Source organism: Stutzerimonas tarimensis, assembly GCF_042648805.1.
In the GTDB taxonomy this organism is placed as follows: Bacteria; Pseudomonadota; Gammaproteobacteria; order Pseudomonadales; family Pseudomonadaceae; genus Azomonas; species Azomonas tarimensis.
In genome coordinates this window covers 1-56674 of the sequence record NZ_JBHRXZ010000015.1, presented here as the reverse complement: position 1 = coordinate 56674, position 56674 = coordinate 1, and the positions used below count along the sequence as shown (strand labels likewise).

51 protein-coding genes and 1 other RNA gene (1 of these 52 cut by a window edge) are annotated in these 56674 nt (G+C 64.4%); 33 read left to right on the top strand and 19 right to left on the bottom strand.

Translation table 11 applies throughout. The annotated features are described in order from the left end of the window. Positions 1–1159, bottom strand: the 5' portion of a protein-coding gene (locus ACFOMF_RS05240) for a penicillin-binding protein activator (protein ID WP_386361920.1). 653 nt of this gene lie to the left of the window's left edge; only the first 1159 of its 1812 coding nucleotides appear in the window; it begins with the start codon at positions 1157–1159; its stop codon lies off the left edge, out of view. 114 nt (positions 1160–1273) lie between these two features. Between ACFOMF_RS05240 and rsmI the strand changes: the two genes are divergently transcribed. From rsmI to lpxC, 18 genes are all read left to right on the top strand, one after another. Then, positions 1274–2152: a 16S rRNA (cytidine(1402)-2'-O)-methyltransferase gene (gene rsmI, locus ACFOMF_RS05235; protein WP_386361918.1), complete on the top strand. Its 879-nt coding sequence runs from the start codon at positions 1274–1276 to the stop codon at positions 2150–2152. 67 nt (positions 2153–2219) lie between these two features. Further along, positions 2220–2577, top strand: an RNA gene (rnpB, locus tag ACFOMF_RS05230) — RNase P RNA component class A. 293 nt (positions 2578–2870) lie between these two features. Next, positions 2871–3326, top strand: a complete 456-nt coding sequence (gene mraZ / locus ACFOMF_RS05225; protein ID WP_386361916.1) for a division/cell wall cluster transcriptional repressor MraZ — start codon at positions 2871–2873, stop codon at positions 3324–3326. After that, positions 3323–4270, top strand: coding sequence for a 16S rRNA (cytosine(1402)-N(4))-methyltransferase RsmH (rsmH, locus tag ACFOMF_RS05220; RefSeq protein ID WP_386361914.1), 948 nt, complete (start codon positions 3323–3325; stop codon positions 4268–4270). The genes mraZ and rsmH overlap by 4 nt, the downstream gene beginning before the upstream one ends. Continuing rightward, entirely contained in the window at positions 4267–4557 is a 291-nt protein-coding gene (ftsL, locus tag ACFOMF_RS05215; protein ID WP_386361912.1) for a cell division protein FtsL, read from the top strand. Before rsmH ends, ftsL begins: the two co-directional genes overlap by 4 nt. Then, entirely contained in the window at positions 4557–6281 is a 1725-nt protein-coding gene (locus ACFOMF_RS05210; RefSeq protein WP_386361961.1) for a peptidoglycan D,D-transpeptidase FtsI family protein, read from the top strand. The genes ftsL and ACFOMF_RS05210 overlap by 1 nt, the downstream gene beginning before the upstream one ends. Next, positions 6281–7744 carry a UDP-N-acetylmuramoyl-L-alanyl-D-glutamate--2,6-diaminopimelate ligase gene (locus tag ACFOMF_RS05205; protein WP_386361910.1) on the top strand — a complete coding sequence of 488 codons (1464 nt, stop codon included), beginning with the start codon at positions 6281–6283 and terminating at the stop codon, positions 7742–7744. Before ACFOMF_RS05210 ends, ACFOMF_RS05205 begins: the two co-directional genes overlap by 1 nt. Continuing rightward, a complete protein-coding gene (locus ACFOMF_RS05200) occupies positions 7737–9116 on the top strand; it encodes a UDP-N-acetylmuramoyl-tripeptide--D-alanyl-D-alanine ligase (protein ID WP_386361908.1) in 1380 nt (459 codons plus the stop codon). The genes ACFOMF_RS05205 and ACFOMF_RS05200 overlap by 8 nt, the downstream gene beginning before the upstream one ends. Continuing rightward, a complete protein-coding gene (gene mraY / locus ACFOMF_RS05195) occupies positions 9116–10198 on the top strand; it encodes a phospho-N-acetylmuramoyl-pentapeptide-transferase (protein ID WP_386361906.1) in 1083 nt (360 codons plus the stop codon). Before ACFOMF_RS05200 ends, mraY begins: the two co-directional genes overlap by 1 nt. A gap of 6 nt (positions 10199–10204) precedes the next feature. Further along, on the top strand, positions 10205–11554 hold the full coding sequence (gene murD / locus ACFOMF_RS05190; RefSeq protein WP_386361904.1) for a UDP-N-acetylmuramoyl-L-alanine--D-glutamate ligase: 1350 nt from the start codon (positions 10205–10207) through the stop codon (positions 11552–11554). Beyond that, positions 11548–12789: a putative lipid II flippase FtsW gene (gene ftsW / locus ACFOMF_RS05185; RefSeq protein WP_386361902.1), complete on the top strand. Its 1242-nt coding sequence runs from the start codon at positions 11548–11550 to the stop codon at positions 12787–12789. Before murD ends, ftsW begins: the two co-directional genes overlap by 7 nt. Further along, positions 12779–13849 (top strand): undecaprenyldiphospho-muramoylpentapeptide beta-N-acetylglucosaminyltransferase, encoded by a 1071-nt coding sequence (murG, locus tag ACFOMF_RS05180; protein ID WP_386361901.1) that lies wholly within the window; start codon positions 12779–12781, stop codon positions 13847–13849. The genes ftsW and murG overlap by 11 nt, the downstream gene beginning before the upstream one ends. After that, positions 13842–15299, top strand: a complete 1458-nt coding sequence (gene murC, locus ACFOMF_RS05175) for a UDP-N-acetylmuramate--L-alanine ligase (RefSeq protein ID WP_386361900.1) — start codon at positions 13842–13844, stop codon at positions 15297–15299. Before murG ends, murC begins: the two co-directional genes overlap by 8 nt. A gap of 1 nt (position 15300) precedes the next feature. Beyond that, positions 15301–16239: a D-alanine--D-alanine ligase gene (locus ACFOMF_RS05170; RefSeq protein WP_386361899.1), complete on the top strand. Its 939-nt coding sequence runs from the start codon at positions 15301–15303 to the stop codon at positions 16237–16239. A 3-nt stretch (positions 16240–16242) separates the two neighbouring features. After that, positions 16243–17100, top strand: a complete 858-nt coding sequence (locus tag ACFOMF_RS05165; protein ID WP_386361898.1) for a cell division protein FtsQ/DivIB — start codon at positions 16243–16245, stop codon at positions 17098–17100. A gap of 13 nt (positions 17101–17113) precedes the next feature. Continuing rightward, entirely contained in the window at positions 17114–18361 is a 1248-nt protein-coding gene (ftsA, locus tag ACFOMF_RS05160) for a cell division protein FtsA (RefSeq protein ID WP_386361897.1), read from the top strand. 45 nt (positions 18362–18406) lie between these two features. Next, entirely contained in the window at positions 18407–19585 is a 1179-nt protein-coding gene (gene ftsZ / locus ACFOMF_RS05155; protein ID WP_386361895.1) for a cell division protein FtsZ, read from the top strand. 113 nt (positions 19586–19698) lie between these two features. Further along, positions 19699–20613, top strand: a complete 915-nt coding sequence (gene lpxC / locus ACFOMF_RS05150) for a UDP-3-O-acyl-N-acetylglucosamine deacetylase (protein ID WP_386361893.1) — start codon at positions 19699–19701, stop codon at positions 20611–20613. A 96-nt stretch (positions 20614–20709) separates the two neighbouring features. On the opposite strand, the gene ACFOMF_RS05145 is transcribed toward lpxC, so the two are convergent. The 3 genes from ACFOMF_RS05145 to osmE all read right to left on the bottom strand — a co-directional run bounded on the left by ACFOMF_RS05145 (position 20710) and on the right by osmE (position 22219). Further along, a complete protein-coding gene (locus ACFOMF_RS05145; RefSeq protein WP_386361891.1) occupies positions 20710–21243 on the bottom strand; it encodes a ferritin-like domain-containing protein in 534 nt (177 codons plus the stop codon). A 215-nt stretch (positions 21244–21458) separates the two neighbouring features. Next, complete coding sequence (locus ACFOMF_RS05140) at positions 21459–21845, bottom strand: Rho termination factor N-terminal domain-containing protein (RefSeq protein WP_386361889.1); 387 nt, start codon at positions 21843–21845, stop codon at positions 21459–21461. Between the two features lie 35 nt (positions 21846–21880). Then, positions 21881–22219, bottom strand: a complete 339-nt coding sequence (gene osmE, locus ACFOMF_RS05135; RefSeq protein ID WP_386361887.1) for an osmotically-inducible lipoprotein OsmE — start codon at positions 22217–22219, stop codon at positions 21881–21883. 288 nt (positions 22220–22507) lie between these two features. Between osmE and rfbD the strand changes: the two genes are divergently transcribed. Together rfbD and ACFOMF_RS05125 are read left to right on the top strand one after the other, a co-directional pair. Continuing rightward, positions 22508–23413: a dTDP-4-dehydrorhamnose reductase gene (gene rfbD, locus ACFOMF_RS05130; RefSeq protein WP_386361885.1), complete on the top strand. Its 906-nt coding sequence runs from the start codon at positions 22508–22510 to the stop codon at positions 23411–23413. A 51-nt stretch (positions 23414–23464) separates the two neighbouring features. After that, on the top strand, positions 23465–24364 hold the full coding sequence (locus tag ACFOMF_RS05125) for an AEC family transporter (protein ID WP_386361883.1): 900 nt from the start codon (positions 23465–23467) through the stop codon (positions 24362–24364). Positions 24365–24523: 159 nt separating this feature from the next. On the opposite strand, the gene ACFOMF_RS05120 is transcribed toward ACFOMF_RS05125, so the two are convergent. Continuing rightward, entirely contained in the window at positions 24524–25240 is a 717-nt protein-coding gene (locus tag ACFOMF_RS05120; RefSeq protein WP_386361881.1) for a VC0807 family protein, read from the bottom strand. Positions 25241–25378: 138 nt separating this feature from the next. Between ACFOMF_RS05120 and ACFOMF_RS05115 the strand changes: the two genes are divergently transcribed. After that, positions 25379–26692 (top strand): cytochrome P450, encoded by a 1314-nt coding sequence (locus ACFOMF_RS05115; RefSeq protein WP_386361879.1) that lies wholly within the window; start codon positions 25379–25381, stop codon positions 26690–26692. On the opposite strand, the gene ACFOMF_RS05110 is transcribed toward ACFOMF_RS05115, so the two are convergent. From ACFOMF_RS05110 to ACFOMF_RS05060, 11 genes are all read right to left on the bottom strand, one after another. Beyond that, positions 26653–29421, bottom strand: coding sequence for a response regulator (locus ACFOMF_RS05110; protein WP_386361877.1), 2769 nt, complete (start codon positions 29419–29421; stop codon positions 26653–26655). The two genes, ACFOMF_RS05115 and ACFOMF_RS05110, sit on opposite strands and share 40 nt — an antisense overlap. Positions 29422–29520: 99 nt before the next feature. Continuing rightward, positions 29521–30804, bottom strand: coding sequence for a phosphoribosylamine--glycine ligase (purD, locus tag ACFOMF_RS05105; RefSeq protein ID WP_386361875.1), 1284 nt, complete (start codon positions 30802–30804; stop codon positions 29521–29523). Positions 30805–31040: 236 nt separating this feature from the next. Continuing rightward, positions 31041–32648: a bifunctional phosphoribosylaminoimidazolecarboxamide formyltransferase/IMP cyclohydrolase gene (gene purH / locus ACFOMF_RS05100; RefSeq protein ID WP_386361873.1), complete on the bottom strand. Its 1608-nt coding sequence runs from the start codon at positions 32646–32648 to the stop codon at positions 31041–31043. 94 nt (positions 32649–32742) lie between these two features. Then, positions 32743–33060, bottom strand: coding sequence for a DNA-binding transcriptional regulator Fis (gene fis / locus ACFOMF_RS05095; protein ID WP_386361871.1), 318 nt, complete (start codon positions 33058–33060; stop codon positions 32743–32745). After that, on the bottom strand, positions 33057–34070 hold the full coding sequence (gene dusB / locus ACFOMF_RS05090) for a tRNA dihydrouridine synthase DusB (RefSeq protein ID WP_386361869.1): 1014 nt from the start codon (positions 34068–34070) through the stop codon (positions 33057–33059). The genes fis and dusB overlap by 4 nt, the downstream gene beginning before the upstream one ends. Positions 34071–34203: 133 nt before the next feature. After that, the gene (locus ACFOMF_RS05085) at positions 34204–35352 is read right to left on the bottom strand and encodes a DUF3426 domain-containing protein (RefSeq protein ID WP_386361867.1); all 1149 of its coding nucleotides are present in this window, start codon (positions 35350–35352) and stop codon (positions 34204–34206) included. 51 nt (positions 35353–35403) lie between these two features. Next, positions 35404–36282 (bottom strand): 50S ribosomal protein L11 methyltransferase, encoded by an 879-nt coding sequence (gene prmA / locus ACFOMF_RS05080; RefSeq protein ID WP_386361865.1) that lies wholly within the window; start codon positions 36280–36282, stop codon positions 35404–35406. Positions 36283–36400: 118 nt separating this feature from the next. Next, a complete protein-coding gene (accC, locus tag ACFOMF_RS05075; protein WP_386361863.1) occupies positions 36401–37750 on the bottom strand; it encodes an acetyl-CoA carboxylase biotin carboxylase subunit in 1350 nt (449 codons plus the stop codon). Positions 37751–37766: 16 nt separating this feature from the next. Continuing rightward, positions 37767–38213 (bottom strand): acetyl-CoA carboxylase biotin carboxyl carrier protein, encoded by a 447-nt coding sequence (accB, locus tag ACFOMF_RS05070; protein ID WP_386361861.1) that lies wholly within the window; start codon positions 38211–38213, stop codon positions 37767–37769. An 82-nt stretch (positions 38214–38295) separates the two neighbouring features. After that, the gene (gene aroQ, locus ACFOMF_RS05065; RefSeq protein WP_386361859.1) at positions 38296–38739 is read right to left on the bottom strand and encodes a type II 3-dehydroquinate dehydratase; all 444 of its coding nucleotides are present in this window, start codon (positions 38737–38739) and stop codon (positions 38296–38298) included. Between the two features lie 118 nt (positions 38740–38857). Next, positions 38858–40618, bottom strand: a complete 1761-nt coding sequence (locus ACFOMF_RS05060; protein ID WP_386361857.1) for a protein-disulfide reductase DsbD — start codon at positions 40616–40618, stop codon at positions 38858–38860. Between the two features lie 243 nt (positions 40619–40861). On the opposite strand from ACFOMF_RS05060, the gene ACFOMF_RS05055 reads away from it, so the two are divergent. Genes ACFOMF_RS05055 through ACFOMF_RS05045 form a run of 3 tightly spaced genes read left to right on the top strand, consistent with a single transcriptional unit; the run spans position 40862 to position 43550 of the window. Next, positions 40862–41848 (top strand): FecCD family ABC transporter permease, encoded by a 987-nt coding sequence (locus ACFOMF_RS05055; protein ID WP_386361959.1) that lies wholly within the window; start codon positions 40862–40864, stop codon positions 41846–41848. After that, a complete protein-coding gene (locus tag ACFOMF_RS05050; RefSeq protein ID WP_386361855.1) occupies positions 41848–42615 on the top strand; it encodes a heme ABC transporter ATP-binding protein in 768 nt (255 codons plus the stop codon). Before ACFOMF_RS05055 ends, ACFOMF_RS05050 begins: the two co-directional genes overlap by 1 nt. A gap of 20 nt (positions 42616–42635) precedes the next feature. Further along, the gene (locus tag ACFOMF_RS05045; protein ID WP_386361853.1) at positions 42636–43550 is read left to right on the top strand and encodes a ChaN family lipoprotein; all 915 of its coding nucleotides are present in this window, start codon (positions 42636–42638) and stop codon (positions 43548–43550) included. Between the two features lie 113 nt (positions 43551–43663). Here the strand turns inward: ACFOMF_RS05045 and ACFOMF_RS05040 are convergent, their stop codons facing one another. Together ACFOMF_RS05040 and ACFOMF_RS05035 are read right to left on the bottom strand one after the other, a co-directional pair. Beyond that, positions 43664–44467 carry a Crp/Fnr family transcriptional regulator gene (locus ACFOMF_RS05040; protein WP_386361957.1) on the bottom strand — a complete coding sequence of 268 codons (804 nt, stop codon included), beginning with the start codon at positions 44465–44467 and terminating at the stop codon, positions 43664–43666. Between the two features lie 139 nt (positions 44468–44606). Then, complete coding sequence (locus ACFOMF_RS05035; RefSeq protein ID WP_386361851.1) at positions 44607–46169, bottom strand: bifunctional aminoglycoside phosphotransferase/ATP-binding protein; 1563 nt, start codon at positions 46167–46169, stop codon at positions 44607–44609. 288 nt (positions 46170–46457) lie between these two features. Between ACFOMF_RS05035 and mrcB the strand changes: the two genes are divergently transcribed. Genes mrcB through ACFOMF_RS05020 form a run of 3 tightly spaced genes read left to right on the top strand, consistent with a single transcriptional unit; the run spans position 46458 to position 49828 of the window. Further along, on the top strand, positions 46458–48764 hold the full coding sequence (mrcB, locus tag ACFOMF_RS05030) for a penicillin-binding protein 1B (RefSeq protein WP_386361849.1): 2307 nt from the start codon (positions 46458–46460) through the stop codon (positions 48762–48764). A gap of 33 nt (positions 48765–48797) precedes the next feature. Beyond that, on the top strand, positions 48798–49502 hold the full coding sequence (locus ACFOMF_RS05025; RefSeq protein ID WP_386361848.1) for a tetratricopeptide repeat protein: 705 nt from the start codon (positions 48798–48800) through the stop codon (positions 49500–49502). Next, complete coding sequence (locus ACFOMF_RS05020) at positions 49502–49828, top strand: YqcC family protein (protein ID WP_386361846.1); 327 nt, start codon at positions 49502–49504, stop codon at positions 49826–49828. Before ACFOMF_RS05025 ends, ACFOMF_RS05020 begins: the two co-directional genes overlap by 1 nt. A 1-nt stretch (position 49829) precedes the next feature. Here the strand turns inward: ACFOMF_RS05020 and ACFOMF_RS05015 are convergent, their stop codons facing one another. Continuing rightward, the gene (locus ACFOMF_RS05015) at positions 49830–50270 is read right to left on the bottom strand and encodes a DUF4124 domain-containing protein (protein ID WP_386361844.1); all 441 of its coding nucleotides are present in this window, start codon (positions 50268–50270) and stop codon (positions 49830–49832) included. 389 nt (positions 50271–50659) lie between these two features. On the opposite strand from ACFOMF_RS05015, the gene ACFOMF_RS05010 reads away from it, so the two are divergent. From ACFOMF_RS05010 to msrQ, 6 genes are all read left to right on the top strand, one after another. After that, positions 50660–52384 (top strand): acetolactate synthase 3 large subunit, encoded by a 1725-nt coding sequence (locus tag ACFOMF_RS05010; RefSeq protein ID WP_386361842.1) that lies wholly within the window; start codon positions 50660–50662, stop codon positions 52382–52384. Continuing rightward, positions 52384–52875, top strand: a complete 492-nt coding sequence (gene ilvN, locus ACFOMF_RS05005) for an acetolactate synthase small subunit (RefSeq protein WP_386361840.1) — start codon at positions 52384–52386, stop codon at positions 52873–52875. Before ACFOMF_RS05010 ends, ilvN begins: the two co-directional genes overlap by 1 nt. Before the next feature lie 37 nt (positions 52876–52912). Continuing rightward, positions 52913–53929, top strand: coding sequence for a ketol-acid reductoisomerase (gene ilvC / locus ACFOMF_RS05000; RefSeq protein ID WP_386361839.1), 1017 nt, complete (start codon positions 52913–52915; stop codon positions 53927–53929). Positions 53930–54078: 149 nt separating this feature from the next. After that, entirely contained in the window at positions 54079–54912 is an 834-nt protein-coding gene (gene pssA, locus ACFOMF_RS04995) for a CDP-diacylglycerol--serine O-phosphatidyltransferase (RefSeq protein ID WP_386361837.1), read from the top strand. Positions 54913–54959: 47 nt separating this feature from the next. Next, positions 54960–55970 (top strand): protein-methionine-sulfoxide reductase catalytic subunit MsrP, encoded by a 1011-nt coding sequence (msrP, locus tag ACFOMF_RS04990; protein WP_386361835.1) that lies wholly within the window; start codon positions 54960–54962, stop codon positions 55968–55970. Beyond that, positions 55970–56581, top strand: coding sequence for a protein-methionine-sulfoxide reductase heme-binding subunit MsrQ (gene msrQ / locus ACFOMF_RS04985; RefSeq protein ID WP_386361833.1), 612 nt, complete (start codon positions 55970–55972; stop codon positions 56579–56581). The genes msrP and msrQ overlap by 1 nt, the downstream gene beginning before the upstream one ends. Positions 56582–56674 lie beyond the last annotated feature (93 nt).

Below are 56674 nucleotides of genomic sequence, written 5' to 3'. Positions count from 1 at the left end.
CACCGCGAGGGGTGAGGGCAATGGCGCTGCGGTGGCCGTCGACCCAGGCGCGTCGCGCGGCCTCGCGGGCCTCGTCTTCGGCGGCCAGGCCGAACTGGAACAGCTGCGGCGGAACCTGCTGGCCGGCGTCGCTGTAGTTCAGGGCCAGGGTATTGATGGGCAGTTGATCGCGGCTGCCAAGCTGGCGCACCTGATCCTTGTCCAGCGGGCCGATGACCAGTTGCACCCGGTCGGCCTCGGCCTGGCGGTAGAGGGCATCGAGGGAGGCGAAGTGGCTGCTGTCGTAGAGCTCGATATGGGACAACGCCTCGCCGGTCTGCTGGGCCTGCAGATGGGCGGAGAGAAAGCCGTCGCGCAGCGCCTCGGCGACGCTGGCCAACTGACCCTGCATCGGCAGCAGCAGGGCGACACGGGTGATCGGCTCGTCGGTCATCTCGCGCAGCCTGACCAGGGCCTCGGGCAGCTCGCGGGCGGCCGGGTGGCCCGGGTGGCGTTCGAGCCAGCCGTCGATCGCGGCCTGCTGCTGGCGCACGGTGGGTGCCTGGCCGATGCTTGCGGCCAGTGCCAGCCAGCCGTCCAGGTCCGGGTCGCCGGTGGGCTGCAGCTCTTCGGCAGGCAGCGCCGAGACCAGCGGCCAGATCGCCTGATGATTGTCGCGGGCCGGCTGGCCGCTCAGCAGCGGCGCAACGAACACGCGCTCGCGCAGGGCTGGCATGGTCTGGCCGTTGGCCTCGAAGGCATCGGCGCGGATCAGGTGACTGCGCAGCTGCTGGTCGGCGGGCAGCTCGTGGAGTATTTCGAAGCTCGGATGCAGGACTGCCTGAAGGGCCAGTTCCGGCTCACCGGCCTGCATGGCCAGCTCGGCCTGCAGGGTGTTGGCGAAGACCTGCTGCGCCGGCGGCAGGCTGTCGGTCTCGATCGTTTCGAGGATGCTCCTGGCCTGCTGCGGGTTGCCCTGCTGGTAGCTTTGTTCGGCCGCGGTGAGGCGCAGCAGCCTGGCCTCGGCGGGCGCGGCGGTCTGCGCCTGCTGGAGCAGCTCCTGGGTCGTGGCCTGGGGCGTGCGGGGAAGCTCGCCCAGGGGAGACTCCGGTGCGGTGGTACAGGCTGAAACCAGGCCGAATAGGCACACGAAAAGCAGTAGGCGCAAGCGATCCGTCATGGGAAGGGGTCCGGAGCAGTTCAAAAGGCGGTGATTGTACCAAGGCTCGGTAGGGTGGCGATGCTGCACTGCCCAAACCGGTACACTGTGGTCTTTTTCGACGAGGTATCTGCTGTGACTGTGACGGCTGACGCGAATTCCGGCGGGGGGGTCCTGTACGTCGTGGCGACCCCGATCGGCAACCTGGAAGACATCAGTGCCCGTGCCTTGCGGGTGCTGCGTGAGGTGGCGCTGATCGCGGCAGAGGATACCCGTCATTCGCTCCGGTTGTTGCAGCATTTCGGAATCACCACGCCATTGGCGGCCTGTCATGAGCACAACGAGCGTGATGAGGGTGGGCGCTTTCTCGAGCGGCTGCGGGGTGGTGACGACGTGGCGTTGATTTCGGACGCCGGCACGCCACTGATATCCGACCCGGGTTATCACCTGGTGCGGCAGGCGCGAGCCGCGGGGATACGGGTGGTTCCGGTGCCAGGCGCCTGCGCCCTGATCGCCGCGCTGTCGGCGGCCGGGCTGCCTTCGGATCGATTCGTCTTCGAGGGCTTCCTCCCGGCCAAGGCGGCCGGGCGGCAGGGTCGCCTGCAGCAGTTGAAAGAGGAGCCGCGTACGCTGATCTTCTACGAGGCGCCCCACCGCCTGCTGGATTGCCTGGCGGATCTGGAGGGGGCCTTTGGCGCCGAGCGGCCGGCGCTGCTGGGGCGGGAGTTGACCAAGACCTTCGAAACCCTGCAGGGGTTACCGCTGGGCGAGTTGCGTCGCTGGGTCGCCGCTGACAGCAATCAGCAGCGCGGCGAGTGCGTGCTGGTGGTGGCCGGCTGGCAGGCGCCACAGGACGAGGACGCGCTGGATGCGCAGGCGCTGCGGGTACTCGACCTGCTGCTGGCGGAGTTGCCGCTCAAGCGCGCGGCGGCAGTGGCGGCGGAGATCACCGGCGTGCGCAAGAACCTGCTCTATCAGGTGGCGCTGGAGCGCAAGGGCGAGGGCGGTGGCTAGTCTTTTCGTCTACGGCGAGGAGTTTGCCTTGCGGCCGGGCGGCGGTGTCCCTATCCTTGCGCCCCGGAGAGTCGATCGGGCAGTCGCTGTCCTCTTTTGCTTGCAGGAGAGGAGGGAGGAAAGTCCGGGCTCCGCAGGGCGAAGTGCCAGGTAACGCCTGGGAGGCGTGAGCCTACGGAAAGTGCCACAGAAAATAACCGCCTAAGCGCTTCGGCGCCGGTAAGGGTGAAAAGGTGCGGTAAGAGCGCACCGCACGACTGGCAACAGTTCGTGGCTAGGTAAACCCCACTTGGAGCAAGACCAAATAGGGATCCATTGGCGTGGCCCGCGCTGGATCCGGGTAGGTTGCTAGAGGCGGTCAGTGATGGCCGTCGTAGAGGAATGACTGTCCTCGACAGAACCCGGCTTACAGATCGACTCTCCGCCTTATCCTGCTTGAACACCCCTCTTTTTAGTCCGAAATAATCTTGCTCTTAACAAACCACCTCAGGTTTGAAGAGCAATCGCCCGCCTCCTCTGGCTAATCACGCTTCCGCTTTATGCGGTTCCTTGCGCGACGTCTCGATTTGTCCGTTAACCCTTCGTCTTTAAAAGGATTTCGCATTTAGACCTCATCTTGACGGTGGGGTAGGCCGGTTCCTATAGTGTGCGGAAGTGGTACAAAGTGGAAAAAAGTGGGTCAAATGGGCACGGATAGCTGGTCCAGGGGAGCGTTACCGTGTTTCGGGGAGCCAATGCCATCAGTCTCGACGCCAAAGGGCGGCTCGCGATGCCTAGCCGGTATCGTGACGAGCTCGTTTCGAGGTGCGAGGGGCAATTGGTCGTGACCGTGGATGTATCCGATCGCTGCCTCTGTCTCTATCCCCTTCCGGAATGGGAGCAGATCGAAGCGACCCTGCGCTCGCTGCCATCGCTGAATGAGGATTCGCGGCGGCTGCAGCGGGTGCTGATCGGCAATGCGGTCGATCTGGAACTCGATGGCAGTGGTCGCGTGCTGGTTCCACCGCGCCTGCGCGATTACGCCGGGCTGGACAAGCGGGCCATGCTGGTCGGTCAGCTGAACAAGTTTCAGATCTGGAATGAAGACGAGTGGATCGCGGTCTCCGAGCGGGACTTCGCGGCCATCAAACAACCCGGCGGTCTGCCGGATCAACTGCGCGACCTAATTCTGTGAATCCGACCAGCAGCTCGCAGCACGTCACCGTGTTGCTCGACGAAGCTATTGCCGCACTCGCCGTGCGTGCCGACGGCCGCTATATAGACGGCACTTTCGGACGCGGCGGGCATAGCCGCCTGCTGCTCGATCGCCTCGGCCCGGACGGCTGCCTGCTGGGGTTCGACAAGGATCCGCAGGCGATCCTGGCGGGGCATACCCTAGCGGCCGAAGACGGCCGCTTCGTCGTTGTACAGCGCAGCTTCGCCGAGCTGGCCGAGGAGGTGGCGCAACGCGGCTGGAACGGCCGGGTCGACGGCATCCTGCTCGATCTCGGGGTTTCTTCACCGCAGTTGGACGAGGCTGAACGCGGGTTCAGCTTCACCCATGATGGTCCGCTGGACATGCGCATGGACCCCTCGCGTGGGATCAGTGCGGCGCAGTGGGTGGCGCAGGCTCCGGAAGAAGAGATCGCCCGGGTTTTCAAGGATTACGGCGAGGAGCGCTTCGCCCGGCGGATGGCCCGCGCCGTGGTGGCGCGTCGCGCCGAGCGCCCCTTCGAGCGTACCCTGGACTTGGCCAAGGTCCTGACCGAGGCCAATCCGGCCTGGGAAAAGGGCAAGAATCCGGCGACCCGCGCCTTCCAGGGCCTGCGCATCTTCATCAACAACGAACTAGGCGATCTCGAGGCCGGCCTCGAGGCGGCGCTCGAGGCGCTGGCGGTAGGCGGACGGCTGGTGGTGATCAGCTTTCATTCGCTCGAGGATCGCCTGGTCAAGCAGTTCATGCGCCGTCAGGTCAAGGGTGAAGCCGATGCGCTGCCGCGTGACCTGCCGGTGCGGGTCAAGCCTTTCGATCCGCGCCTGAAACTGATCGGCAAGCCACAATACGCCTCGCCGGCCGAGGTCTCGGCCAACCCGCGCTCGCGTAGCGCGGTGATGCGGGTTGCGGAGAAGCTGCGATGAGCCGTTCGCTGCGCGCCATGCCGCGAGGCACGCTAATCATGCTGGCGCTGTTCGTCGCCGTGCTGGGAACCGCCCTGGGCGTGGCCTACACCGCGCACTGGAACCGGCAGTTGCTCAATGACCTGTATGGCGAGTTGAGCGTGCGCGACAAGGCGCAGGCCGAGTGGGGCAGGCTGGTGCTGGAGCAGAGCACCTGGACCGCCCATAGCCGGATCGAGAGCCTGGCCAGTGAACGCCTGGAAATGCGTGTGCCCGAGGCGCTCGACGTCAGGCTGGTGAAGCCATGATGCGTCTCGACGGCGCCTTGTATCCCTGGCGCTTTCGCCTGGTGCTGGGCCTGCTCGCGGTCATGATTGCGCTCATTGGCTGGCGCATCGTCGACCTGCAGGTGCTCGATCCCGGCTTTCTCAAGGGCCAGGGCGATGCGCGCAGCGTGCGGCATATTCCTATTCCGGCGCATCGCGGGCTTATGACCGACCGGCATGGCGAGCCGCTGGCGGTCAGCACTCCGGTGACCACCCTGTGGGGCAACCCGAAGGAACTGGTGACGGCTCCCGGGCGTCTCGATGAACTGGCCACAGCACTGGGGCAGGAGCCCAAGGCTCTGCGCGAACGTATTACCCAGCTGGCCGCGCGCGAATTCATGTACCTCACCCGCGGGCTGACCCCGGAGCAGGGCGACGAGGTCCTGGCGCTGAAGATCCCAGGCGTCTATTCGCAGGAAGAGTTTCGCCGCTTCTACCCGGCGGGTGATGTCGCCGCCCATGTGGTGGGCTTTACCGATATCGACGACCGCGGCCGCGAAGGCATCGAACTGGCCTATGACGAATGGCTTGCCGGCGTGCCCGGACGCCGCCAGGTGCTCAAGGACCGCCGCGGCCGGCTGATCAAGGATGTGCAGGTGGTGCAGAACGCCAAGCCGGGCAAGCCGGTGGCGCTGTCGATCGACCTGCGCCTGCAGTACCTGGCGCATCGAGAACTGCGCAACGCCATGATCGAGCACGGCGCCAAGGCGGCCAGCCTGGTGATGATCGACGTGAAGACCGGCGAGATCCTCGCCATGGCCAACCAGCCCACCTACAACCCGAACAACCGCCGCAATCTGCAGCCGGCGGCGATGCGCAACCGGGCGATGATCGATGTGTTCGAGCCCGGCTCGACGGTCAAGCCCTTCTCCATCGCCGCCGCGCTGGCCTCCGGCCGCTATCAGCCGAACTCGATGATCGACACCCGGCCGGGCTGGATGCGCATCGGCCGCTACACCATTCGCGACGTCTCGCGCGGCGACATGATGGACCTGACCGGCATCCTGATGAAATCGAGCAACGTCGGGGTGAGCAAGATCGCCCTGGATATCGGTGCCGAGCCGGTCTATGCGGTCATGCAGCAGGCCGGTTTCGGCCAGGACACCGGGCTTGGCTTTCCTGGCGAACGGGTTGGCAGCCTGCCCAACCACCGCCGCTGGCGCGAGGCTGAAACCGCGTCGCTGGCCTACGGTTACGGCCTTTCGGTGACCGCGGTGCAACTGGCGCACGCCTACGCGACGCTTGGCAATGGCGGCAAATCGGTGCCGCTGTCACTGCTGCGGGTCGACCGGCCGCGCGAGGGTACCCAGGTGATGGACAAGCAGGTGGCCGACGCGGTGCTGAAGATGCTGCGTGCAGTGGTCGAGGACGAAGGCGGCGGTGGTGTGCGAGCCAGGATTCCGGGCTACCAGGTCGGTGGCAAGAGCGGTACGGCGAAAAAGATCTCCGGCACCGGGGGCTATACCAAGGATGCCTACCGCGCCTTCTTCGCGGGCGTGGCGCCGGTGTCCAACCCGCGTATCGCCGCGGTGGTGGTGATCGACGAGCCCAGCACCAAGGGCTATTTCGGTGGCCTGGTGGCCGCACCGGTGTTTGGCAAGGTGATGGCGCACTCGCTGCGCCTGCTCAACGTCACGCCGGACAACCTGCCGAGCCCCGAGCTGAAAACCGCCGATGCCAAGGCGCGAAACGGAGGGCGCGGCTGATGGGCGTTCCACTCGATTATCTGTTGCCCCAGGCGCCACGTTCGGTGCTGGTGCGCGCATTGACCCTGGACAGCCGCAAGACCCGGCCGGGCGATCTGTTCCTGGCGGTACCGGGCCTGCGCCAGGACGGTCGCCAGCACATTGCCGATGCGATCGCGCGTGGTGCGGTGGCGGTCGCCTACGAGGCCGAAGGTGCCGAGCCAATTAAGGCGGACACCGCGCTGCTGATTCCGGTCAGGGGGCTGGCTGCCCAGCTGTCCTACATCGCCGGCCGCTTTCATGGCGAACCCAGCCGCAGCCTGCGCCTGGTCGGCATCACCGGCACCAATGGCAAGACCACCGTGAGCCAGTTGGTGGCTCAGGCGCTGGATCTCCTGGGCGAGCGCTGCGGGCTCATCGGCACGCTGGGCAATGGCTTTCACGGAGCGCTGAAGCAGGGCATGCACACCACGCCGGATGCCCTGGGCGTCCAGGAAGGGCTGGCGCAGCTGAAGCAGGCTGGCGCCCGGGCGGTCGCCATGGAGGTGTCGTCCCACGGGCTCGAGCAGGGGCGAGTGGCGGCGCTGGCCTTCGATGTGGCGGTGTTCACCAATCTGTCCCGCGATCATCTCGACTACCACGGCAGCATGGAGGCCTACGGGGCAGCCAAGGCCCGGCTGTTCGAGATGCCCGGCCTCAAGCATCGGGTGGTCAACCTTGACGATGCCTTCGGACGTCGGCTCGCCTCGGCGCCGGGCGAGTCGACCCTGATCACCTACAGCCTGGAGGATGCCGGTGCCTCATTGTATTGCCCAGCGGCGCGTTTCAACGACGGCGGCGTCCGCGCCCGCCTGATGACGGCACAGGGCGAGCGCGCCCTGCGCAGCCCGCTGCTCGGCGCGTTCAACCTGAGCAACCTGCTGGCGGTGGTGGGCACCCTGCTGGGGATGGGCTATCCCCTCGACGAAGTGCTGGAAGTGATGCCCCGGCTCGATGGCCCGCCCGGGCGCATGCAGCGCCTTGGCGGCGTTGATCGGCCGCTGGTGGTGGTCGACTACGCCCACACCCCCGATGCCCTGGAAAAGGCCCTGCTGGCGCTGCGTCCACATGCCCAGGGCCGCCTGCGTTGCCTGTTCGGCTGCGGCGGCGAGCGTGACAAGGGCAAGCGGCCCCTGATGGCGGCCGTCGCCGAGCGTCTGGCCGATACCGTGACCGTCACCGACGACAACCCGCGCGGTGAAGATCCTGCAACGATTCAGCTCGACGTTCGGTCGGGATTCACGGCGCCCGAATCAGTAGAATTCGTCCCCCTTCGTGCCCGCGCCATCGCCCAGCTGATCGCCAGCAGCCGCGTCGGCGACCTGGTGTTGCTAGCCGGCAAGGGACATGAGGATTACCAGGAGATCCAGGGGCAGCGGCTGCCCTTCTCCGATGTCGACGAAGCAAGCAGGGCGCTGGACGCCTGGGAGGACACCAGTGCTTGAAGCGATGCGCCTGAGCCAGTTGCTCGAGCCGCTGTCGGCGCGCCTGATTGGCGACGATACCCATTTTTCCGCGGTGAGCACCGACAGCCGGGCGATCCTGCCGGGCCAGCTGTTCGTTGCCCTGGTCGGCCCGAATTTCGACGGTCATGCCTATCTGGCAGAGGCCGCTGCCAAGGGTGCAGTGGCAGCGCTGGTCAGCCGCGAAGTGGCCGACTGCGCCATCCCGCAGCTGCTGGTGCCGGATACCCGCCTGGCACTGGGCCGGCTGGGCGCGCTCAATCGCGAGGCGTACGACGGCATGGTCGCTGCCGTGACCGGCTCCAGCGGCAAGACCACCGCCAAGGAGCTGATCGCCAGCATCCTACGCGTCGCAGCTGGCGACGCCGAGGCCGTGCTGGCCACCCGCGGTAACCTCAACAATGATCTCGGGGCGCCGCTGACCCTGCTCGAGCTGGGCCCGCAGCACCGCAGCGCGATCATCGAACTCGGTGCCTCGACAGTAGGCGAGATCGCCTACACGGTATCCCTTACCCATCCGCAGGTGTGTCTGATCACCAACGCGGGCAACGCCCATGTGGGGGAATTCGGCGGCCCGGAGCGCATCGTCGAGGCCAAGGGTGAAATCATCGAAGGGCTGCGCCAGGGCGGCGTGGCGGTGCTCAATCTGGACGACAAGGCCTTTCCCATCTGGAAGCAGCGTGCCGGTGAGCGCCGGGTACTGAGCTTCAGCGTGCACAACCCCGACGCTGACTTTCATGCAGCCGGGCTGGATCAGGACGCCCGCGGCTGCCCGAGCTTCGTGCTGCATGGGCCGGAGGGCTCGGCCGCAGTGCAGCTCAACCTGCTAGGCCGTCACAACGTAGCCAATGCCGTGGCGGCCGCGGCGGTCACCCACGCCATGGGTGTGGAGCTGGCCGACATCGTCAAGGGGCTGCAGTGGTTGCAGCCGGTCAGGGGGCGTGCAGTGGCGCAGTTCGGCCTCAACGGGGTGCGGTTGATCGACGACAGTTACAACGCCAATCCGGCGTCCATGTGCGCGGCGGTCGACCTGCTGGCGAGTTTTGCGCCACGGCGCCTGCTGGTGCTGGGAGACATGGGCGAACTCGGGCAATGGTCCAGAGCCGGCCACCGCCAAGTGGGCGAGCATGCCCGCGGCACGGTGGAAGGGCTGTTCGCGGTCGGCCCCGAGATGGCGCATGCCGTCGCCGCCTTTGGCCCGGGCGGCCGCCATTTCAACAGCCAACCGGCATTGATCGAGGCTTTGAGGGCCGAATGCCGGGCGGGCACCACGCTTCTGATCAAAGGCTCTCGCAGTGCCGCAATGGACAGGGTCGTCAGCGCCCTGAGCGAAGCAACCATGGAGAAACATTGATGCTGCTTCTGCTCTCGGCATGGCTCCAGCAGTTCCATACGGGATTTTCCGTCTTCCAGTACCTGTCCCTGCGCGGGATCCTCGGGGTGTTGACTGCCCTGGCCCTGGCGCTGTGGCTGGGCCCCTGGATGATCCGCACCCTGCAGATCCGCCAGATCGGCCAGGCGGTGCGCAACGACGGTCCGCAGTCGCATCTCTCCAAGCGCGGCACCCCGACCATGGGCGGTGCGCTGATTCTCTCGGCGATCGGCATCAGTACGCTGCTCTGGGCCGACCTGTCGAACCGCTACGTGTGGGTGGTGCTGCTGGTTACCCTGCTGTTCGGCGCCATCGGCTGGGTAGACGACTACCGCAAGGTGATCGAAAAGAACTCCCGCGGCCTGCCGAGCCGCTGGAAGTATTTCTGGCAATCGGTGTTCGGCTTCGGTGCCGCGGTCTTCCTTTATATGACCGCGCAGAACCCCATCGAAACCATCTTCATCGTGCCCTTGATCAAGGACATCGAGATCCCGCTCGGCATCGGCTTCATCGTGCTGACCTACTTCGTCATCGTCGGCTCGAGCAATGCGGTGAACCTCACCGATGGGCTGGACGGGCTGGCGATCATGCCGACGGTCATGGTCGGCGGTGCGCTGGGCATCTTCTGCTACCTGTCGGGCAACGTGAATTTCGCCGAGTACCTGCTGATTCCCTATGTTCCGGGCGCTGGCGAGCTGATCGTGTTCTGCGGCGCGCTGATCGGTGCGGGCCTGGGCTTTCTCTGGTTCAACACCTATCCGGCGCAGGTGTTCATGGGTGACGTCGGCGCGCTGGCGCTGGGCGCCGCGCTGGGCACCATCGCGGTGATCGTTCGCCAGGAGGTGGTGCTGTTCATCATGGGCGGCGTGTTCGTCATGGAAACCCTCTCGGTCATGATCCAGGTGGCTTCGTTCAAGCTCACCGGCAAACGCGTGTTTCGCATGGCGCCGATCCACCACCACTTTGAACTCAAGGGCTGGCCCGAGCCGCGCGTGATCGTCCGATTCTGGATCATCACGGTGATTCTCGTGCTGGTTGGCCTTGCCACCCTGAAGCTGAGGTAATTGAGCGTGTTGATTGCGTCCGACCAGTTCCGCATCGTTGTCGGCCTCGGCAAGAGCGGTATGTCCGTGGTTCGCCATCTGGCGCGCCGTGGCCTGCCCTTTGCCGTGGTCGACACGCGGGACAACCCGCCGGAACAGGCCACGCTGGCACAGGAATTCCCCGAGGTGGAGGTGCGCTGCGGGGAACTCGACGTCGATTTTCTCTGCCGCGCCAGCGAGCTGCTGGTGAGCCCGGGCCTGTCGGTCGCTACCCCCGCGTTGCAGCAGGCAGCGGCGCGTGGCGTGAAGCTTTCTGGTGACATCGACCTGTTCGCTCACGAAGCGAAAGCGCCGATCGTCGCCATCACCGGCTCCAACGCGAAAAGTACCGTGACCACCCTGGTGGGGCTGATGGCCGAGATGGCCGGACGCCGGGTGGCGGTAGGCGGCAACCTGGGCACGCCGGCGCTGGATCTGCTGGATGACGGCGTCGAGCTGTACGTGCTCGAACTGTCGAGTTTCCAGCTGGAAACCACCGAGCGACTGGACGCCGAAGTGGCGACTTGCCTGAATATCAGTGAGGACCACATGGATCGCTACAGCGGTCTGCCGGCCTATCACCAGGCCAAGCACCGGATCTTCCGCGGTGCCCGGCAGGTGGTGGTGAACCGCGACGACCCGCTCAGCCGGCCGCTGCTGCGCGAGGACTTGCCGCTCTGGACCTTTGGCCTCGGGCGCCCTGACTTCAAGGGTTTCGGGCTGATCGAGCGGGACGGCGAAAAACACCTGGCGTTCGAGTTCCAGCCATTGATGCCGGTGAGCGAGCTGAAGATCCGCGGCGCGCACAACCATTCCAACGCCCTCGCGGCACTGGCTCTCGGCCACGCGGCCGGCCTGCCGATGGCGGCCATGCTCGCGGCGCTGCGCGGCTTCGCTGGCCTGGCGCATCGCTGTCAGTGGGTGGGCGAGCACCAAGGGGTCGCTTACTACGACGACTCCAAGGCCACCAATGTCGGTGCCGCGCTGGCTGCCATCGAGGGGCTTGGCGCAGATGTGGCCGGACGACTGGTGCTGATTGCCGGAGGAGACGGCAAGGGTGCGGATTTCGCCCCGCTGCGGGAACCTGTCGCGCGTCATTGCCGCGCCGTGGTGTTGCTGGGTCGCGATGCCGGACAACTGGCCGCCGTGCTGCAGGATACGGCGCCGCTGCTGACCGTTGCCGGACTTGACGAGGCGGTCCGCCAGGCCTCCAGCCTGGCCCAAGCGGGCGATGCGGTGCTGCTGTCGCCGGCATGCGCCAGCCTGGACATGTTCCGCAATTTCGAGGAACGCGGCCGGCTGTTCGCCGCCGCGGTGGGAGGGCTCGCCGAATGCTGAGCCTTTCCATCCTGCGCCGAGCGCCTTCTCCATTGTTCAGCCCGCGCGGGGTCGACCTGGATTTTCCAATGCTCGCCGGTTGCCTGGCGCTGCTCGGCCTGGGCCTGGTCATGATTTCCTCGGCCTCCACCGAGGTCGCCTCGGTGAATACCGGCAGCAGCCTCTACTACATGATCCGCCACCTGATCTACGTGGTGATCGGCCTGGCTGCCGCGGGTGGGGCCCTGTTGATTCCCCTGGCCGTGTGGCAGCGCCTGAGTGGTGCGCTGCTGCTGGCCGGCTTCCTGTTGCTGGTGCTGGTGCTGATTCCCGGCATCGGGCGCGAGGTGAACGGTTCGATGCGCTGGATCGGCTTCGGCCTGTTCAACGTCCAGCCCTCCGAGCTGGCCAAGCTGTTTGTCATCGTCTATCTCGCCGGCTACCTGGTACGCCGGCAGGATGAGGTTCGCGAGCACTGGTGGGGCTTTCTCAAGCCGTTCATGGTACTGCTGCCGATGGCCGTGCTGCTGTTGCTGGAGCCTGACTTCGGGGCCACGGTGGTGATGATGTGCGCGGCGGTGGCGATGCTCTTCCTTGGCGGGGTGGGGCTGCTGCGGTTCGGCCTGCTGGTGATCCTCGCCGTGTTCGCCGTCTACGTGCTGGTACAGACTCAGCAATATCGCATGCAGCGGCTGATCACCTTCACCGACCCCTGGGCCGACCAGTACGGGGCGGGCTACCAATTGACCCAGGCGCTTATCGCCTTTGGCCGTGGCGAGTGGCTCGGCGTCGGGCTGGGCAACAGCGTACAGAAGCAGTTCTATCTGCCAGAGGCACACACCGATTTCGTGTTCTCGGTACTGGCCGAGGAGCTGGGCATGTTCGGCGCCCTGGCGACCGTCGCACTGTTCGCCTTCGTCGGTATCCGTGCGCTCTACATCGGCCTGCGCGCCGAGCATGCCAAGCAGTTTTTCGGGGCCTACGTGGCTTATGGGGTGGCCTTTCTCTGGATCGGCCAGTTCCTCATCAATATCGGGGTGAACGTCGGTCTCCTGCCGACCAAGGGGCTGACCCTGCCATTCCTGAGTTATGGCGGCAGCTCGCTGGTGGTGACCTGCGCCAGCATGGCGATCCTGTTGCGTATCGACTGGGAGACTCGCCGGCAGCTGGGGACCGAGGGCTACGACTTCAGCGAAGCGGATTTCCGCGACGTGGAGCCGCCGCCGGTCCTCAAGGAGGTCGCTCGTGGTCGCTAACGTACTGGTGATGGCCGGTGGCACCGGTGGCCACGTGTTTCCCGCGCTGGCCTGCGCACGCGAGTTCCAGGCGCGCGGCTACAAGGTGCACTGGCTGGGCACTCCGCGCGGGATCGAGAACGAACTGGTGCCGGCGGCAGGTCTGCCCCTGCACCTGATCCCGGTCAGTGGCCTGCGCGGCAAGGGCCTGGCATCGCTGGCGGCCGCCCCGCTGCAACTGGGTCGCTCGTTGCTGCAGGCACGCCGGCTGATCGCCGAGCTGCAGCCGGTCTGTGTCCTGGGTCTGGGCGGCTATGTCACCGGACCGGGCGGGCTGGCCGCCCGGCTGGCGCGCGTGCCCCTGGTGATCCACGAACAGAACGCCGTGGCCGGAACCGCCAACCGCAGCCTGGCGCCCATGGCCGCCCGGGTCTGCGAGGCGTTCCCGGACACCTTCCGGCCCAGCGGCAAACGCCGCACCACCGGTAATCCGGTGCGCGAAGAGCTCTTTCTGGTCACTCCCCGCGAAGCGCTGGACGGACGCCGCCCGCGCCTTCTGGTGCTCGGTGGCAGCCTTGGCGCCGAGCCGCTGAACAAGCTCGTGCCACAGGCGCTCTCCCAGCTGCCGGTCGAACTGCGCCCCGAGGTGTTCCACCAGGCCGGCAAGCAACACGCCGAGCTGACCACCGGACGCTACCGCGATGCGGGGGTCGAGGCCAAGGTGGCGCCCTTCGTCGCCGATATGGCACGTGCCTATGCCTGGGCGGATCTGGTGATCTGCCGCGCCGGGGCGCTCACCGTGAGCGAACTGGCCGCGGCGGGGCTACCGGCTTTTCTGGTGCCGCTACCCCACGCCATCGACGACCACCAGACCCGCAATGCCGAGTACCTGGCCGATGCGGGCGCGGCAGTGGTCCTGCCCCAAGCGACTACCGATGCCGCCGCGCTCGCCGCCCGGCTTACCGAGGTCATGATGCACCCCGAACAACTCAAGAGCATGGGCGCCACGGCGCGCCGACTGGCCAAGCCCGATGCCACCCGTAGCGTCGTCGACATCTGTCTGGAGGTGGCCCTTGGCTAAGTCCCCGGGAGCCGCGAAGGCAGAAATCCGGCGCATGCGACGCATCCGCCGTATCCACTTCGTCGGTATCGGCGGCGTGGGCATGTGCGGCATCGCCGAGGTGCTGCTCAATCTTGGCTATGAAGTGTCCGGCTCCGACCTCAAGGCCTCGGCGACCACCGAGCGGCTGGCGAGCTTTGGCGCGCAGATCCACATCGGCCATCGCGCCGAACACGTGCAGGGCGCCGACGTGCTGGTGGTTTCCAGTGCGGTCAACGAGGCCAATCCGGAAGTGGCGACCGCCCTGGAGCAACGGATTCCCGTGGTGCCGCGGGCGGAAATGCTCGCCGAGCTGATGCGTTATCGCCACGGCATCGCCGTGGCCGGGACCCATGGCAAGACCACCACCACCAGCCTGCTCGCCTCGGTGTTCGCCGCGGGCGGGCTGGATCCGACCTTTGTCATCGGTGGCCGGCTGAACGCGGCCGGAACCAATGCCCAGCTCGGTGGCAGCCGCTACCTGATCGCCGAAGCCGACGAGAGCGATGCCAGCTTCCTGCACCTGCAGCCGATGGTCGCGGTAGTGACCAACATCGATGCCGATCACATGAGCACCTATGAAGGGGACTTCGGCAAGCTCAAGCGAACCTTCATCGAGTTCCTGCACAACCTGCCGTTTTACGGGCTGGCTGTACTCTGCGTCGACGACCCGGTGGTGCGCGAGATCCTCGGCCAGATCGGTCGACCTCTGATTACCTACGGTTTCGCCGAGGATGCCGACGTGCGCGCAGTGAAGGTGCGCCAGGATGGCATGCGCACCTTCTTCACGGTACTGCGCAGCGGCCGCGAACCGCTCGACGTGTCGGTCAACATGCCGGGCGATCACAACGTGCTCAATGCCCTGGCCACCATCGCCATCGCCACCGACGAGGGCATCGAGGACGCCGCCATTCTCCAGGGGCTGTCCGGATTCCAGGGCGTCGGCCGGCGCTTCCAGGTGTATGGCGAACTGCCGGTGGAGAGCGGCAGCGTGATGCTGGTCGACGACTACGGCCATCACCCACGTGAGGTCGCCGCGGTGATCAAGGCCGTGCGCGGCGGCTGGCCCGACAGGCGCCTGGTGATGGTCTACCAGCCGCATCGCTATACCCGCACCCGGGACCTCTACGAGGATTTCGTTCAGGTGCTGGCCGACGCCAATGTGCTGTTGCTGATGGAGGTCTACCCGGCGGGCGAGGAGCCGATTCCGGGTGCCGACAGCCGCCAGCTGTGCCACAGCATCCGTCAGCGCGGGCAGCTCGACCCGATCTACATCGAGCGCGGCGTGGAGCTGGCGCCCTTGCTCAAACCGTTGCTCAGACCCGGCGACATCGTCATCTGCCAGGGGGCCGGTGACATCGGCGCGCTGTCGCCCCAGTTGATCCGCCACCCGCTATTTGCCGGCGTCTCACCCGCCGCGAGGAAGAATTGACATGACCCAGCCGACCCGCGATCCCCAGGCCTACGGCCGTGTCGCCGTGCTCTATGGCGGCATCAGCGCCGAGCGGGAGATTTCGCTGAAGTCCGGTCAGGCGGTACTGACCGCCCTGCAGGGCGCTGGGGTCGACGCCTTCGGCCTCGATGTCGGCACCGATGTGCTGCGTCGGCTGGCGGATGAGCGGATCGATCGTGCCTTTGTCGTCCTGCACGGTCGTGGCGGCGAGGATGGCAGCATGCAGGGCCTGCTCGAGTGCGCACGCATTCCCTACACCGGCAGCGGCATCCTGGCGTCCTCGCTGGCGATGGACAAGCTGCGCACCAAGCAGGTTTGGCAGACCCTGGGCCTGCCGACCCCGGCCCATGCCGCGTTGGCCAGCGAAGAGGACTGCCACGCCGCAGCCGAGACGCTCGGCTTTCCGCTGATCGTCAAGCCGGCCCATGAGGGGTCGAGCATCGGCATGGCCAAGGTCGGCGGGATAGCCGAACTGATCGCCGCCTGGCGTGCGGCCAGCGCCTATGACTCCCAGGTGCTGGTGGAGCAGTGGATCCAGGGCCCCGAGTTCACCATCGCCATGCTCGGCGGGCGGATGCTGCCGGTGATCGGGCTGGGCACGCCGCACAGCTTCTACGACTACGACGCCAAGTACCTCGCCGCCGATACCCAGTACCGCATTCCCTGCGGTCTGGAAGCGGCGCGCGAGGAGGAACTGCAGGCGCTCTGCGCCCGGGCTTGCGAGGCGGTAGGCGTGCGCGGCTGGGGCCGGGTGGATGTGATGCAGGATGCCGAAGGGCGCTTCTGGCTGCTGGAGGTCAACACCGTGCCTGGCATGACCGACCACAGCTTGGTGCCAATGGCCGCTGGGGCGGCCGGGCTGGATTTCCAGCAGCTGGTGCTGGAAATCCTTGAAGACAGCTTGGTGGAGAGGAACTGAACCATGATCCCCAGTCTGCGTCATACCCAGCCATTCCCTCGGACGCCACAGCGCAAGGTCGCGCCGCGCGGTGCGAGTCGGCTGGTGGCGCCGGAGCCGCTGCTCAGCCGCTTGCCCAGGCCGACCTGGAGTGGCGTCAAGCGCGTGCTCTGGCCGGTCGTGCTGGTTGGCCTGCTGGCGGCGGGCTACGAGCTGGGACAGCAGTTGCTACCCTACGCCGACCGGCCGATCGCCAAGGTGACGGTGCAGGGCGAACTGGCCTATGTCAGCCCGGATGCGGTGCAGCAGCAGATCGCGCCCTATGTCGAGCGCAGCTTTTTCAGCGTCGATCTGGTGGGCATGCGCAAGAGCCTCGAGGAAATGCCCTGGATCGCAGGCGCCGAGGCGCGGCGGGTATGGCCCGACCAGGTGATCGTCAAGCTCGATGAACAACTGCCCATCGCCCGCTGGGGCGACGAGGCACTCTTGAACAACCGGGGGCAATCCTTTGTTCCCAGCGACGCATCGGGATACGACCAGTTGCCGCAGCTGTACGGACCCAAGCGGGCCCAGCGGCGGGTCATGCAGCAATATCAGATGCTCAGCCAGATGCTGCGACCCATGGGCTTGACCGTTCATCGGCTCGAGTTGCGCGAGCGTGGCAGCTGGTTCCTGACCACTGGGCAGGGTATGGAGCTGCTGCTCGGGCGCGACAACGTGGTGGAGAAGATTCGCCGGTTCGGCACCATCTACCGGCAGGAGCTGCATGAGCAGCGCGAGAACATAGCGCGGGTCGATCTACGTTACGCCAACGGCCTGGCCGTGGCATGGCACGAACCACCCGCAGCCGCGAGCGACACGCTCGTGGCGAAGAAGAATTGAGGACAGGCGTAACATGGCGAATGTGCAGAGCGGGAAAATGATCGTCGGGCTGGACATCGGCACCTCCAAGGTGGTGGCGCTGGTGGGAGAGGTAACGGCCGATGGTGGGCTGGAAGTGGTGGGCATTGGCAGCCACCCGTCACGCGGACTGAAGAAAGGCGTGGTGGTGAACATCGAGTCGACGGTGCAGTCGGTGCAGCGGGCCATCGAAGAGGCGCAGCTGATGGCCGGCTGCCGCATCCACTCGGCCTTTGTCGGTCTGGCGGGCAACCATATCCGCAGTCTCAACTCCCACGGTATCGTCGCCATCCGTGATCGCGAAGTCAGTGAAGCGGACCTCGAACGTGTGCTCGATGCCGCCCAGGCCGTGGCCATTCCGGCTGACCAGCGGGTCCTGCATACGCTGCCGCAGGACTATGTGATCGACAACCAGGAGGGCGTGCGCGAACCCCTGGGCATGTCCGGCGTGCGCCTTGAAGCCAAGGTGCACGTGGTGACCTGTGCGGTGAATGCCGCGCAAAACGTCGAAAAATGCGTGCGCCGCTGTGGCATGGAAGTGGACGATATCATTCTCGAGCAACTGGCCTCGGCCCATGCGGTCCTGACCGAGGACGAAAAGGAACTGGGCGTCTGCCTGGTGGACATCGGCGGCGGCACCACCGACATCTGCATCTTCACCGAAGGCGCGATCCGTCATACCGCGGTGATCCCCATCGCCGGCGACCAGGTGACCAACGACATCGCCATGGCCCTGCGCACCCCGACCCAATACGCCGAGGAAATCAAGATCCGTTATGCCTGCGCGCTGGCCAAGCTGGCCGGTGCGGGGGAAACCATCAAGGTACCGAGCGTCGGAGATCGGCCGCCGCGGGAACTGTCCCGCCAGGCTTTGGCCGAAGTGGTCGAGCCCCGGTACGACGAACTGTTCACACTGATTCAGGCCGAGCTGCGTCGCAGCGGCTATGAGGACCTGATTCCGGCCGGCATCGTGCTGACCGGCGGCACGGCAAAAATGGAAGGTGCCATTGAACTTGCCGAGGAGATTTTCCACATGCCGGTACGCCTCGGCGTACCGCATGGCGTGAAAGGGCTGGCTGATGTCATCAGAAATCCCATCTATTCGACCGGCGTCGGCCTGTTGCTGTACGGCTTGCGCAAGCAATCCGAGAGTATGCCCACGCCCGGTCGCGGCCAGCCCAACGAAGAATCGAAGTCATCTGTCCTGGACAGGCTGAAAAGCTGGATTCAGGGAAATTTTTAACAGCACGGCAGTTAACTCGAATTACAACTTGAAGGAGAGCGGGCAATGTTCGAACTCGTAGATCACACCCCACAGAACGCTATCATCAAGGTCGTCGGTGTCGGCGGTGGCGGCGGCAACGCCGTCAATCACATGGTGCGCAGCAACGTCGAAGGCGTTGAATTCATCTGCGCCAACACCGACGCCCAGGCGCTGAAGAAAATCGAAGCCCGTACCGTGCTGCAGCTCGGCTCCGGCATCACCAAGGGGCTAGGCGCCGGTACCAATCCTGAAATAGGCCGCCAGGCTGCCCTGGAAGACCGTGAGCGCATCGCCGAGGTGCTCGAAGGCGCCGATATGGTGTTCATCACCACCGGCATGGGTGGCGGTACCGGCACCGGCGCAGCGCCGGTGATCGCTCAGGTGGCCAAGGAAATGGGCATTCTCACCGTCGCGGTGGTTACCCGTCCGTTCCCCTTCGAAGGTCGCCGCCGCATGCAGGTGGCCGACGATGGCATCCGTGCGCTGTCCGAGTGCGTCGACTCGCTGATCACCATCCCCAATGAGAAGCTGCTGACCATCCTCGGCAAGGAAGCGAGCCTGCTGGCTGCCTTCGCCAAGGCTGACGACGTGCTGGCCGGTGCCGTGCGCGGCATTTCCGACATCATGCAGCGCCCGGGTCTGATGAACGTCGACTTCGCCGACGTGAAAACCGTCATGGGTGAAATGGGCATGGCCATGATGGGCACCGGCTGCGCCAGCGGTCCGAACCGCGCCCGCGAAGCCACCGAGGCGGCGATCCGCAACCCGCTGCTGGAAGACGTGAACCTGCAGGGCGCCCGCGGCATCCTGGTGAACATCACGGCCGGGCTGGACCTGTCCCTTGGCGAATACGCGGCGGTTGGTGAAATCATCGAGGCGTTCGCTTCCGACGAAGCCACAGTGAAAGTCGGCGCGGTGATCGATCCGGAAATGCGTGACGAGCTGCATGTGACCGTGGTGGCCACCGGGCTCTCCTCGCGTCTGGACAAGCCGGTCAAGGTGGTCGACAACACCGTTCAGACTTCGCCGGTACCGCAGCCGAGCGTCGCGCGCGAGCAACAGGCGGTCAACTACCGTGATCTGGAGCGCCCGACCGTGATGCGTAACCAGGCCCAGGCGACCGCCGCTGCGGCCAAGCTCAACGCCCATGAAGACCTGGATTACCTTGATATTCCAGCCTTCCTGCGACGTCAGGCTGATTGAGTGCGTATATCAGGGGTATATTTCTGATTAGTGTTAACGAAGGGAGGCATCTGCTATGATCGCCTCCAGTTTCGTCTACTAATTCGCGTTCCGCGCCACAGCGAAGTTATCCCATGATCAGACAACGCACTCTGAAGAACACCATCCGGGCCACCGGTGTCGGCCTGCATTCAGGAGAGAAGGTCTATCTCACCCTGAAGCCGGCGCCGGTGGATACCGGCATCGTGTTCTGTCGCACCGATCTGTCGCCGCCGGTGGAACTCACCGCCCGCGCCGAAAATGTGGGCGAAACCACGATGTCGACGACCCTGGTCAACGGGGACGTCAAAGTCGATACCGTCGAGCATCTCCTGTCGGCCATGGCGGGCCTGGGCATCGACAACGCCTATGTCGAGCTGTCGGCTTCCGAGGTCCCCATCATGGACGGCAGTGCCGGTCCTTTCGTCTTTCTCATCCAGTCCGCCGGGCTGGAAGAGCAGGATGCGCCGAAGCAGTTCATCCGCATCAAGCGCGAAGTGACCGTGGAGGAGGGCGACAAACGCGCCACCTTCCTGCCGTTCGATGGTTTCAAGGTCAGTTTCGAAATCGACTTCGACCACCCGGTGTTCCAGGGCCGTACGCAGGTGGCGAGCGTGGACTTCTCCAGCACCTCGTTCGTCAAGGAAGTCAGCCGTGCCCGGACGTTCGGCTTCATGCGTGATATCGAGTTTCTGCGTTCACACAACCTGGCGCTTGGCGGCAGTGTCGACAATGCCATCGTGGTGGACGAGAGTGGTGTGCTCAACGAGGACGGCCTGCGTTACGAGGACGAATTCGTCAAGCACAAGATCCTCGATGCCATCGGTGACCTTTATCTCCTGGGCAAGAGCCTGATCGGCGAATTCCGCGGACACAAGTCCGGGCATGCGTTGAACAATCGCTTGCTGCGGACCCTGATGGCCCAGCCGGACGCCTGGGAGATCGTCACCTTCGAGGACGCCACCGTGGCGCCCCCTATCTCCTACATGCGACCGATCGCGGCGGGGTGATGCCGGTGCAGCCAGGCTCGTAACCGGCTGCAAGCTGCGTCATGAAAAACCCCGCGACAAGCGGGGTTTTTCATGACTGGGGGATGCGCCGCGAAACTAGTTGAGACCGTCGAGCAGTCCAGCCATGTCGTCGGCGTGCTCTTCTTCCTGAGCAAGGATGTCTTCGAAGATGCGTCGAGTGGTAGGGTCCTTGTCGCCGATGAACTGGACGATCTCGCGGTAGCTGTCGATTGCGATGCGCTCGGAGACCAGGTTCTCGAAGATCATGTCGCGCAGACCATTACCCTCGGCGTATTGCGCATGGGAACGCTCGACCAGGGTGTCCGGGTTGAAATCCGGTTCGCCGCCAAGCTGGACGATGCGCTCGGCGAGGCGATCGGCATGCTCCTGCTCTTCATTGGCATGCTCGAGAAACTCATCGGCCGCTAGACTGGCCTTGACCCCCGAAGCCATGTAGTAATGGCGTTTGTAGCGCAACCAGCATACGAGTTCGGTCGCCAGTGCTTCGTTCAGCAGGTTGATCACGACTTCCCGATCGGCCGAATAGCTCTCGGTGACCGCGCCATTCTCGACATGCTGGCGAGCACGATCGCGCAAGGTTTGCTTGTCGCTCAGTTGTACAAAGGTCATTGAAATCTCCTTTTCGGCTGGCACCGGCCGGCCGGCCGTGGTTGAAAAGCGGACCTCAGTTGTGATTCCCGGCACCGGCAAAAGTTTTCTACTTCGGCGTGGCTGGAAGCGGCTCTGGCTCGTCGACCGCAGGCGCCTCGTCGGGCTCCTCACGCTTGGGGTTTTCCTCCAGAAGCGGGGCTTCTTCAGGTTCGTTCTCTGGATGCATGGCTACCTCAGCTAAGGGCCTCGATGAGTTCATCCTTGCGCATTTTCGAGCGACCCGGGATGTCACGCTCCCGAGCTTTTTCCTGAAGTTCCCGGACTGTCATCTTTGCCAGCGATGTGTTGCCGGAGCTGTTCCCTCGGTTGGGTGATTCTCCCTGGCGCGCCTGTGCCGCGCGGTGCGCAGAATCCTTACGGTCGGCGCGCTTGGCGGTGGCGCTTTTGTCCTGGCCGGAACCGCCCTTGCGCTCACCGCCGCCGGACTGCTTGTTGACCGTTGCCCAGGCGCGCGCTTCCGCTTCGTCTGCCGGCACACCGCGCTTTTCATAGCTTTCCTCGATGTGCTCGGCCTTTCGCTGCTGCTTGTCGGTGTACTTGCTCTTGTCGCCCCTGGGCATGGTCGGCCTCCCGTCTCTGTCGGGGGTTATGAAGGTCAGTTGCGCTGGTTTTCTTCCAACTGGCGGCAGGTCAGAAAGCCCTTGCCATCCACCCGGCCGGCGCCGTCGAAGCTAACGTAATAGGGTTGTTCCTTGCCCTCGCGGTACAGGACATAATTGTTGCAGGTGCCTGGGCGTGCCCGGCGGTCGACAGTGCTGGAGGGCTCACCGCCAAGGGCGAGTACCCGATCGCGGGTCATTCCGGTCTCGACCTGCTTGACCAGCGGCTCACCGCGGTATGTGTAACGGTCGAGTGGGTTCTGGGTGTGGGTGGCGCAGCCTGCCAGGATGCTCAGACTGGCAACGGTTGCGACCAACAGGAGTGGCTTGCTCATTTTCTGGTTCCTCGAGTCCTAGGCGTCTCCCTTGATTGGTCCGCTTCCGAGGCCGATGAGTTTCATCACGGCGGCGCGGCGGTTGTGGCTGCGGCCGCAGTAATTTCGCCACGGCGCACCTTTTCTCGGGCGGTTAAACTTTGCGCGCCGCCGGCACTCTCATTCCGGCTGACCAGGGCTGAAGCTCGCCAGCAGAGGTATTCGTGGCGGGAGTCGAAGAATGGCCGAAAAAAATGGTCATATGGTGCGGGCCGGATGGGCCCAGGTTGCTTCCCGAGGCGCTAGATGATGCGAATCCTTGTATGTGGTGCGAGCGGGCAGGTCGGGCACGAGTTGATCCGTCGTGGCACGTTGCGTGGCCTTCAGGTGACCGGCCTGAGCCACGCGGAGCTCGACATCACCGACGAGTCAGGAGTGTCCCAGGCGGTTCGTCAGCTGCGGCCCGAGCTCATCGTCAACGCCGCCGCGTTTACCCAGGTCGATGCGGCCGAATCCAGGCCGGAGATCGTCTATGCGGTGAACCGTGACGGGGTCCGCTATCTGGCTCGGGCGGCGCGGGAGCACGCCGTGCCGGTACTGCACATGTCCACCGATTACGTCTTTTCCGGAGACTCGGCCACACCCTATCGTGAATCCGACCCGACAAGTCCGACAGGAGTCTATGGCTCGAGCAAACTGGCGGGTGAGCAGGTTTTGCAGGAGGAGCTCGAACAGGCTTTGATCCTGCGTACCAGTTGGGTGTTCGGCGCCCACGGGCGAAACTTCGTGAAGACCATGTTGCGCCTGGGGACCGAGCGCGATGTGCTGTCCGTAGTGGACGATCAGGTTGGTTGCCCGACCTTCGCCGGTGGGCTGGCCGAAGTCTTGCTCGAGCTGGCCAGCCGCTATGCGGCCAGCGGCAACCTTCGCTGGGGCCTCTACCACTACAGCGGCAGTCCAACCTGCAGCTGGTTCGGCTTTGCCAATGAAATCTTCCGGCAGGCAGCGGCGACCGGCCTGCTGGCCAGGGTGCCGGATGTCAAGCCCATCGCCACGGCGCAATACCCCACCCCGGCGCGTCGGCCGGCCTGGTCGGTGCTCGACTCGAGCCTTTTCCAGGAAACCTTCGGCATCACCGCTCGCGACTGGCGGGACGACCTCGCCGAGGTGATCGGCGATCTATCCAACCGGCCTACATGCGAGCGCCGCGCTTGAAACTTTCAGTTATGCTTCGCGTTCTTTTTATATCGTGATCGGGAGCGCCTGATGTTGGTTTTCAAGGCGATTCTGCCTGTATTCGCGCTGATCGTGATCGGTTATCTGTCTGGATGGCGACGCTGGCTCAGTAGCGAGGCCGCGACAGGATTGGCGGCAATCACCTTCAAGCTGTTCATGCCGGCAGTCCTGCTCGACGGCCTGGCCCGTGCCGACTTGGGCCAGGGCCTGTCCCCCGTGCTTCTCCTGGCGTACTTCGTGCCAGTGCTGCTGGTGTTTGCTGCGGTCAACCTGCTGGCCCACCGTGGGCTGCGCCGGGCTTCGCCGTTCGGCCTCACCGCGGCTTATTCGAACAACGTGCTGGTGGGCATTCCGCTGGTCACCACATTATTGGGCAGCGCCAGCCTGGTGTATGTGTTTGCCATTCTGCTGTTCCACAGCCTGCTGCTGTTTTCCCTGCAGAGCCTTTATGCCGCCCTCGGCACGGGTGAGAAGGTGTCGCCCCGCGAGCTGCTGAAAAATCTGGCCAATCCGCTGGTCATCGGCTTGTTGCTGGGGGCCGCGCTGAACCTGTCGGGCCTGCCCATGCCTGAAGCGTTCTGGCGGCTGACGGGTTGGTTGGCCCAGGGGGCGCTGCCCTGCGCCCTCATCGTGCTGGGCATGAATCTTTCTCGCTATCGCTTGCGGCCCGATGCCAGTGCGCTGGGCCTGACCCTGGCAAAGCTGGCGCTGTTGCCTTTGCTGGTGTGGTGGTTCAGCGGTCTGCTGCCGGGCCTGAATACCGAGGCGCGAACGGTATTGGTGCTGCTCGCCGCTTGCCCCAGCGGGGTCAATGTACTGGCCTTCGTGCGGGCTGCGAGCGATGAGCGCCCGGTGAGCTCGGCGGTGTTTCTCTCGACCGTGATGGCCGCGGTGAGTTTGCCGCTGTGGATGTTGCTGGTGGGCCTCTGAGGCGTTGCGCCATGGCGAACGCCGCCGCTCTGCGGGGGTCAACCCGCTGTCTGGAAGTCGCGGAGAAGCAAGATGCTCAGATGGCTGGTCGGTCCCGGGGGCGTCGTGGTGATCGCCTGCATCCTGATATTGATCGCGCTGTTCAGGCTGCTGTTCTGATCAGCGACCTTTCTGTTCCTGGCCGGTGGTGGCCATGATCTCTTCCATGCCCAGTCCGGTCAGGCCGTGGATGGTCCGCCACAGGTAATAGAGGATGCCCATCATCATCACCATGCTGGGAATGGCGATCATCGGATAGCTCAGCAAGGTCATGCGGCCCAACTCGTTGTTGAAGGCCTCGCTACCGGAAGGACTGGTGACGATCCACTTGGCCAGCACGTAGTTCATGAACGACGAGAAGAAAAAGGTCCCGGCCAGCCAGTAGGTGGCACGCTGCAGGCGTGCCTCGAACTGTGCGACCTGTCCGTTGCGCTCCAGATGCTCATGGATCTTGTCGACCTGCAGCACCTTCGGGTTGTAGAGCAGGGTGCGGATCAGCGGGTAGCGGGTGCGGGTCGAGACCAGCACGGCGATGCCTAGGATGCCGGGAACCGCGGCTTCCTTGACCGCCAGCCACTGGTTGTCCAGCTGCAACAGACCGATGCCGCCGGTCAGCAGGACGCTGATCAGACCGAGCAGGGCGATCCAGTTGAACTTGCGGTATTTCACCAGCTCCAGCGCGCCCCAGCCCAGGGGGAACGCCAGCGCCAGTATCAGCGCGCCGTCTGCGCCCAGGCGATCTTCGCCACTGAGTTTCATCAGAATCAGCGAAGGAATGAGAATGCTCACCGCCATGTCGATCAACGGGCGGGGCTTGTGGGTCTTTGCGTCTGCCATGGTAACCAGGGGAGGGGTCAACAACGAAGGGGGCCATGATCGCTTGTGAGAGAGCAGGGCGCCAGAGACTTTCGTCGCACGATGATACGCGTCAACCATCGGGCTGCCAGGATCGGCGGGCACCCGCTGGGAAGGCCGATGTCGACTGGCAACAGAGACTATGGCGAGGACAAGCAGATGCCCGAGATTCCAACCGATCCTCGGATCGAAAGCTCCGTAGCCGTGTTGCGCGAGGGCTACACCTTTATTGCCGGTCGCTGCGCCGCGCTACACAGCGACGTATTCCAGGCGCGCCTGCTCATGCAGAACACCATCTGCCTGCACGGCGAAGAGGCGGCTCGCCTGTTCTACGATGAATCGCGCTTCAAGCGCGAAAAGGCGGCGCCGAACCTGATGCTCAAGACCTTGCTCGGCAAGGGCGGCGTACAGGGGCTGGACGATGCCGCGCACCGCCAGCGCAAGCGGTTGTTCCTGTCTATGCTCGACGAGGCCGGGAACGAGGCCGTGCTGCGGACCGCCGAACCGATCTGGCGGGCGGCGATCGGGCTGTGGGGCGAGGCAGATCAAGTGGTCCTGTTGAAAGAGGTGCAAGGCATTCTGACCCGTGCGGTGTTTCAATGGGCCGGCGTACCGCTGGCTGAGGATGAAGTGGAAACTCGGCGCTCTCAGCTGGCCGCATTGATCGACGGGGCTGGCGGCATAGGACCTCGTCACCTGCATGCGCGCAAGGCGCGCAAGCAGGCCGAGGCATGGGGCAGCGAATTGATCCGCCAGGTGCGTGATGGTCGGTTGGTGGTGGACTCAGGGAGTCCCCTGGCCGTCATCGCACAGCATCCGGAGCTCGATGGCAGCCTGCTGGATGATCGGGTGGCGGCGGTCGAATTGCTCAACCTGCTGCGCCCGACGGTGGCGGTATCGCGTTTTATCGTGTTTGCGGCCGTGGAGCTGCACAGGCACCCACAATGGCGCGAGCGTCTGGCGGCCGATGACGTCTGGCTCGAGCCCTTCGCCCAAGAGGTGCGGCGGATCCACGCGTTCTTCCCGTTCATGGCAGCACGGGTACGCAAGGACTTCGAATGGCGCGGGTACCGGTTCCCCGAAGGCACCCGGGTGCTGCTCGACCTGTACGGGACGAATCGTGATCCACGCAGCTGGAATGAACCGGAAACCTTTCAGCCCGAGCGGTTTCTCGAATGGCCCGGGAATGCCTTCAGCTTCCTTACCCAAGGTGGGGGCGAACCGACCGGGCACCGGTGCCCCGGCGAGCGCCTGAGCATCGAGCTGATCAAGCAGGCCTTGCGCATGCTGACCCGGGAGATGAGCTACGAGGTACCCGAGCAGGACCTGGATATCGACCTGTCACGCTTGCCGGCTTTGCCGGAGAGCCGGATGTTGATCCGCGCCGTGCGGCCTCATTCAGCCCTCGTCGAGGCTCGGGCTTCGCCCCAGTAACGGACCAGCTCGCGCAGCTCGGAAAGCTCCACCGGTTTGGACATGTGGCCGTCCATGCCGGCGTTGCGGGCGCGCTCGCGGTGCTCGCTGAACACGTGGGCGGTGAGCGCGACCACTGGCGTGCGCGGGCGGCCCTGGATGGATTCCCATTCGCGCAGGCGCCGGGTCGCGCTGTAGCCATCCAGCAAGGGCATTTCGCAGTCCATCAAGACCAGGTCGTAAGGCCTGGCCTTGATCGCCTGAAGCGCTTCCTCGCCGTTGCTCACCATGTCTGGCTGCAAGCCCAGCTTGGTCAGCATCCCGCGCATCACCTTGGTGGAGGTTGAGTCATCCTCGGCCACCAGAATGCGAAAGCCGTCCGGAAGCTCCTCGCCCGCCGGCTCGGCCCGGCGAGCGATCACGGGAGGGCCTTCGTGACGGCGGCCCGGGCGTCTGGCGAGTTCGTCAGCCAGGGTGGTCTTGAGGGTGTAGCCGGCCACGGGCTTGGCCAGGATGCAGCGTATACCGGCGTTGCGCGCCGCCACCTTGCTTGGCGCATGGCTGATGCCGGTCAGCATGATCAGCAACAGGTCGTGCTTGAGGTTCAGGTCTTCCTTGATCCGCATGGCCAGTTGCAGGCCGCTCATGCCCGGCATCTCCTGATCCAGCAGGACGATGTCGTAGTACTCGTCGAGCAGCGCCTTGGTACGCAGCTGCGCCAGCGCCTCCTTGCCCGAGGTGACTGCGTGTACCTCCATGCCCCAGCTCATGCCTTGCTGCGCGAGCACTTTGCGGCAGGTTTCATTGTCATCGACGATGAGCATGCGCACACCGCGCAGCGGCAAGGCTCGCTCCTCATCTTCCACCGGCGACTTTATCGGCAGCGGCAGTTCGATCCACAGGGTATTGCCCTGGCTGACGTCGCTGCTGGCACCGAGGGTGCCGTGCATCAGACTGGTGAGCTGGCGCGCAATGAGCAGGCCGATTCGCGCCCCGCGGGAGGTGGCGTCGAGAAAGTCGCTGTTATCCAGGGCTGCGCCCAGCAGGGCGTCGCGTTCGGCTTCGTCGAGCGGGCGACCGCTGTCCTGCACGGTGATGCGCATGCGCGGCGCGCTGTCGTGGCGAGTCACCCTGAGCAGGACTTCACCGGCCTCGGTCTGGCGGAGGGCGTTATCCAGCAGGCTGAGCACAATCTGACGCAGGCGGGCGGGGTCACCGGCGATGATATGCGGCACCTGCGGCTGAATCAGGCTGATCAGCTCCACGCCTTGCTGTTCGGCGCGGGCGCGGCAGATATCGAGGCAGTCGGCGATCAGCGCATGCAGGTCGAATTGCACTTGCTCCAGCTCGATGTCGCCAGCCTGCAGCTTGGGAATGTCGAGAAGCTCGTTGATCAGGTTAAGCAGCTCATTACCCGAACTGTGGATGGTGCGCACATAGTCGCGCTGCTTGGCCGACAAGGAGGTGCCGATCAGCAGTTCGGTCATGCCCAGCACGCCATTGAGCGGTGCGCGAATCTCGTGACTGATGCGCCCGAGGAAGTCCGAGCGAGTCCGGGTTTCGGCGGAGTTCACCGCCTCGGCAGTGAAGCGGTCCAGCCGCGCCGACTGGATGCGATGCTGCCGCTCGATCAGTGCGAAGTTCTGCAGCAGGCCGCTCAGCGGGGCGCTCCAGAACGCCAGGCTGAGCAATACGCTCGAATTGGTCAGACCCACCCCGGCGAGTATCAGCGCAAAGCCGCCGAGGCCCAATGCCAGCGCCAGCATGCCGGCGGCGGCAAGCCTCGCCGGGCGGTAACCCCGCCGCCAGTGGAAGAGGCAGATGCCGGCGGCGATCAACGCGCCCAGGCTGATCAGCGAATAGGTGATCAGGCTTTGCAGGTGACCCTGGCCAAGCAGGATCGCCAGTCCCTGGATCGCCAGCAGGCCGACGCCGCAGGCGAGCAGGATACTGCTCCAGCGCCGACGCTGGTCATGGAGGAAATCGCGGGTATACACCAGCAGCAGCATGCCGGCCAGCAGCGCCGAAAGGTCGGCGATCATCGACTGGCGTTGCGCCAGGTCGGGCACCCAGGCTGCCAGTACCCCGAGGTTGGCTGATGCGCAGATCATCAACGCAAGCTGCAGCAGGCTCAGCCAGAGGTAGTTACGCCGTGGGACAGTGGCGTAACGCAGCAGGTTGTGCAGTGCCAGCAGTGCCAGTACCCCGAGGAGGGCACCATACAGGTAGGCGGTGTTTTCCAGGCTCATCAGACCGCTTTCGTCGATCAGTTGGAAGTGCGCCAGCAGCGGGTGGTCGGACTCCAGCCGAAGGTAGGCTTCCCGTGGATGACCGTCGCTGGGCAGACTGAAGAGGTAGGGGCGAGCAGCCAGGATACGTGCCGCTCGTGGCCGCTGTTCGCCACTTTCGAGCTGGCGCTCAAGCGCGCCGTCGCGCAACAGGTAGAAGTCGAGATAGTCGAGGCGAGGTGCGGTGAGCCACAACCAGCGGGGCTCGGTCTGCGGGGGAATGCGGACCTGTAACCAGACCGCCTTGTCAGGCCCTAGAGAGGAGTACGCCGGCTGTTCCAGGCGCTGGAACAGGCTGCGCTGGGCGATCACCTCTTCCAAAGTCAGCTGGGCGGACTGATCGACCAGCAGGTGCCAATTCTGCGAGCTGGCTTCACCGTCGCCGTTCTGCGCCCACAGGGGTGCCGGTGCCATCAAGCACAGGCAGAAGAGTGTTCCGATGGCGGTCCAGAGCCGGCGCACGGGTGCAGTCCCTTCGAGTATCGACGGCGGATTATAGCCATCCAGGCCGGTCCGGTGAGCGGCTGGTGCCGGCAGGTCGTCGGGCCTGCCGGCCTTCGGTCATTGTTGTTCCCGGGCGATGGCGCGATAACCGATGTCGGTGCGGTAGAAGCAGCCGTTCCAGTCGATTCGGGCTGCTAGAGCATAGGCGTTTTGCTGGGCTTCGGAAACACTCGCGCCGAGCCCTGTTGCGCAAAGCACGCGGCCACCGGCGGTGACCGCCTGGCCATCGCGCTCGGCTGTGCCGGCGTGAAACACCTTGCCGGGCAGTTCGGCGGCCGCCTCGAGCCCGCTGATGACATCGCCCTTGGCGTAGTCGCCAGGGTAACCGCCCGCTGCGAGCACCACGCCCAGGCTCGGCCGTGGATCCCACTGCGCCTCGATCTTGTTCAGCGCGCGCGCCTCGGCGGCCTCGACCAGCAGCACCAGGCTCGATTGCAGGCGCAGCATGATCGGCTGGGTTTCCGGGTCGCCGAAGCGGCAGTTGAACTCGATGACCTTGGGGGCGCCGCTCTTGTCGATCATCAGGCCGGCATACAGAAAGCCGGTATAGACGTTGCCCTCGGCCGCCATGCCACGTACCGTCGGGTAAATGATCTCGTCCATGACCCGCTGGTGCACCTCGGCGGTGACCACTGGGGCAGGGGAGTAGGCGCCCATGCCGCCGGTGTTCGGGCCACTGTCGCCGTCGCCGACGCGCTTGTGGTCCTGACTGGTGGCCATGGGCAGCACGTGCTCGCCATCGACCATGACGATGAAGCTCGCTTCCTCGCCGTCGAGGAATTCCTCGATAACCACCCGTGCCCCGGCATCGCCAAAGGCGTTACCCGATAGCATGTCGCGTACGGCTTCCTCGGCCTCCTCCAGGGTCATGGCGACGATCACGCCCTTGCCCGCGGCCAGGCCGTCGGCCTTGATCACGATGGGGGCGCCTTGCTCGCGCAGATACGCCAGCGCCGGCTCGACCTCGGTGAAGTTCTGGTAGGCGGCGGTGGGAATGCCGTGGCGCGCCAGGAAGTCCTTGGTGAAGGCCTTGGAGCCTTCGAGCTGTGCTGCTGCCGCGGTCGGTCCGAAAATGGCCAGTCCGCGGGTACGGAACAGGTCCACCACGCCCTTCACCAACGGCGCTTCCGGGCCGACGATGGTCAGATCTACGTTCTTCTCGGCGAAATCCGCCAGCTCTTCGATGGCCAGCACGTCGATGGCGGCGTTTTCGCATTTCGCCTCGGTGGCGGTGCCGGCGTTACCGGGTGCGACGAAGACCTTTTGGACCCGCGCATCCTGGGCAACCTTCCAGGCCAGGGCGTGTTCGCGGCCGCCGCTGCCGATGATCAAAACGTTCATTGCATGCTCCTTGGGGCGTCGGGCCTAGGACCCGATTGGTGGACAGCTGCGGCTGTCCACCCTACGAGTCTGGTGTAGGGCTGTGCCCTGCGTATTCGAATTTTTCGGGTCGAGATGAAGTGTCTGGATGCAAGGCGGCGGTGGGCTCGCCGAGCGCAGTTGCCTCAATGGCAATGAGCATTGGCGAGTCCGACGCCAACGCCGCAGACGGGCGCTTCAGCGCGGCCATGCCACCATCAGTGCCTGAAGTGGCGCATGCCGGTGAACACCATGGCAATACCGGCCTCGTCGGCGGCGGTGATCACTTCTTCGTCGCGCATCGAGCCGCCCGGCTGGATGACGGCGGTGATGCCGGCCTTGGCTGCATTGTCTATGCCGTCGCGGAAGGGGAAGAAGGCGTCGGAGGCCATCACTGCACCCTTTACCTGCAGGCCGGCGTGTTCGGCCTTGATCGCGGCGATGCGGGCGGAGTTGACGCGGCTCATCTGGCCGGCGCCAACGCCCAGGGTCTGGCGGTTCCTGGCGTAGACGATGGCGTTGGACTTGACGAACTTGGCGACCTTCCAGGCGAACACCAGGTCGTGAATCTCCTGTTCGGTCGGGGCGCGGCGGGTGACGATCTTCAGGTCAGCCTCGCCGATCATGCCGATATCGCGGCTCTGCACCAGCAGCCCGCCGTTGACACGCTTGAAGTCCCAGCCGGCGCTGCGCTCGGCAGGCCACTCGCCGCACTCCAGGAGACGCACGTTGGCCTTGCTGGCCACGGCTTCACGCGCGGCCTGGGAGATCTTCGGGGCGATGATGACTTCGACGAACTGGCGCGAGACGATGGCCTGGGCGGTTTCGCCGTCCAGCTCCCGGTTGAAGGCGATGATGCCGCCAAAGGCCGATTCGCTGTCGGTGGCGTAGGCCAGCTCGTAGGCCTGGCGAATGCCACCCTCGGCGTCAGGGACCACCGCGACGCCGCAAGGGTTGGCGTGCTTGACGATCACGCAGGCCGGCTTGACGAAGCTCTTCACGCACTCCAGCGCGGCATCGGTGTCGGCGACGTTGTTGAACGACAGTTCCTTGCCCTGCAGCTGCACGGCGGTGGCGACGCTCGCTTCACCCCGCTCGGCCTCGACATAGAAGGCGGCGCTCTGGTGCGGATTCTCGCCGTAGCGCATGTCCTGCGCCTTGACGAACTGGCTGTTGAAGGTGCGCGGGAAGGCGTCGCGCCCGTCGGTGGACAGGGTCTCGGCGGACTGGTCGATGGTGCCCAGGTAGTTGGCGATCATGCCGTCGTAGGCGGTGGTGTGCTCGAATGCCTTGAGCGCCAGGTCGAAGCGCTGGGCGTAGGTAAGGCCGCCGGCCTTCAGTCCTTCGAGGATACCCGCATAGTCACCGGCGTTGACCACGATGGCCACATCCTTGTGGTTCTTCGCCGCGCTGCGGACCATGGTCGGGCCGCCGATGTCGATGTTCTCGATGGCGTCGGGCAGTGTGCAGCCAGGTTTGGCCACGGTTGCCGCGAAGGGATAGAGGTTGACCGCCACCAGGTCGATCGGGACTATGCCGTGCTCGGCCATCACCGCGCCGTCCTGTTCCCGCCGTCCGAGAATGCCGCCGTGGATCTTCGGATGCAGTGTCTTGACCCGGCCATCCATCATTTCCGGAAAGCCGGTGTAATCGGCCACTTCCACGGCCGCGACGCCGTTTTCCCGCAGCAGCTTGAAGGTGCCACCCGTGGAGAGAATCTCCACGCCGAGGGCGGCCAGCTCGCGGGCGAAGTCGACGACGCCGGTCTTGTCGGACACGCTGATCAGCGCGCGGCGGACGGGAAGGCGGAGGGTTTGGTCGGTCATCTTGGTTCCAGTCGAGGTAAAGGACGCGGGAGGCTAGAGGCTGGAGAGGTGGACATTTCGTCAAGCCCTTCAGCCTCCAGCCCTGGTCGGCTTCTTAAAGAAGATCGTATTGCTTGAGTTTCTTGCGCAAGGTGCCGCGGTTGAGGCCGAGCAGTTCGGAGGCCTTGGTCTGGTTGCCCTTTACGTACTGCATCACCGTTTCCAGCAGCGGTGCTTCGACTTCGGAGAGCACCATGTTGTACACATCCGTGACCTCGGCCCCTTCGAGATGGGCGAAGTAATTCTGCAGTGCCTGTTCGACGCAGTAGCGCAGCGTCTGGCCCGCTTCGCTCGGCGCGTTCAGATGCTGCTTGAGGTTGACGTTTTCGCTCACGGATGCTGTTCCAGTAATGAAAGATTCACTCGTCGTCATGCGGCTTCCCCCTTGCCGATCCCCGCGCGGGGGACAGAGCGACGGTCCCTGAAAAAGGCCTGAACACTGGCGGCCTGGGCATCTTTGTTATCGATTCGGTTGAAGCTGGCGCGGAACTCCGCCGCCCCTGGCTGGGTTGCCAGGTACCAGCCTACGTGTTTGCGGGCGATGCGTGCGCCCATCTCGTCGCCGTAGAAAGCGTGAAGCGCCGACAGGTGAGCGAGCAGGATCGCCTCGATCTCGGCTGGCTGCGGGGCTGGCAAGTGCTCGCCGGTGGCGAGGAAATGGTCTATCTCGCGAAAGATCCAGGGCCGGCCCTGGGCCGCCCGTCCTATCAGCAGGGCGTCGACGCCGGTGCGCTGGAGAACCTGCCTGGCTTTTTCCGGCGAATCGATGTCGCCATTGGCGAACACCGGGATCGACAGCGCCTGCTTGATGGCTGCGATGGTGTCGTACTCCGCTTCGCCCGTGTAGAGATCGGCCCGGGTTCGGCCATGTACCGCCAGGGCGGCAATGCCGGCATCCTCGGCGATGCGAGCAATGCGAATGCCGTTGCGGTTGTAACGATCCCAGCCAGTGCGGATCTTCAGGGTCACTGGCACCTCGACCGCCGCCACGACTGCGTCGAGGATCTCGGCTACGAGGCGCTCGTCCTTCATAAGTGCCGAACCGGCCGCCTTGTTGCAGACCTTTTTCGCCGGGCAACCCATGTTGATGTCGATGATCTGTGCGCCGTATTCCACATTGAGGCGGGCGGCCTCGGCCAGCATCTCCGGGTCGCCGCCGGCGATCTGCACCGAGCGTGGCTCCGGGTCGCCGCTATGGCGAAGGCGCAGGCGCGATTTGCGGCTGTTCCAAAGGCGCACGTCACTGGTGACCATTTCCGAAACCGCCAGCCCGGCGCCGAAACGGCGGCAGAGCTGACGGAACGGCTGATCGGTGACGCCCGCCATGGGGGCGAGAATCAGACGACTGGAGAGTGAGTGGGGGCCGATGCGTACCGCTGACATGGAGATTCCCTGGTCTGGGCCTGCTTGTAAGGTAGATCGGGTCGGGAAAAAGGGGTGGGAATGATACCCGCTCCTCCGGGGCGGAGAAAGGTCGTTGTGCACGAACTGTACACCCCGGGCGCAGGTGTGCTCGTCAATCCGGCGAGTGGAAGTTCAGGCTGTAGTTCACCGCCGAGGCACCGGGGTCGAGGATGTCGAGTGAAATGTGGATGGGCGTTTGTGGCGGCATCTGCGCGTGGCCTGCCAACTCCCCGGCCAGATATTCACTCGGACGAAAACGGCGACTGGCGATCAGGGTTCCGTTGACATCGGAAAAGCGCATCTCCAGTAGCGGGAAGGGCTGAGGGAAGGGCGCGCGGTTGTAGAGGATCGCGTCGACCACCAGGGCGCCGGTGAAATCGGGGTGGCTGCGCACGACCAGATTGCTGCTGCGGATCTGCTCGATGTCCACGCGCGCCGGTACCTCACAGCCCAGCAACGGACAGACTCGCTCGAACCAGGGGCGGTATTGCTCCTGACGCGCCAGGGCGTCGAAGTTGTACCAGCTGAACTGGGCCAGCAGCAGGAACAGCGCCAGCAGGCAAAGCGCCGCCCAGCCCAGGCGTGAGCCCCAGCGCGAGCGCTGGCGGGGGTGTGCAGGGAGTTGTAGCGGCTCCTCGTCCAGGTCGCTGGTGGCACCGGAGAAGGTGGGCTCGGGGCGGCTGTCGAGCAGTGCCTCGAGTTCGTTGGGCGTCGCGGCAATCGACAGCGAAGGCTCATGACGGCGCGGTTTCTCTGCGCTCGCCGCCTGGGCGATCAGCAGCGGGCGGGGAGACGCCTTGGGCGGGCCAGGTGGCAGGGGCTGATCGCTCTCGATCGAGGTGAAGGCCGGCAGCTCGGGCTCTTCCTCGTCGCGCACGGCGCTGAGCGATACGTCGGCGGCGGACGCCGCGGATGGCTGGCTATCCTCCTGCTCAGCGTCCTGCAACTGTCGCTGGGAAAGGCGGAGCTCTTCACGGATCAGCCGCGAGAGTTCCTCGTCCAGGTCCATGCTCTCGAGGTCCAGGTCGTCATGGATCCAGAGGGTGTCGTCCTGCTTGAGCAGGGCCGGCTTTTCCACCGGGTCGACAAGCTTCGGCGGTTCGGGCGAGGCAGGCGGAGGCGTGTCGCTCAGGTGCCGGCTGGCATCGAACATGGTCATGCAGGCACCGCAGCGCACCACCCCTCTGGCCGCATCGAGCTGGCTGGGGGTGATGCGGAAGCGGGTGCTGCAGTGAGGGCATTCGGTGATGAATGAGGTCATCGGGAACGGTCGCCGCAAATCGAGTCACTAGTCTAGCGCAAGGCCGGGCGGTTAGCGGCGGATGCCGTCGATGCGCACCCAGCCTTCCTTGCACGCGGTCGGCGCCAGCTCGAACGCCTCTGCATAGGCGGCACGGACCTCCTCGGCCTGTTCGGCGAGGATACCGGAAAGCGCCAGCCGGCCGCCGGGCGCGACCAGCGCGGTAAGGCGCGGCGCCAGTTCGACCAGCGGGCCGGCGAGGATGTTGGCGACCAGCACTTCGGCCGGTTCGGCTGGCAGTTGTTCGGGAAGGTAGAGCGGGAACCGGGCCGGGTCGATGCCATTGCGCGAGGCATTGTCGCGCGAGGCTTCCAGCGCCTGGGTGTCGATGTCGGTGCCGACCGCGCGCTGCGCACCAAGCAGCAGCGAGGCGATGGCGAGGATGCCTGAACCGCAGCCGAAATCGATCACGCGGCGACCCTGGAGGTCCTGGCCGTCAAGCCATTCCAGGCACAGTGCCGTGGTCGGGTGGGTTCCGGTGCCGAAGGCGAGGCCGGGGTCCAGCAGCAGGTTGACCGCCTCGGGCTCCGGTGCCTCGTGCCAGCTGGGCACGATCCAGAGCCGGCGACCGAACTGCATTGGCTGGAAATTCTCCATCCAGCTGCGCTCCCAGTCCTGATCCTCAAGTCGCTGCAGCTCATGGGCCGGAAGCTCGCCGCCATCCAGCAATTGGAGATGGGCAACAAGGCTGTCCTCTTCGACCTCGGCCTCGAACAGGGCAAGCAGGTGGGTGTGTGACCACAGCGGAGTGGTGCCCAGATCGGGTTCGAAGATCGGCTGGTCTTCGGCGTCCATGTAGGTTACCGAGACCGCGCCCACTTCGAGCAGCAAATCCTCGAAATGCTCGGCCTGATCGGGCGTGATGGCGAGTCGCAATTGCAGCCAGGACATGAAATTTTTCCTCGTGAAAACGGCTGAAGGCCGAAGGCCGGACGAAAGGCGGCATGATTATCCGCGTTTCCTCCAGCCTTCAGCCTCCAGTGCTTTTAGCGTCTTTCGGAAAAGACGGTCAGTGCTTGTCCATACCCAGTTTCTTTTCCAGGTAATGGATGTTCACGCCACCTTCGCAGAAACCGCTGTCGCGAACCAGATCGCGGTGCAGCGGGATGTTGGTCTTGATTCCGTCGACGACGATTTCCTCGAGGGCGTTGCGCATGCGCGCCAGCGCTTCCTCACGGCTGTTGCCGTAGGCGATGACCTTGCCGATCAGCGAGTCGTAGTTCGGCGGGACCGCGTAGCCGCTATAGAGGTGCGAGTCCACGCGGATGCCATTACCACCCGGCGCGTGGAAATGGTTGACCTTGCCAGGGCAGGGCATGAACGTCTTCGGGTCTTCGGCGTTGATCCGGCATTCCAGCGCGTGGCCACGGATGGTCACGTCCTCCTGCTTGATCGACAGCTTGTTGCCCGCGGCGATGTTCAGCATTTCCTTGACGATGTCGATGCCGGTGACCATTTCGGTAACCGGGTGTTCGACCTGAACCCGCGTGTTCATCTCGATGAAGTAGAAGTGGCCGTCTTCATAGAGAAATTCGAAGGTGCCGGCACCTCGGTAGCCGATCTCGACGCAGGCATCGACGCATCGCTTGAGTACTTCGGCGCGGGCTTTCTCGTCGATCTGCGGGGCTGGAGCCTCCTCGAGAACCTTCTGGTGGCGACGCTGCAGCGAGCAGTCGCGGTCGTACAGGTGGATGGCGTTGCCCTGTCCATCGGACAGTACCTGCACTTCGACGTGGCGCGGATTACCCAGGAATTTCTCCAGGTAGACCATCGGGTTGCCAAAGGCCGCGCCGGCTTCGGTACGGGTCAGCTTGGCCGACTTGATCAGCTCTTCCTCGTGATGCACCACGCGCATGCCACGGCCACCGCCGCCGCCTGCCGCCTTGATGATCACGGGATAGCCGACTTGGCGGGCGATCCGCAACGCTTCTTCTTCATCTTCCGGCAGCGGACCGTCGGAGCCTGGAACCGTGGGTACGCCAGCCTTCTTCATGGCGTCCTTGGCCGATACCTTGTCGCCCATCAGGCGGATGACATCAGCGGTGGGGCCGATGAAGGTGAAGCCGGACTTTTCGACCTGTTCGGCGAAGTCGGCGTTTTCGGCCAGAAAGCCATAGCCTGGATGAATGGCCGTGGCGCCGGTCACTTCAGCGGCGGCAATGATCGACGGAATGTGCAGGTAGGATTGGGTGGCCAAGGCGGGGCCGATGCAGACGGACTCGTCGGCGAGTGCCAGGTGCATCAGTTCGCGATCGGCAGTCGAGTGCACGGCTACGGTCTTGATGCCCAGTTCCTTGCATGCGCGCAAGACCCGCAGGGCAATCTCGCCGCGGTTGGCGATCAGTACTTTTTCCAACATCGCTGGCCTCCGGGGATCAGACGATGGTGAACAGCGGCTGGTCGAATTCGACCGGCTGACCATTCTCCACGAGGATGGACTCGATGGTGCCGCTGGCTTCGGCCTCGATGTGGTTCATCATTTTCATGGCTTCGACGATGCACAGCACGTCGCCTTTCTTCACGCTCTGACCAACTTCGACGAACGCGGCGGAGGTGGGAGAGGCTGCCCGGTAGAAGGTGCCGACCATTGGCGAGCGGGCCACGGTGCCGTTCAGCTTGGGCTGGGCGGGCGCGGCGGCGGGTGCTGGGGCTGGAGCAGCCGGAGCGGGAGCGGCCTGGGCGTAGACCGGCTGTGGCGCGGCGTAGGGCTGCTTGCTGTGGCGGCTGATGCGCACCGACTCTTCGCCCTCGTGAATTTCGAGTTCGTCGATGCCGGACTCTTCAAGCAGCTCGATCAGTTTCTTGACTTTGCGGATATCCATGAAGCTCTGACTCCCGGGAATAAAAGGTAAGGGACGTGCGGGCCGCTATAGCGCCAGGCCGGCTTTGGCCGGTCGGCCGCGTTCAGGTAGCGGCGAGTTGTTCCAGGGCGGCCTCGAGGGCCAGGCGGTAGCCACTGGCGCCGAGGCCGCAGATCACTCCTACCGCCACGTCGGAAAAATAGGAGTGATGACGGAAGGGTTCTCGCTTGTGCACGTTGGACAGGTGCACTTCGATGAATGGGATGCTCACCGCCAGCAATGCGTCACGTATCGCCACGCTGGTGTGGGTAAACGCGGCCGGGTTGATGATGATGAAGTCGACACTTTCCTCACGTGCGGCATGAATGCGTTCGATCAATTCATGTTCGGCGTTCGATTGCAGGTGAAGCAGGTGGTGGCCGCTGTCACGCGCGCGCTGTTCCAGATCCCGGTTGATCTCCGGCAGGGTCACCGCCCCGTATACCCCAGGCTCCCGCGTACCGAGCAGGTTGAGGTTGGGGCCGTGCAGGACCAGAAGCGTGGCCATGGGCGATTCCTTGTTGTTCTAGGCAGGACTGCGTTTGAGGGGGTGGAATATGCATGAACCGCAAGGCGGCTGTCCAGTCTCTCAAACGTGACAAATGTCGGCAATTTGTCCGGAAATGTCAGCGTACTTCCTGGATTAGAGTCTCGGCTCGGTCCAGTCGGCTGGAGAACGCGGCGACATCGATCTCGCCCACCACGCGGATCTCGGCCAGCTCTTCGGCGCGGCCGTCAAAGAACAGCAGCGCTGGCGGGCCGAAAAGTCGGTAGCGATCGAGCAGGGCGCGCTGTTCGGCGTTGCTGGCGGTCACGTCGAAGCGGAGCAGCCGATAGCCGGCCAATCGCGGCACGATTTGCGGGTTGGCGAGGACTTCACGCTCGATCACCTTGCAGCTGATGCACCAGTCGGCATACCAGTCGAGCAGCACGGGTTGAGCGGCGTTGCGCGCGGCTGCAAGCTGGGCGTCCAGTTCGGCAGGAGTGGTTATGGTGTACCAGCCTTCGCCCTGCGGCTGAACGGAGCTGAAGCTGCCACCGGCGGCAGGCAGCGGGCGCAGCGGGTCCGAGGCGCCCTGCAGTGCGCCGACCCAGGCGGCCAGGGCATAGACCAGGAGCATCAGGCCGCCCAGTTGGGCAAGTTTCTGCCGGCTGGTCTTCGCGGTGAATTCCAGGGTGCCGAGAAACAGGGCGCTTCCCGCAGCCAGGGCGCCCCACAGGGCAAGGCTGATCGGGCCGGGCAGGACGCGCTCCAGCAGCCAGACGGCCACCGCTAGCAGCAGGACGCCAAACAGGTTGCGTACCGCGATCATCCAGGGGCCGCTGCGAGGCAGCAGGGCACCGCCGCCGGTGGCAAACAGCACCAGCGGGGTGCCCATGCCCAAACCCAGCGCGAACAGCTGCAGTCCGCCGCCCAGGGCATCGCCACTGGCGCTGATGTACAGCAGCGCGCCAGCCAGCGGGGCGGTGACACAGGGCGACACCAGGAGACTGGAGAGCAGGCCGAGTACTGCCGCCCCGGTAAAGGAGCCTCCGCGGGTCTGGCCGGCCAGACGGTCCAGCGGTGCGCTGATGGCGCGTGGCAGGCGCAGGTCGAACAAGCCGAACATCGCCAGGGCGAAGAGCCCGAAGAACAGCGCGAAAGGTACCAGAACCCAGGGCGACTGCATGCGCGCCTGCAGGTTGAGCTCGGCGCCGAACAGCCCCATCAGCGCGCCAAGCACGGCAAACCCGGCGGCCATCGGCAGCACATAGGCCAGCGACAAGAGAAAGCTGCGCAGGCCGCCCGTCTGTCCGCGCAAAACCACACCCGACAGAATGGGCAGCATCGGCAGCACGCATGGTGTGAAGGTCAGGCCCAGGCCCGCGAGAAAAAACAGCACGATGACCCGCCAGGAGAGGCCGCCGCGTTCCTCGCTGGCGGTTTCCGAACCTGCGCCGATGGTCAGGGTCTCGGTCTCCGGGGGATAGCACAGGCCCTTGTCGGCGCAACCCTGGTAGCTCACCTGCAGCGTAAAGGGGCGTTCGTCCGGGTTGTCGACCGGCAGGACGATGTCCATTACGCCGTAGTACACCTCGACGTCGCCGAAGTATTCATCAGTCTTGTGCTCTCCGGCCGGGAGTTGCGGTTCGCCCAGGGTCACCCCATCGGCGGCGAAGTCGAAGCGATGGCGATAGAGGTAGTAGCCTTCGGCGGCCACGAAGCGCAGCTCGATGCGCTCGGCTGTCGCCTCGGTCAGGCTGAGTTGAAATGCCTCGCGCACCGGGAGGAAGTCCGCGGTGTTGTTCAGCGGCCCACCCAGGGTTGCGCTCGGTCTGGCGTCGAACAGGCCGGCAAAGGCGGGCAGGGCAAAAGCCAATAGCAGCAGGGACAACAGACGGCGCATGGCAGACTCTTGGTCGAAGGTGGCGGCATGATACCCAAGCCTGGCATGGCTGGGATGGGGCTGAAGGTCGCGTTTATCCGTGATTTGCTACCGGATGCTGCTTTTCTACCCGTGTCGCGGCGATTGGCCTGGCGTTGGGCATCTCCTGGCTTCTATCCTTCCCGGCCTGAAATCAGGTAGAGCTTGACGATGCGTTCCGGGCTGGCGGTAAGGCCGCTCTTTGCAGGGCTGTTCTTGTTGATGCTGTTCATGTTCTGGCTGTCGCTCGCCCTGGGAGCGGTCCCTCTTGGGCTTGGCGAGAGCCTGCAGGCGGGGTTGCGCCTCGCGGGCTTGCCGGTCGTAGCGGCTGGCGATATTTCCCAGGCCGAGGCCATCATCGGCCAGATTCGTCTGCCGCGTAGCCTTACCGGCCTGCTGGTGGGGGCGCTGCTGGCCATGTCGGGGGTGGCCATGCAGGGTTTGTTTCGCAATCCCCTTGCCGACCCTGGGCTGATCGGTGTTTCCAGCGGTGCGGCGCTGGGGGCGGCAGGCGCCTTGGTAGGCGGTGCCTTGCTCGGCGGTTGGCCCGCTGCGGCTCAGCCGTACGTGCTGTCGGTGTGCGCCTTCGCTGGCGGCCTTGGCGTGACGACCCTGGTCTATCGTCTTGGTCGCGTTCAGGGCCAGACTCAGGTGTCCACCATGTTGCTGGCTGGCATCGCGGTAACGGCCTTGGCTGGTGCGGTCATCGGTCTCTTTACTTACCTGGCCGACGACAGCAGCCTGCGTTCTCTGGTGTTCTGGAATCTCGGCAACCTTTCCGGAGCGGGGTTTTCCGGCCTGTTGCCGCTGGCCCTGGTCGCTTTGCTGGTGGGCTGCTGGTTGCCGCGGCGGGCCGATGCCCTGAATGCGCTGCTGCTCGGCGAGTCCGAAGCGAGGCACCTGGGGTTCGCAGTGGAGCGATTGAAAGCGGAGCTGGTTTTCTGCACCGCGTTGGCGGTGGGGGCGGCCGTGGCCGCCGCCGGGCTGATCGGCTTCGTCGGGCTGGTGGTGCCGCACCTGATGCGTCTGCTGGTGGGGCCGAATCATCGATTGCTGTTGCCGGCCGCTGGCCTGGCGGGGGGGACCTTGCTGCTGCTGGCCGACCTGGCGGCGCGCCTGTTGATCGCCCCCGCTGAATTGCCTATAGGGATCGTCACGGCATTGATCGGCGCTCCCTTCTTTATTTTCCTTCTCTTGAAAAGGCGTGCCTGATGCTGATCGCCGAGGGGGTGGGGGTCGTACGTGGGGAGCGTCTGGTGCTTCAGGATATAGACCTGGCCTTGCGCCCTGGCGAACTCACCGCTGTGCTGGGCCCCAATGGCGCGGGCAAGAGCACTCTGCTCGGCGCGCTCTGTGGGGAGTTGCAGGCGCAGACGGGGCGGGTGTCGCTGGATGGGCGCCTGTTGTCCCGCTGGCCGCCGCTGGAGCGTGCCAGACGCCTGGCGGTCCTCGCGCAACATTCCAGCCTGGGGTTCGCGTTCGCCGTGGAAGAGGTGGTCGCGATGGGGCGGTTGCCTCACGCCAGCGGGCGCGAGCACGACCAGGAGGTAGTTGATCAGGCCATGCGAAGCACCGACATCATGCACCTGCGGACACGCAGTTACCTGAAGTTATCTGCGGGTGAGCAGCAGCGCGTGCATCTGGCGAGGGTACTGGCGCAGCTCTGGCCGGGCGGGCAGGGCCAGGTGCTGCTGCTCGACGAGCCCACCTCGAGCCTGGATCCGCGTCATCAATACCAGTTGCTGGATGTGGTGCGGACCTTTGTCGAGCGGGGCGGCACGGCGCTGGCCATTCTGCACGACCTCAATCTGGCTGCGCGCTATGGTGACAAGCTGGTGCTGATCGCCGAAGGGACGGTCAGAAGTGCCGGGAGCGCCGAACAGGTGCTGGTACCGGAACGGGTGCAGCAGGTGTTTGGTCTGGAAGTATTGGTCCAGCCTCATCCGGAGCGCGGCCATCCGCTGGTGATCGCGCGTTGAAAACGAACGGAGGAGCGTCAATGGGTTATCTGCTGGTGCCGCTGTTGATGTTGTTGTCGGCCTGTGCGTCGCAGCCGCCGTTGCCCGAGTGGCAGAGCCCCGAGGGACGTGACCATGCCGACCTGGGGCAGATCCTGGAGCTGCGTACGGGGCGGAGTCTGACCCCTGAAGAACTGGTGACCGATCTGGCCGGTCAATCACGAGTGCTGGTCGGCGAGCGGCACGACAATCCCGATCACCATGCCTTACAGCTGTGGCTGCTGAAGGCGATGGCGGGGCACCGCGACCAAGGTAGTTTGTTGCTGGAGATGCTCGACCCCGTCCAGCAGCCACTGGTGCAGCAGGTTCAGCATGCGCTCGGTAGTGACCAGCCCCCAGCCGATCTGCAGGCGGCGCTGGGCTGGCGGGCCGGATGGGACTGGGCGCTTTACGGACCGCTGGTCGAATATGCGCTCGGCCAGCCGTATCCGCTCCTGGCGGCGAACCTCGATCGCGATGAAATCGGCGCCATCTACCGGGGCGGCACCAGGCTTAGCGGCGTTCATGCCACGGCAGCGCCGGTGGTGCAGACGCTGACCGCGCAGATCCGGGTGTCGCATTGCGACATGCTGCCTGAAAGCCAGATTCCCGCGATGCTCTCGGTCCAGCAACAGCGGGACCGCCGGATGGCGGAGCGACTACTCGAGGCTCCGGCTCCGGCGATGTTGCTTGCCGGGGCCTTCCATGCGCGGCGCGATCTTGGCGTTCCCCTTCATCTGAAGGATCTGGGCAGGGACGACGGTGGGGTAGTGGTGATGCTGGCGGAGGTCGGGCAAAGCGTAGGGGCCGAACAGGCCGACTACGTCTGGTTTACCCCAGCGCAGCCCGAACAGGATCATTGCGCCCGGTTTCGCGAGGCAAAAAAAGACCCGGCAGCGCCGGGTCGAAAACCGTAATAGCCTGATGAGGAGAAAACCTGTAGCCGACCTGAGGCTGCAGATTAACGGCTGATCTCGCGATCAGTTGAGTTAATAATAATCGTTCCTATTTGAGAGTCAAGTGCTGTTGGCTAACCGGCCATCGGTAATCGAAGCCGGGTGATTTCCTTGTTCATCTGGTCGATTCGCCGGGCCATGCTCTCGATGAGGCTGTGGGCAATACGGGGATTGCCTTGCATCAGCGCGAGAAACTGTTTTTTCGGAATGACCATCAGTGAGCCCGGTGCGCTGGCGATCACTGCCGCGCTGCGTTTCTCATGGGTGAAAACCGCCATGGCGCCAAATATCTCATCCTTTTGAACGTCACCCACCTTTTGGCCATTGACGAAGGCTTCGGCATGCCCGTCGATGATGATGAACACATCATCCGCATCGTCGCCTTCGCGGATGAGTTCTTCTCCTGCACGGAAATGCCGAACGGCGCTGATCGGCCGGATCTCCGGCTGGCGAAGACGCGCCAGGGCTGAAGACAGCAGGTCTGCCTGCCCGATGAGGTACTGGGTGAACTGGTCCTGGCGGGTTTCGCACGTGTGAATATGACGAAGCGCCAGATGGCGATCGTAGGGCAGGAGTTCGACGGGCTCATCGCAGCTGTAGCGGTATGCCGGACCGTCTCGCCCCGAATCCTGGCGCAGGCCGAGGAGATCGCCCTCCTGCAGGTAGATGAGCGGGCGCTCGTCGACCAACACATGCAGCAGCCCGCTCTGAACCAGGAAGAGCTGTCCTGCCGGCAGTTCGGCAAGCACATCATCGCTGTCTTCTATCCGTATGCTGGCTCCGGCTGCGGGCAGCCCGTCGAGTAGCCCGAGAAGCAGATGCTGCAGACGCTCCGCCAGAGCGTCGGCGTAGCCTGGTGGCTCTCCCAGAAGATACATGGCGATGTCCTGCCCGATGATCGATGACCAGGTCACGATAGGGGGCACGACGGCTCGAGTAAATTCCGATGTGTGGAGGTTGTGAGCCAGCTCTTGTTATGGCGGGCTGCCCCGATGGAACGCCCCGCCTGGGCGGACGTTACAGGCCGGGCAAGGATTGGCGGATGCTGCCGACCAGTTGCTCGAGGCTGCCGGCGTCATGGGTGTCGACGCGCTTGGTATGTCCCAGCTCCACGTCGCTCAGCGGTTCGCGGCTGGCGTGTTGTGCCTCGATCACCGCGAGGGTGGCGTCGGAGGGGTCTCTGCCTTCGGCCTGGCGTTGAGCCAGCCATTGCGCGACGACAGCCGCCGGCGCCTGACAGTCGATGATGACGAAGGGAACGCCGTTGGCTTCAGCCGCGTGGCAGGCCTGGTTGCGCTGCGCCTGCTTCAGGTAGGTGGCATCCAGCACCGCGGGATAGCCGGCCTGCAGCGCCATCTCGCCGAGCTCATGCAGACGGCTGTAGGTCGCCTCGCTGGACGCGGGGCTGTAGATGCCGGCGTCCAGCTGGCCGGCGGCACCTTCTGCCTGGTCACCGAGCAGACGTTTGCGCTCGACGTCCGAGCGCAGCCGAACGGCACCGAGCGCCTCGACCAGGCGCAGCGCGACCTGGCTCTTGCCGACCGCCGAAACGCCGTGGGTGATGGCCAGGAAGCGCGACGGGATGGCGCTGTAGCTTTCGGCCAGGTTGGCGTAGCTGCGGTAGTGACGCAGGATGACCTTGCGTTCCACCGAGTCCTGCTCCTGATGCAGGCGGAACAGGTTGACCTTGGCTCGTACCAGCGCGCGATAGGCCTTGTACAGCTTGAGCAGATGCAATGCGTCGTAGTCGCCGGTGTGCTCGAGCCAGGCGTTGAGAAAGCGCCGGGCCTGGCTTTTCAGGCCGCGATCTTCCAGATCCATGGCGAGAAAGGCCGCATCCGAGGCAATGTCGATCAGGCGGAAAGGCTCGTTGAACTCGATGCAGTCGAAGAGCACTACGCGGTCGTCGATGAGCGTGGCGTTGCCCAGATGCAGGTCGCCGTGGCACTCACGAATGAAGCCTTCTTCGCAGCGGCGTTGCAGCAGCGGCTGCAGGCGGGTGATGCTGCTTTCCATCCAGGCTTCAAGGGCGTCGAGCTGGGTCAGGTCCTGTCGCTCGTGGAGCAGTGGCCGGATCTGCTCGAAATTCTGCCGCATGGGCGCGACGATGGCTTCGGCGCTGCTCAGTGGGTGAGTGGCCTCCACATGCGGGGTCTGCAGGTGGAAGCGGGCGATCTGTTCGGCCAGCGCATCGATGTGCGCATCGCCAAGCTCGCCGCGCGCCTGCAACTGGGCGAGCAGTTGGGTCTGGGGAAACTCTCGCATCTTGAGCAGGTATTCGATGGGTTCGCCCGTACCCCCCAGTTCGGGTTGCTGGAGGCTGCCGGTCACTGGAATCACCTCGAGGTAGAGCTCCGGGGCCATGCGCTGATTGAGGCGCAGCTCTTCCTCGCAGAAGTGCTTGCGGGCGGCAAGATCGGTGAAGTTGAGAAAACCGAAGTCCACCGGCTTTTTCATCTTGTAGGCAAAATCCCCGGTGAGGATCACCCAGGAAATGTGGGTTTCGATGATCCGCAGGTGCTTCACCGGATGCGGGTATACGGCCGGGTTCTGCAGGGCGTCGATCAAGACTTGGCTCACGGTCTTTCCTTGGGGTGTCGAGGGAGGGGCGAGTGATACTGCGTGAAGCGGTTCACAGGGACGCATGACTCGGCATTATGGCGTTTGAGCTGTGCTCTGCAAACCGCTGGGAGGCCATCTTCCTGTTTGGCAAACTGCGTATAATGCGCGCCTCCCGCAAGAGATGTGGCGCCTAGCCACTCTCCAGTCCGCCTGGCGACGTAGCGTTGCAGCCCAGGCTGGCGGCTGTCTGGCCCGGTGCCTGCGGTTTGGATTCACTACTGGCTGCAACAGATCTGGAGAACAGTGGTGACACGCCGCAAGCGCTCTAAACCCCGAACCGGTCGCCTGCGTCCCCTGGTGGGCTGGGCCGTCAAGTTGTCCCTCGTAGGTCTGGTGGTCCTGGCCGCTTTTGCGATCTACATGGATGCCATGGTGCAGGAGAAGTTCTCGGGCAAGCGCTGGACCATTCCGGCTACCGTTTACGCCAGACCCCTGGAGTTGTTTGCCGGTCAGAAGCTTGCCAAGGACGACTTTCTCGCCGAACTGGATGCGCTCGGTTATCGCCGGGAAACCACGGTTGGCGGCCCGGGCGCTGTATCGGTGTCCGGCAACGCGATCGATCTGCACACCCGTGGGTTCCAGTTCTACGAGGGTCCCGAGCCGGCCCAGCGCATCCGGGTGCGGTTCTCTGGCGATTATGTCGCAAGCCTCTCCGGTGTCGACGCCAGTCCGCTGGCCGTGGCGCGCCTCGAGCCGGTGGTCATTGGCGGCATATACCCAGCGCACAATGAAGACCGGATTCTCATCAAGCTCGAACAGACCCCGCCCTATCTGGTGGAGACGCTGCTCGCCGTCGAGGACCGCGACTTCTTCGATCATTTCGGCGTCTCGCCCCGGGCGATCATCCGCGCCATGTGGGTCAATGCGACTGCCGGCCGGGTGGTGCAGGGCGGCAGTACCCTGACCCAGCAGTTGGTGAAGAACTTCTACCTGACCAACGAGCGCAGCTTCAATCGCAAGGCGACCGAGGCGATGATGGCGGTGCTGCTCGAGCTGCACTACGACAAGGAGGAGATTCTCGAGGGCTACCTCAACGAGGTGTTCCTCGGGCAGGACGGCGCACGCGCCATCCACGGTTTCGGTCTGGCCAGCCAGTACTTCTTCAACCAGCCGCTGGCAGAGTTGAAGCTGCACCAGGTCGCCCTGTTGGTGGGTATGGTCAAGGGGCCGACGCTCTACAACCCCCGCCGTCATCCGGAGCGGGCGTTGCAGCGGCGCAACCTGGTGCTTGACTTGCTGGCCGAGCAGCAGGTGGTTCCCGCCGAGGTGATCGAACAGGCCAAGCAGCTGCCGCTCGGGATCAGCCCCCGGGGGAGCATGGCCAATACGTCCTTCCCGGCGTTTCTCGACCTGGTCAAGCGGCAGTTGCGCCAGGATTACCGCGACGAAGACCTCACCGAGGAAGGGTTACGGGTCTTCACCAGTTTCGAACCTATTCTGCAGCTGAAGGCGGAAAAGGCCATGGTCGAGACGCTCAAGCGCCTGGAAGGGCGCCCGGGCGTCGAGCAGGTCGAGGGTTCGATGGTAGTGACCAATCCCGAGACCGGGGAAATCCAGGCGCTGCTGGGTGGTCGGCAGCCTGGCTTTGCCGGTTTCAATCGGGCGCTGGACGCGGTGCGGCCAATCGGTTCGCTCATCAAGCCGGCCATTTTCCTGGCTGCACTCGAGCGCCCGAGCCAGTACACACTGACCAGTGTCCTGGCCGACGAGCCGTTCACGGTCAAGGGCCAGGACGGGCAGATCTGGCAGCCGCAGAACTACGACCGCATGGCGCATGGCAATGTCTATCTCTATCAGGCACTGGCCAACTCCTACAACCTGTCGTCAGCCAAGCTCGGGCTCGACATCGGCGTGCCCCATGTGCTGAAGACGTTGCAGCGGCTTGGGGTCTCGCGCGACTGGCCGGCATATCCGTCGATGCTGCTTGGCGCGGGTGCGCTGAGCCCGATCGAGGTGGCGGACATGTACCAGACGATCGCCAACGGGGGTTTCAATACGCCGCTGCGGGGTATCCGAAACGTGCTGACTTCGGACGGCGAGCCGCTGCGACGCTATCCCTTCCAGATCCAGCAACGCTTCGACGCGGGCGCCATCTACCTGACCCAGCATGCGATGCAGCGCGCCATGTACGAAGGAACCGGACGCTCGGCCTATAGCCGCTTGCCGCGGTCCCTGGCGCTGGCGGGCAAGACCGGTACCACCAACGAGTCACGCGACAGCTGGTTCGCCGGCTTCACTGGCGATCTGCTGGCGGTGGTCTGGCTGGGCCGCGACGACAACGGCAGAACCTCGCTGACCGGGGCGACCGGAGCCCTGCAGGTCTGGACCGATTTCATGCATCGCGCCGACCCGCTGCCCTTGGCCATGCCCGAACCGGAAAATGTCCTGCACGCCTGGGTCGATGCGGGTACCGGGATGGGTTCGCTGGAGAACTGTCCCGGCGCGGTGCAGATGCCCTACATCCGTGGCAGCGAACCCTTGCCCGGGCCCGGTTGCGGTCTGGAGCGGCCGGCCGAGTCGGTGATGGATTGGGTTCGCGGCTGGTTGCAGTAAGATGAGTTGGTTTTCTCCGAGAGGTCGCAGGTCGTGAACAAGCAGTGGGCGATGATGGCGGCAGGGCTGGCTCTGCTCCAGGGGTGTGCAACGGTCGATCGTGGAGCGGTGCCGGTGGTGGATGCCGGGGCTCCGGTCTCCGAGGCGTCCGGTCGGCAGGTGGCGCAGCAGGCGGTGCGGCCGGCCGCGCCCGCTGTCGCGGCAGATGACGTGGTCATGGTGGTGCCGCAGGCGATCGGCGCGCCGCTGCAGACCTTTCCTGCGCCCGCCACCGCGCCCCTGACGACTGCCCCGGCAGTGCCGGCGGCTCCGGCACCGAGCGAGAGCTGGAGTGCGCCAGTGCCCTCGGCACCGCCTGTTGCGCCGAGCGGAATTCCGTCGGGCGGTTCTGGTGGCCTGGCGCCCGATGAGCAGCTCGAAGGACCGGTGCTGGCGCTGCTGACGTCGGCAAGGCAACTGCAGGACAACGGCGACCTGAGTGGTGCCGCTTCAAGTCTCGAGCGTGCTCAGCGCATCGCGCCGCGCGAGCCTCAGGTGCTCTATCGGCTTGCGCAGGTTCGCCTGGGGCAGGGCGACGCGGCGCAGGCGGAGCAGCTGTCGCGACGTGCCTTGAGCTATGCCGCCGGCCGTCCCGCCTTGCAGGCCAGTCTCTGGGAACTGATCGCCCAGGCTCGCGAGCGCCAGGGTGACGCGGCCGGGGCAGAGCAGGCGCGGCAACGGGCGCGAGTCAGTCTCTGATGGACCAACGCCTGCCCAGGGTGGCCGAGCAACTCCTGCTCATCGAGCGAGAGCTACGCGTGCTTGGTCTCTGGTCGAGCCGGACCCCGGACGCTCGGGCACTGGCCAGTCTCGAGCCGTTCTGCATGGATACTCTGCGGTTCGAGGAATGGCTGCAGTGGGTTTTCCTGCCACGGATGAAGGTCATCCTCGAGCGCGACGAGCCCTTGCCAGGGGCGTCGGGAATCGGGGCGATGGCGGAAATGGTCTTTGCCGAGCGCCTGGGCAGCGTCAAAGGGCTGCTCACGGCGTTGGAGGTCTTTGATCAGGTGATCAGCGAGGGCTGAACTAGCAGTCTTCGGCTATTTTCTGTCGGGTTTCGGCTATTCGCGCCTGCCGCTCTTCTTCGTCGATCCGGCGGCTCTGACCGTCTTCCTCGACCCGCAGGCGCGGATTGTTGGTCAGCTGAGCGAGGCTGGTGCGCAGGGACGTGCAATACGTCTTGAGCTCTGCCTGCTGCTGCGCCACCTCGCGCTGGACCTGCCGATCGAGTGCAGCCTGTTCCTCGTTCTCGTTCTCGTTCTCGTTCTCGATGGCGACAGCTGGCGCCGGTGGGCTGGGGCGGGACCCGATGTTGGAAATGCTGAACGTTTCGGCTGGCTGCCCAGCGGGTGGATGTGCGCCAAAATGCGTCACGCCCTCTGCGTCCACCCACTTGTAGATCGGCGCCGCCGCGGCGGCTCCACCCAGCGCAAGCAGTAGGCTGCCTGCGGCAATCATCAATCGCATGCTGTGTTCCTTCTCGATCAGCGACCCGGGCGTACTCTAGCAAAATCTTCCCACCGTGCAGTCTGCGGCAAGTCACAGGCTGCATGGCGGACTTGACTTGGCGGTACAGAAAACGAACAATTCCCTGCTTGCTGATCGGGCTTGCTTCGCCATGCGAGGTCACTCGACCGGCCTTTAGGCGCCTACCCGCGCCGACCAGCTCTACCCGCAACGCGTTACCTCGCGCTGGGTGGGATGTCCCGCAATAAATCCCTGGGCTTATCCCGTACTCGCTGAGCCAGTAGCTGACGTAGTCGGCGACCACCGTCGCTCATGCTCTGCTTGGCAGGTCAACCTATCCGGTCTACTCCGGCGCGAGTAGCCATCTGGCGTTTCTGAGGTGATCAAACGTGGAACTCTTATCCGGCGCTGAAATGGTCGTTCGCTTCCTGCGCGACGAAGGCGTGAAGTACATCTACGGGTACCCGGGTGGTGCCCTGCTGCATATCTACGATGCCCTTTTCAAGGAAGAGGCGGTAACCCATATCCTGGTTCGCCATGAGCAGGCCGCGACCCACATGGCCGACGGCTACGCCCGTGCAACCGGCAAGGCCGGGGTGGTGCTGGTGACCTCCGGGCCTGGGGCGACCAACGCGATCACCGGTATCGCAACCGCCTACATGGACTCGATTCCGATGGTCATCATCTCCGGCCAGGTACCCAGTGCCGCCGTCGGCACCGATGCCTTCCAGGAGACCGACATGATCGGCGTCTCCCGGCCCATCGTGAAGCACAGCTTCATGATCAAGCACGCTTCGGAAATCCCCGAGGTGATGAAAAAGGCGTTCTACCTCGCGCAGTCGGGCCGTCCCGGCCCGGTGGTGGTCGATATTCCCAAGGACATGACCAACCCTGCCGAGAAATTCGAATACGTCTACCCGAAGAAGGCCAAGCTGCGCTCGTACAGCCCGGCTGTACGCGGTCATTCCGGGCAGATCCGCAAGGCGGCCGAAATGCTGCTGGCGGCCAAGCGGCCGATTCTTTACGCCGGCGGTGGTGTCATCCTTGGCGGCGCGTCGGCGCAGTTGACCGAGCTGGCACGTATTCTCGACCTGCCGGTAACCAACACCTTGATGGGGCTTGGAGCCTACCCGGGTAGCGATCGCCAGTTCCTCGGCATGCTCGGCATGCATGGCAGCTATGCCGCCAACGTGGCGATGCACCATGCCGACGTGATCCTTGCCGTAGGTGCTCGGTTTGATGACCGGGTGGTCAACGGGCCGGCCAAGTTCTGTCCCAACGCCAAGATCATTCATGTCGACATCGACCCCGCCTCGATCTCCAAGACCATCAAGGCCGACATCCCGATCGTCGGGCCGGTCGATAGCGTGGTGAGCGAAATGGTCGCCGTGGTCAAGGAAATCGGCCAGCGACCGAACGCCGAGACGGTTGCCAGCTGGTGGAAGCAGATCGATGAATGGCGCGGTACCCGTGGCATGTTCCCCTATGAGCGGGGCGACGGTTCCATCATCAAGCCGCAAACGGTAGTCGAGACGCTCTACGAGGTGACCCGTGGCGACGCCTACATCACCTCCGACGTCGGCCAGCACCAGATGTTCGCGGCGCAGTACTACAAGTACGACAAGCCCAACCGCTGGATCAACTCCGGTGGCCTGGGCACCATGGGCTTCGGCTTCCCGGCTGCCATGGGAGTCAAGCTCAACTTCCCGGATGCCGATGTCGCCTGCGTGACGGGTGAGGGCAGCATCCAGATGAACATTCAGGAAATGTCGACCTGTCTGCAGTACGACCTGCCGGTGAAGATCGTCAATCTCAACAACGGCGCGCTGGGCATGGTCCGCCAGTGGCAAGACATGCAGTACAACAGCCGCTACTCGCATTCCTACATGGAATCGCTGCCTGACTTCGTCAAGCTTGCCGAGGCCTATGGCCACGTCGGCATGCGCATCACCGAGCTCAAGGACCTCAAGCCGATGATGGAAGAGGCTTTCGCCATGAAGGACCGCCTGGTCTTCCTCGACATCGCGGTGGATTCCACCGAGCACGTCTATCCGATGCAGATCCGGGATGGCTCGATGCGTGACATGTGGCTGAGCAAGACGGAGCGCACCTGATGAGACATATCATTTCCCTGCTGATGGAAAACGAACCGGGCTCGCTGTCTCGAGTGGTTGGCCTGTTCTCCCAGCGCAACTACAACATCGAAAGCCTCACCGTGGCGCCCACCGAGGATCCGACGTTGTCGCGCCTGACCCTCACGACCATCGGCCATGATGAAACCATCGAGCAGATCACCAAGAACCTCAATAAACTCATCGAGGTGGTGAAACTGGTGGATCTGTCGGAAAGCGCGCATATCGAGCGCGAGCTGCTGCTGATCAAGGTCAAGGCCACCGGCGCCCAGCGTGCCGAGGTCAAGCGCACCACCGATATCTTCCGCGGCCAGATCGTCGACGTGACCAGTAGCGTCTATACCATCCAGCTAGCGGGCACCAGCGACAAGCTGGAAAGTTTTATCCAGGCGGTTGGCGCCAGCGCCATCCTGGAAGTTGTACGCAGTGGCGTCACCGGGATTTCCCGTGGTGACAAAGTCCTGAGCATCTGACGAGGCGGCCCCGCGGGCCAGACACATAGGTAAATTCATGAAAGTTTTCTACGACAAAGATTGCGACCTCTCCATCATCCAGGGCAAGAAGGTCGCCATCATCGGCTACGGCTCCCAGGGCCATGCACATGCGTGCAACCTCAAGGATTCCGGCGTTGACGTCACCGTTGGCCTGCGTCCGGGTTCCTCGTCCATCGCCAAGGCTGAAGCCCACGGCCTGAAGGTCAGTGACGTGCCGGCCGCTGTTGCCGCCGCTGACGTGGTGATGATCCTGACCCCGGACGAATTCCAGGGCCGCCTGTACAAGGACGAGATCGAGCCCAACCTGAAGCAGGGCGCCACCCTGGCCTTCGCTCACGGTTTCTCCATCCACTACAACCAGGTCGTCCCGCGTGCCGACCTGGACGTGATCATGATCGCGCCCAAGGCACCAGGCCACACTGTGCGTTCCGAGTTCGTCAAGGGTGGCGGTATCCCCGACCTGATCGCGATTTTCCAGGACGCTTCGGGCAACGCCAAGAATGTCGCCCTGTCCTACGCTTCCGGCGTGGGTGGCGGCCGTACCGGTATCATCGAAACCACCTTCAAGGATGAGACTGAAACCGACCTGTTCGGTGAGCAGGCCGTTCTGTGCGGTGGCTGCGTCGAGCTGGTCAAGGCCGGTTTCGAGACCTTGGTCGAAGCCGGTTACGCGCCGGAAATGGCCTACTTCGAATGCCTGCATGAACTGAAGCTGATCGTTGATCTCATGTACGAAGGCGGTATCGCCAACATGAATTATTCGATTTCCAACAATGCCGAGTACGGCGAGTACGTGACCGGTCCGGAAGTGATCAACGCCGAGTCTCGCGCAGCCATGCGCAATGCGCTCAAGCGCATCCAGGACGGTGAGTACGCCAAGATGTTCATCAGCGAAGGCGCTACCAACTATCCATCGATGACTGCCTACCGCCGTAACAACGCAGCCCATCCGATCGAGCAGGTCGGCGAGCGTCTGCGCGGAATGATGCCCTGGATCTCCGCGAACAAGATCGTCGACAAAAGCAAGAACTGATCGGCGCATCGATGACGAGAGCGCGGCCTAAGGGCCGCGTTTTTCGTTCCGGCAAGGCTGCTTCTGGTATAACTGCGGGCCCGAACAGGGCTGAACCCCCCGGGTGGGGTCCGGTCTGAACAAGTCCAACCTGCTGCAAGGAACCGCGAATGAGCGAGCGCCCCGACGAATCAAACAAGCCGATCGAAAGCGAAAGCCTGCTTCCCATCGATGAGCACGTCGAGGAAATACAGGACGCGGAAGGGCGCAAGGTCAGGCATCGTGGCGTCTATCTGCTGCCCAACCTGTTTACTACCGCAAACCTTTTTGCGGGGTTCTTCGCCATCATCAGTGCGGTCAATGGCAACTTCTACGTTGCCGCCGCGACCGTTTTCGTCGCCATGGTGCTCGACAGTCTGGATGGTCGGGTCGCGAGACTGACCAACACGCAAAGCGCGTTCGGCGCCGAGTACGACTCGTTGTCGGACATGGTGGCCTTTGGTCTGGCGCCGGCGGTACTGGCCTACCAGTGGGCGCTCTCCGAGTTGGGTAATGTGGGGCTGACCGTTGCCTTCATCTACGTCGCCTGCGCCGCGTTGCGCCTGGCCCGTTTCAATACTCAGATTGGCAAGGTCGACAAGCGTTGGTTCATAGGTCTGGCCAGTCCGGCTGCGGCCGGCGTAGTGGCAGGCTCGGTCTGGGCGATCTGGGCATTGGACGAGACCGGCGTGAGCGGGGCTGACCTGCCGCTGGTGCTGGTAATGTTCTATGCCCTGCTGGTGGCTGCTGCCGGGCTGCTGATGGTCAGCAACATCAAGTACTACAGCTTCAAGGATCTGGATCTCAAGGGTCGGGTGCCCTTTGTCGCGATACTGGTGGTGGTGCTGGTCTTCGCGGTCATCTTTAGCGATCCGCCAAGGATTCTGCTGTTGATATTCCTCGTCTATGCTGTTTCCGGTCCGGTGCAGTTTCTGCTGCGTCGCCGAAACCGCGCCGAGGGCTGACTGCAGTCAAGCGGTCAGCAGATCTGAACGGGTCGAGCGGGGCCGCTATGCTGATCAAATCCAATTCACGTGGGGCGGCTCGAGAAGTCGAGGTGACGCCCGAAGCGGTATATCGCCAGCGTCGGTTGATTGTCCAGGGAGCTCTGGCTGGTCTTGCGGGTGCCGCGCTGCCGCTGGTTTCCCGGGCTCAGGCCGGGCGCTATCCCGGGGTTGAGCCTGGCTCGCCTGCGTCGTGGTTCGAGGGGCATCTGGATCAGGCCCGGTGGGAAGCAGTCACCGCCGAAGGCGAGATGCTGACGCCTTACAGAGATGCCAGCAGCTACAACAACTTCTACGAATTCGGCCCTGACAAGGGTGACCCCGCCCGGCTGGCGGGGCGCATGCAAGTCGATCCCTGGAGCGTCCAGGTTGATGGCGAGGTGGCCAGGCCCGGCCGCTACGCGCTAGAAGATCTCTTCAGCGAAGCCCAGATGGAGGAGCGTATCTATCGCCTGCGCTGCGTCGAAGGCTGGTCGATGGTCGTCCCCTGGCTGGGATTTCCGCTGGCCGATTTGATCAGGCGACTAGCTCCTTCCTCTGGAGCCCGCTATGTTCGCTTCGAGACCTTGCTTCGGCCTGAGGAAATGCCTGGCGTACGCGGCCGGTTTTCATTGATCGAGTGGCCCTACGTCGAAGGGCTGCGTCTGGATGAGGCACTCCACCCGCTGAGCTTTCTGGCGGTCGGGATGTATGGCCGGGTCCTGCCGAATCAGAATGGAGCGCCGTTACGCCTGGTGGTGCCCTGGAAATACGGCTTCAAGAGTATCAAGTCGATCGTCAGGATCAGCTTCGTGCGCGATCAGCCGGCCACCACCTGGGAGCGCATGGCGCCCCATGAGTATGGCTTCTTCGCCAACGTGAATCCTCAGGTGTCCCATCCCCGCTGGTCCCAGGCGCGCGAGCGTCGTTTGCCGGGAAGCTTGTTCAGTCCTAATTTGAGAGATACCCAGCTGTTCAACGGCTACGCTGAAGAAGTCGCGAGCCTCTACGCGGGCATGGACCTGCGCCGGCACTACTGATGGCGCAGCGGGGCTGGCGACTCCTGGTTTTTATCGGGACGCTGTCGCTGCCATGTTATTGGCTGTTCGAGGCGGCAGTTGGCCGTTTGGGTCCTGATCCCGGCAAGGTGCTTGTGGACAACCTGGGCAATGGAAGCCTGGTACTGCTGCTCCTTACCCTGGCGATGTCGCCTTTGAACAGGCTGGCCCGGTGGGGCGGGTGGATGGCTGTCCGGCGGCAACTGGGGCTTTGGTCATTCACCTATGCATCGCTGCATCTGGCCGGGTACTTCATCTTCATGCTCGGTCTCGAGCTATCCCGGCTGATCGAGGAAACGCGCGAGCGCCCTTACATCCTGGTCGGCCTGTTGGCGTATCTGGGATTGCTGGCATTGGCCTTCACCTCGACCCGCGCCAGCATGCGCAGGCTGGGCAAGCGCTGGAAGAGAATCCACCAACTGATCTACCCGATCCTCTCGTTGGCCCTGCTACACATGCTCTGGGTTGTCCGCGCTGACGCCGCGGCCTGGGCTCTCTATGCAGCGGCCGGTGCTCTGCTGATCGCCATGCGGATACCCGGCCTGACGAAATGGATGAACCTTTCCTGGAAGAAAAGTCGAAATAACCGTTGACGGCTGTTCCCGAGCCCCTATAATGCGCACCACTTCCGGCGCAGTCTTCAGTGAAAAGCTCTTGTAGATCAAGGGGTTAGATGTGGAGTGCGG

Bases quoted from the DNA above. Each gene is read 5' to 3' on its own strand.
- ftsL (WP_386361912.1), top strand. From the start codon at position 4,267: ATGAGCCGTTCGCTGCGCGCCATGCCGCGAGGCACGCTAATCATGCTG.
- ACFOMF_RS05210 (WP_386361961.1), top strand. From the start codon at position 4,557: ATGCGTCTCGACGGCGCCTTGTATCCCTGGCGCTTTCGCCTGGTGCTG.
- ACFOMF_RS05205 (WP_386361910.1), top strand. From the start codon at position 6,281: ATGGGCGTTCCACTCGATTATCTGTTGCCCCAGGCGCCACGTTCGGTG.
- mraY (WP_386361906.1), top strand. From the start codon at position 9,116: ATGCTGCTTCTGCTCTCGGCATGGCTCCAGCAGTTCCATACGGGATTT.
- ftsW (WP_386361902.1), top strand. From the start codon at position 11,548: ATGCTGAGCCTTTCCATCCTGCGCCGAGCGCCTTCTCCATTGTTCAGC.
- ACFOMF_RS05170 (WP_386361899.1), top strand. From the start codon at position 15,301: ATGACCCAGCCGACCCGCGATCCCCAGGCCTACGGCCGTGTCGCCGTG.
- ACFOMF_RS05165 (WP_386361898.1), top strand. From the start codon at position 16,243: ATGATCCCCAGTCTGCGTCATACCCAGCCATTCCCTCGGACGCCACAG.
- ftsA (WP_386361897.1), top strand. From the start codon at position 17,114: ATGGCGAATGTGCAGAGCGGGAAAATGATCGTCGGGCTGGACATCGGC.
- ftsZ (WP_386361895.1), top strand. From the start codon at position 18,407: ATGTTCGAACTCGTAGATCACACCCCACAGAACGCTATCATCAAGGTC.
- lpxC (WP_386361893.1), top strand. From the start codon at position 19,699: ATGATCAGACAACGCACTCTGAAGAACACCATCCGGGCCACCGGTGTC.
- ACFOMF_RS05145 (WP_386361891.1), bottom strand. From the start codon at position 21,243: ATGACCTTTGTACAACTGAGCGACAAGCAAACCTTGCGCGATCGTGCT.
- ACFOMF_RS05140 (WP_386361889.1), bottom strand. From the start codon at position 21,845: ATGCCCAGGGGCGACAAGAGCAAGTACACCGACAAGCAGCAGCGAAAG.
- osmE (WP_386361887.1), bottom strand. From the start codon at position 22,219: ATGAGCAAGCCACTCCTGTTGGTCGCAACCGTTGCCAGTCTGAGCATC.
- rfbD (WP_386361885.1), top strand. From the start codon at position 22,508: ATGCGAATCCTTGTATGTGGTGCGAGCGGGCAGGTCGGGCACGAGTTG.
- ACFOMF_RS05125 (WP_386361883.1), top strand. From the start codon at position 23,465: ATGTTGGTTTTCAAGGCGATTCTGCCTGTATTCGCGCTGATCGTGATC.
- ACFOMF_RS05120 (WP_386361881.1), bottom strand. From the start codon at position 25,240: ATGGCAGACGCAAAGACCCACAAGCCCCGCCCGTTGATCGACATGGCG.
- ACFOMF_RS05115 (WP_386361879.1), top strand. From the start codon at position 25,379: ATGTCGACTGGCAACAGAGACTATGGCGAGGACAAGCAGATGCCCGAG.
- purD (WP_386361875.1), bottom strand. From the start codon at position 30,804: ATGAACGTTTTGATCATCGGCAGCGGCGGCCGCGAACACGCCCTGGCC.
- purH (WP_386361873.1), bottom strand. From the start codon at position 32,648: ATGACCGACCAAACCCTCCGCCTTCCCGTCCGCCGCGCGCTGATCAGC.
- fis (WP_386361871.1), bottom strand. From the start codon at position 33,060: ATGACGACGAGTGAATCTTTCATTACTGGAACAGCATCCGTGAGCGAA.
- dusB (WP_386361869.1), bottom strand. From the start codon at position 34,070: ATGTCAGCGGTACGCATCGGCCCCCACTCACTCTCCAGTCGTCTGATT.
- ACFOMF_RS05085 (WP_386361867.1), bottom strand. From the start codon at position 35,352: ATGACCTCATTCATCACCGAATGCCCTCACTGCAGCACCCGCTTCCGC.
- prmA (WP_386361865.1), bottom strand. From the start codon at position 36,282: ATGTCCTGGCTGCAATTGCGACTCGCCATCACGCCCGATCAGGCCGAG.
- accC (WP_386361863.1), bottom strand. From the start codon at position 37,750: ATGTTGGAAAAAGTACTGATCGCCAACCGCGGCGAGATTGCCCTGCGG.
- accB (WP_386361861.1), bottom strand. From the start codon at position 38,213: ATGGATATCCGCAAAGTCAAGAAACTGATCGAGCTGCTTGAAGAGTCC.
- aroQ (WP_386361859.1), bottom strand. From the start codon at position 38,739: ATGGCCACGCTTCTGGTCCTGCACGGCCCCAACCTCAACCTGCTCGGT.
- ACFOMF_RS05060 (WP_386361857.1), bottom strand. From the start codon at position 40,618: ATGCGCCGTCTGTTGTCCCTGCTGCTATTGGCTTTTGCCCTGCCCGCC.
- ACFOMF_RS05050 (WP_386361855.1), top strand. From the start codon at position 41,848: ATGCTGATCGCCGAGGGGGTGGGGGTCGTACGTGGGGAGCGTCTGGTG.
- ACFOMF_RS05045 (WP_386361853.1), top strand. From the start codon at position 42,636: ATGGGTTATCTGCTGGTGCCGCTGTTGATGTTGTTGTCGGCCTGTGCG.
- ACFOMF_RS05040 (WP_386361957.1), bottom strand. From the start codon at position 44,467: ATGTATCTTCTGGGAGAGCCACCAGGCTACGCCGACGCTCTGGCGGAG.
- ACFOMF_RS05020 (WP_386361846.1), top strand. From the start codon at position 49,502: ATGGACCAACGCCTGCCCAGGGTGGCCGAGCAACTCCTGCTCATCGAG.
- ACFOMF_RS05015 (WP_386361844.1), bottom strand. From the start codon at position 50,270: ATGCGATTGATGATTGCCGCAGGCAGCCTACTGCTTGCGCTGGGTGGA.
- ilvN (WP_386361840.1), top strand. From the start codon at position 52,384: ATGAGACATATCATTTCCCTGCTGATGGAAAACGAACCGGGCTCGCTG.
- ilvC (WP_386361839.1), top strand. From the start codon at position 52,913: ATGAAAGTTTTCTACGACAAAGATTGCGACCTCTCCATCATCCAGGGC.
- pssA (WP_386361837.1), top strand. From the start codon at position 54,079: ATGAGCGAGCGCCCCGACGAATCAAACAAGCCGATCGAAAGCGAAAGC.
- msrP (WP_386361835.1), top strand. From the start codon at position 54,960: ATGCTGATCAAATCCAATTCACGTGGGGCGGCTCGAGAAGTCGAGGTG.
- msrQ (WP_386361833.1), top strand. From the start codon at position 55,970: ATGGCGCAGCGGGGCTGGCGACTCCTGGTTTTTATCGGGACGCTGTCG.